Origin of the sequence: Janthinobacterium sp. NKUCC08_JDC (genome assembly GCF_019345575.1) — a bacterium.
GTDB lineage: Bacteria > Pseudomonadota > Gammaproteobacteria > Burkholderiales > Burkholderiaceae_D > Janthinobacterium > Janthinobacterium aestuarii.
This window is the reverse complement of sequence record NZ_JAHKQW010000013.1, coordinates 114137-171543: the sequence shown is the minus strand read 5'-3', so window position 1 is coordinate 171543 and position 57407 is coordinate 114137. Positions and strand designations below refer to the sequence as shown.

Here is a 57407-nt window from a genome sequence, read left to right as displayed (position 1 = left end):
GCCGCCGCCTGGCTGTTCGCGCTGCTGCTGTTCTTTCCCATCTTCTGGCTGGGCCTGATGGCCTTCAAGACGGAAGGGCAAGCCATTTCCACACCGCCGCTGCTGTTCTTCACACCGACCCTGGACAGCTTCCGCGAAGTGCTGGCGCGCGACAATTACTTCGGCTACGCGTGGAACTCGCTGTTTACCAGCGTGCTGTCGACGGCCATTGGCCTCTTGATCGCCATTCCGGCAGCGTATTCGATGGCTTTCTTTCCCACGAGCGGCACCATCGGCTTGCTGAAATTCATGCTCAGCTCGCGCTACATGCCCGGCGTGGGCGCCCTGATGCCCATCTACATCTGCTACCAGTACTTCGGCCTGCTCGATACGCGCATCGGCCTGACCATCATGTTCATGCTGATGAATTTGCCCATCATGATCTGGCTGCTGTACACGAGCATGAAGGAGCTGCCGCGCGAAATCCTCGAAGCGTCGCGTATGGATGGCGCCACCGTGTGGGATGAATTCCGCCACGTCGTGCTGCCTTTGTCCGTGGGCGGCATCGCTTCCACGGCGCTGGTCTGCATGGTGTGGTCGTGGAATGAATCGTTCTGGTCGCTGAACCTGGGCGCGTCCAACGCGGGCACCCTGGCCTGGCTCATCGCCTCGTATTCGAGCCCGGAAGGCCTGTTCTGGGCCAAATTGTCGGCCGCTTCGCTGATGGCGATTGCGCCCATCATGGCGCTGGGCTGGTTCTGCCAAAAACAACTGGTCCAGGGGATGACCTTCGGCGCAGTCAAATAAACTACAGAATAGAGACACAATCATGGCTTACCTTCAACTGAGCAATATCGAAAAATTCTTTGGCGAGCACCGCGCCATCAAGGGCATCGACCTGGAAATCCAACAGGGCGAGTTCGTCGTCTTCGTCGGGCCGTCCGGCTGCGGCAAGTCCACCTTGCTGCGCCTGATCGCAGGCCTGGAACCGATCGACGGCGGCAAGCTGTCGCTCGACGGGCGCGACATCACGGCCCTGCCATCGTCCAAGCGCGACCTGGCGATGGTCTTTCAATCGTATGCGCTGTATCCGCACATGACGGTGTTCCAGAATATGTCGTTCGCGCTGAAACTGGCCGGCGTCGATCCCGCCATCATCCGCGAAAAGGTGGATAAGGCGGCCGCCATCCTCGACCTGGGGAAATACCTGGAACGCACGCCGAAGGAACTGTCGGGCGGCCAGCGCCAACGTGTGGCCATCGGCCGCGCCATCGTGCGCGATCCGAAAGTGTTCCTGTTCGATGAACCGCTGTCGAATCTCGATGCGGCACTGCGCGTGCAGACGCGCATCGAGATCGCCAAGCTGCACCGCGAACTGGGCGCCACCACGATTTATGTGACCCACGACCAGGTCGAAGCGATGACCCTGGCCGACCGTGTCGTGGTGCTGCGCGACGGGCAGATCGAGCAGCATGGCTCGCCCTTGGAACTGTATGACCGTCCCGCCAACCGCTTTGTCGCGCAATTCATCGGCACGCCCAGCATGAACGTAGTGCCTGCCGATGCGGCGCCGCAGTTGCTGGCGCAGGCGGGCAGCGCGGCGCAGGCGGACGGCTTTATCGGCATCCGCCCGGAACACGTGCACCTGGGCGCGGCGCAGCCGGGCAGCGTTCCCGTCACCGTTGACCTGGTGGAGTCCTTGGGTGTGGAAACCCTGACCTATGTGCGCTTGCCGAACAACGTGCAGGTGGTGTCGCGCGGCGCCGAGCGCAGCAGCCTGCAGCCGGGCCAGCAGACGCATCTGACGTTCGAGCCGGGCTTCGTCCATTATTTTGACCGCGCCGGCAAGACCTATGCCGCCGCCAAGGGAGTTTGAAATGAGCGCCATTGAACTGAAACAGACGAACCTGGCCAAGCTGGCAGGGAACGTGGCCGTGCCCGCATACGTGCGCGAGACGCTCGTGCCCAGCATTGTGCATATCGGCGTGGGCGGCTTTTTCCGCGCCCACCAGGCCGTCTACCTCGATGACTTGCTGGCCTTGCCCGGCAACGTGGAATGGGGATACTGCGGCGTGGGCTTGCTGGCGCACGACGCTGCCATGCGCGACGCCATGCGGGCGCAGGATGGCTTGTACACGGTGGTCGAGCGCAGCGCGGCGGGCGACTCTGCCCGCATCATCGGCTGCGTCGGCGAGTACCTGTACGCGCCCGACCACCCGCAAGCCGTGCTGGAAAAGCTGGCCGACCCCGGCACGCGCATCGTCGCGCTGACCATCACCGAGGGCGGTTATTATGTGAACCAGGGCACGGGCGAATTCGATGCGGCCCACCCCGACATCGTGCATGAACTGGCGCATCCGGAATCGCCGCGCTGCTCGTTCGGCTACCTGGCCGCCGCGCTGGCCCTGCGCCGCGAGCGGGGCCTGGCGCCGTTTACCATCATGTCCTGCGATAACCTGCAAAACAATGGCGACGTCACGCGCAAGATGCTGCTGGCCTTTCTCGCCCTGCGCGACCTTGAGCTGGCGCGCTGGCTGGCCACCGATGGCAGCTTCCCCAACAGCATGGTCGACCGCATCACGCCGGCCACCACCGATGAACACCGGGCGCTCGTGCGCGACAGCTTCGGCATCATCGACGCCTGGCCCGTCGTGTGCGAGCCATTCCGCCAGTGGGTCATCGAAGACGAGTTCCCGCAGGGCCGGCCGGCCTGGGAAAAGGTGGGCGCGCAGATGACGCACGACGTGCTGCCGTATGAAAAGATGAAGCTGCGCCTCTTGAATGCCAGCCACCAGGCACTGTGCTACATCGGCATGCAGCTCGGTTACACGTTTGCGCACGAAGCGATGGGCGATCCTGGTATCCGCGCGCTCGTGCGGCGCATGATGGATGACGAGGTCACGCCGCTGCTGGATGAAGTGGAAGGCATCGACCTTGAACGGTACAAGGCTACCCTGATCAAGCGCTTCTCGAATCCGGCCGTGCGCGACCAGCTGGCGCGCATCGGCACGGAGGGCTCCGCGCGCATCCCGAAATTCGTGCTGCCGTCCGTGCGCGAAGCGCTGGCACAGGGCGGCGCCATCAAGCTGCTGGCGTTTACCGTGGCCTGCTGGTTCCGCTACCTGGAAGGCCATGACGAGCAGGGGCGCGAGATGCCCCTGAACGACCCGTATGCGGTGCGTCTGCGCGCGCTGGCGCTGCAGGGCGGCGCGGACGCCGCGGCGCTGCTGTCCCTGCGCGAACTGTTCGGCGACTTGAGCGACACGCCAGCGTTTGCGCAGGCGGTGGCGCAAGCGCTGGCCAGCCTGTATGGACTGGGTGCGCGCGGGGCGCTGGAACAGATCGTCGCCTGACGGGGAGGGCGCGCCATGCCACGCAAAGCCGACGCTTGCTTGCCGCAGATGGAGCTGGAACAGCAGCGCGACGCCACGCCCGGCTTCGAGCCGAAAGGCAGTTTCGGCTTCATCCGCTACCTCGAGCACGGCTTTCCGAATGCGCTGGTGCGCTGGCATTACCATGACGAGTACGAACTGCACCTGATCGTCGAGAGCAGCGGCAAGGTCTTTGTCGGCGACTATATCGGCCAGTTCACGCCTGGCCACCTGGTGCTGACGGGGCCGCGCGTGCCGCACAACTGGGTCTCGCTCGACACGCCGCCCGAAGGCGTGGCCCTGCGCGACATGGTGGTCCAATTTTCGCATGCGCCGCTGGCGTCGATGGCCGCCGCCATTCCCGAATTGAAGGATGTTTTCCCGCTGCTGCAGCGCGCCTTGCACGGCGTGGAATTCTTTGGCGTCAGCGAGCAATCGTTGCGGCGCTTCCGGCGCATCCGCGACAGCAGCGGCCTGCCGCGCTTCATCGAATTTTTGACCTTGCTGGGCGAGCTGGCGCAGACCAGCGACTACCAGCTGCTGTCGACGGTGCCGATGCAGTCGAGCGACGACGACGCGGCGCTGGCGCACATCAGTTCCGCCATCAATTTCATCGTGCACAATTACAGCAGCCAGTTCTCGCTGAAGCAGCTGGCCGAGCAGGTGGACATGCCCGAGCGGACGTTTTCGCGCTTCTTTCGCCACGCCACGGGCAATAGCTTCACGGACTTCGTCAACCGCCTGCGCATCAACAAGGCGTGCCAGCTGCTGATGGAGACGGAGCGCTATGTCAGCAACATCTGCTACGAGGCGGGGTTCAATAACGTGGCCAATTTCAACCGCCGTTTCCTGGAATTGAAGGGCATGACGCCGAAGGAATTTCGCCAGCAGGCGCTGGGCCGCTTTGGCGAGTGACGCTTTTTGAGGTACATTGGATGGCACAGGCGGGGACAGCCTGGGAGAGACAAGCATGGAATACCGATGGCAGAAGGACAGCGAGCGCAAGGCGCCCGAACTGGAACGCGAAAGCTACGACGGCATCATCAATTACCTGGAACATGGCTATCCCAGCTCGCGCGTGCGCTGGCACTGCCATGAAGAGTATGAGCTGCACCTGATCGTCGCCACCAGCGGGCGCTTGTTCGTGGGCGACTATATCGGCGAGTTTTCACCGGGCCACCTGGTGCTGACGGGACCGCGCCTGCCGCACAACTGGATATCCAACGTGATGCCGGAAGGCGGCGTGGCCCTGCGCGACATGATCGTGCAATTCGCCCACGCGCCGCTGGCCGGCGCCGCGCGCGTCATTCCCGAATTGCGCGAGCTGCTGCCGCTGCTCGAGCGCTCCAGCTATGGCGTGGAGTTTTTCGACATGGGCCACGAGGCCGAGCGGCACCTGGCGCGCATCCGCGCCACGCACGGCGCCGAGCGCTTCGCCGAATTCGTGCAATTAATGAGCAAGCTGGCGCGCACGGCCAATTACCGCTTGCTGTCGAGCGCCTCCCTGCGTTCCTACGACGATGACGCCACCCTGGCCAAGGTCAATTCCGTCCTCAACTACATCACGGACAATTACCGCGAGCCGATTTCGGCGGAAATGCTGGCCGAGCAGGTGGGAATGTCGCTGAGTAAATTCTCGCGCTTCTTCCGCAAGGCGACGGGCAACAGCTTTACGGATTTCATGAACCGCCTGCGCATCAACAAGGCTTGCCAGCTGCTGATGGATACGGATCAATACGTATCGAATGTCTGCTACGACGTGGGTTTCCAGAACGTGGCCAATTTCAACCGCCGCTTTTTACAGGTGAAGGGCGTCACGCCCAAGGAATTCCGGCGCCAGGCCGATGGGCGCTTTGGCGGTATCGGCGGGCCTGTTGCGGATACGCCACCGCCGTGATACCTGTCATGGGCTTGTCACTTTGAGCAGTTATCCTCCACGGCTTCAATCCCACCCTAGCCGAGGAATGCATGAAGACTGTCGTAACGTCCACCCCGAAACTGACCCTGCTGGCCATCGCCGCCGGCCTGGCCCTGGCCGCCTGTGGCGGCAGCGACAGCCACAATGAGCCGGCCAAGCCCGTGGCGCAGACGGGAGTGTTCCTCGACGGCGCGGTGGAAGGGCTCGATTACGTGGCCGGCAGCGCGGCCAAGGCCAGCACCAATGCCAAGGGCGAGTTCATTTGCAACCCGGGCGATACGGTAGCCTTCAGCGTGGGCGGCCTGGCCCTGGGTTCGGCCCCATGCGGCCCCGTCGTCACGCCGCTGGCGCTGGCCGCCAGCACCAACGTGGCGGACGACAAGGTCGTCAACCGCCTGCTGGCGCTGCAATTGCTGGACGAGGACAGCGATCCGTCGAACGGCATCAAATTGACGGCGGAAGTGAAGGCCGCGCTGGCCGGCAAGACCTTGGACTTTGCCGCCGTCCCGGCCGTCTTCAACGCGGCCCTGTCCGCGCATTTGACTGCCGTGGGCGCGAAGTTCGCCGGCCGCACGGTCGATGCGGAACGCCGCGCCCTCGTGCGCGAGCATTTCGAAGACACCCTGGCCTCGAAAGCGGGCGCGCCCGTCAACGAGGCGCTGACGCAAGCCAACCCGGTCGGCGAAGTGAAAGTCACCGTGACGCGCTACCAGATCCAGGCGGACAGCAAGTTCTACGTGCCGTACGAAGGCGCGAACGCCAAGATCAAGGGCGAATTCCCGAACGGCTTTTTGCCATCGTATGGTTCGGGCCTGGCCTACAAGGGCAAAAATGCGGCGGGCGACCTGGAATTCTATGGCTTGACGGATCGCGGTCCGAACGGCGATGGCCCGCTGGTGCCCGATCCATCGGGCAAGGGCACGATTGGCAGCAAGATATTCCCGTCGCCGAGCTTCACGCCTTCGTTCGGCGTGCTCACGGTGGGCAAGAACGGCGCCGTCCTGAGTTCCTCGACGCCGATCAAGGTATCGGCCACCGTCAACAGCTCGGGCTTGCCCGTGCCCGTGGGCGCCGTCGGTAATTCGGCCGAGATTCCCGTCATGGATGCGATGAAGTTCGACGCGGCAGGCAAGGCTGTCTTCAATGCGGGCGGTCTTGATTCGGAGTCCATCGTCGTCGATACCAAGCGCAACGCGCTGTGGGTGTCCGACGAATACGGCCCGTTCATCGTCAAGATCGATGCGGCCACGGGCATCATCCAGGCCAAGTACGAGCCCGGCAAGGGCTTGCCGGCGCTGTTCGCCAAGCGCCGCGCCAACCGCGGCATGGAAGGCATGACGCTCGATACGAGCAACGACAAGCTGTATGCGTTCCTGCAAAGCCCCCTGTCCGACGGTACTGCGCCGTATTCGGTGACGAAGAAGAATGAACAGGTCGAGCGTTTCGCCCGCTTCACGCGCTGGATCGAATTCGACCCGGTGACGGGCACCAGCGGCAAGATGTATGCGTATCCGCTGAATGCGGCCGACTACCAGGATGGCCGCACGGGCAACGCCAAGCTGGGCGACATGGTGGCGCTGGGCGGCGGCAAATTCCTCGTCATCGAGCAGGGCGCCGCGCCGTCGGGCAAGGTGTTCAATAAACTGATGCTGGTCGAACTGAAGGGGGCCACGGACATCGCGGCCGCCGCCTTCAACGCGGCGACGTCGGATCTGGAAAAAAGCAGCATGGGCGGCGCGGCCGTCAATGGCGCCGACTGGACGGCCGTCACGCCGTTGAAGAAAACCATGTTGCTGGACTTGAACGCCATCGGCTGGGCGGCGGAGAAGGCCGAAGGCCTGACCCTGATCGACGACTCCACCATTGCGCTGGCCAACGACAATGACTTCGGCCTGAAAACCAAGGTCTTTGACGCGAATGGCGTGGAAGTCGATGGCGCCGACGTGACCAAGTGCACGGTCGATGCGAACGGCACCATCGTCACGAGCAGCGCGGCCGGCTGCAACGCCGCCAACACCATCCGCGTGGCCCGCGGCGACGACCGCGAGCGTCCAAGCCGCTTGTGGATCGTGAAGTTTGCCAAGGCGCTCAGTACGTATTGATGTAGTTTGACGGACGTAAAAAAGCCGCAGGCGTGAGCTGTGCGGCTAGCGTAGAGCTGGGGTCAGACCCGCCGGGTCTGACCCCTGATTTTGCTTTATTGGTTATTTTTTCGTGTAGGTATTCAACCAATCCAAAACGGTGTGATGCCACAGCAGCGAATTGGCCGGTTTCAGTACCCAGTGGTTTTCGTCAGGGAAGACCAGCAGCTTGCTCGGGATGCCCTGGCGCTGCAGCGCCGTGAAGGTGCCCAGGCCTTGCGCGGTCGGGATGCGGAAATCAAGGTCGCCCTGGACCACCAGCATCGGCGTCTTCCAGTTTTTCACGAAGTTGACGGGGTTGAACTGCTCGTGCTTGGCCGGTGCGTCGTAGTACGGGCCGCCGTTTTCCCATTCCGTGAACCACAGTTCTTCCGTCGCGTAAGCCATGCCGCGGTTGTCGAACACGCCATCGTGGTTGACCAGGCACTTGAAGCCGTCCGGCCAGTTACCGGCGATCCAGTTCATCATGTAGCCGCCGTACGAGGCGCCCAGCGCGCAGCTGCGCTCGCGGTCCAGCCATGGGAACTTCTTGGTGGCCGCTTCCAGGCCCTTCTGCAAGTCGACCAGCGGCTTGCCGCCCCAGTCGCCGCTGATGGAGTCCGTGAACTTCTGGCCATAGCCGGTCGAACCGTGGAAGTCGATGAAGACGGTGGCGTAGCCGGCGCCCGCATACACTTGCGGATTCCAGCGGTAGCTCCAGCTGTTGCCGAAGCTGCCTTGCGGGCCGCCGTGAACGAGGAAAGCGATTGGATATTTTTCACCGGCCTTGGCATTCCACGGTTTCATGACGTGGCCGTAGACGGTCTCGCCATTCGCGCCGGCGAACGAGAACTGTTCATATTCGCCGAAACGCACGTCGGCCAGGGCTGCCGCATTCTGTTTCGTCAGCTGCACCATCGGTGCGTTTTCCGACTTGGCGTCAAGCTTGCGCGTGTACAGCTGCGCGCCCGAAGCCAGGTTGGCCTGCGCCAGCACGATGGTGTTGCCGCGTACGTCGAAGTCGCCCACGGCGCCCTTGCCCGTCAGCGCTGCGACCTTGCCGCTGGCCGCGTCGATGTGGAACAGACGGTGCTGGCCCACGTCATCGGCGGAAACGAGGAAGGCCTTGCTATCCGGCGTCCAGCGGAAGTCGGCCACGGAACGGTCCCAGTCGTCGGCCACGGTGCGCTTCTTGCCGGTCGCAACATCCATCAGCACCAGATGAAAACGGTCCGCTTCGAAGCCCGGCTTGGTCATGGCGACATAGGCGAGGGTGCGGCCATCGGGCGACCAGGTGGCTTTCGCGTCCCAGGCCGGATTGTCGGCCGTGAGGTTGCGTGGCGCCTGCCCGCCGGCGGCGGGAATCGTGTAGACGTCGAAGTTGGTCGACCACGATTCCGTGCGGCCGGCCACGCGCACGGAGAAGGCCACGGTCTTGCCGTCCGGGCTGAAGTGGTATTCGCCGTTGTCGCCGAACGGTTTCGATGGCGCGTCGCCGTCGAGGGTGCCGCTCAGGCTGACGGGCGTGGCGCTGACCTTGCCGGTGGCATCGATCGGCGCCGAGTACAGTGCGTTGCGGCGGCCATCGGCCCAGGTATCCCAGTGGCGCACGAACATCTGGTCGTAGACCATGCCGCTTGCCTTGTTCTTGGCTTTGTCATCGAGGCGCTTTTTCGTGCAGGCGAGGTCCGCGCAATCGAGGAAGACGCCCATGCTGAAGGCCAGGCGGTCGCCCTGCGGCGACAAACGGTAGGTGTCGACGTCCAGCGCCAGGTCGGTGACCTTGGCCGCTTCGCCGCCGTTCAGGGGCAGTTGCCACACTTGCGATGAGCCGGAACGGCCGGAGAGGAAGTAGATGGCGTCGCCGTTCGGCGACCATTGCGGGTCGCTGGCGCTGGCATCGCCGCGCGTGAGCTGGCGTGGCGCCGCGTTCGGCGCGCGCAGGTCGATCATCCACAGCTGCGTGTTGCCACGGTTTTTGTCCAGGTTGGTGGTGCGCACCGTGTAGACGACGCGCGTGGCGTCCGGCGACAGCACGGGGCTGCCCACGCGTTCCATGGCCACCATGTCTTCCACGGTGAAACCGCGCGGCGCGGCCAATGCCGGCACGGCGGCAGTGGTGGCCATGGCGGCACTGAATGCTCCCAAGAGCAGCAGACGTAAACTCATTCAAACTCCCGTTTTATATTGCGACGTTATCGATATGGTATTGACGTGGCCGGCTGTACCGCCGGCAGCCCGACATCATAGCAATAAAGACGCGCCTGCTGCGGGAGTTGACCGCCGGTTAGCCGGCCTTTGCTGCCAGTTGGTCGAGCGCCACGTGCCCGAGGAAACCGCCCCGGCTGGCGGCCGGCAAGCCGTCTTCGATGGCGTGGGCAAAGCGGATGCTGGGGTCTTGTTCCAGCGCGGCCAGCACGCGCGCCGTGTTCGGATAATCGGCCAGGCTGGCCAGTTGCAGCGGTTCGGCCCAGCGCGCCGTGGCGGCCAGGTAGGCGTCGGCGATGGTCGGCGCCGTGTCCGATGCCAGCCAAGTGCGGCCCTCGAGCAGGCGCTCCAGGTGGGCCAGGCTTTTGTTCACCTTCTCGACGGCCATCTCGCGCCAGACGGCCGCGCGCGCATCGTCCGGTGCCGCGCGCGCGGCCTGGAAGGCGGGCATAAAGGCCGCGTGAAACGTCGTGTGCAAAAAGGACAGCACGCTGTTGAGGCGGTCGTAGTCTGGCGTGCCTTGGGCAAAGCCCAGGCCGCTGCTTGGCGCGCGGGCGGCCAGGTGCAGCAGGATCGCCATGCTTTCCAGCAGCGGCGCACCCGTGTGCGTGAGCAGGGCCGGCGTCTGGCTCAGGGGATTGATGGCGAGAAAGGCCGGATGCTGCTTGCTGGCCGGGTCGCGCGCTTCCACGCGGGCCAGACGATACGGCAGGCCGCTCCATTCGAGGGCGGCGATGGCGGCAAACGAGCAGCCGAACGGCACGCTGTAGATCAGGGTGGTTTCCAAGTCAAACTCCGATGAGGTGAGGGAAGAGCAGTCTAATCGCGATGGTTACTATTTGGAAGAAGGCAGAATAATGTGGTATAGGTACATTTTTTATACCAAGTTGGAAGCGAACCATGAAAGATAATGTCTCCGGCTGCGCCGTGGAAGAAGCGATGCGCTTGCTGGGCGGGCGCTGGCGGGTGGTGCTGCTCAGCTATCTGATGGCGGGGCCGAAGCGCTTCAGCGAAATCCGCCGCGCCGTGCCGAATATCTCGCAGCGCATGCTGACCCTGGACTTGCGCGCGCTGGAAGAAGCGGGCTTGCTGACGCGCACGATTTACGCGGAAGTGCCCGTCAAGGTGGAATACCGGCTGACGGATGAGGGCTTGCGTCTGCGCGAACTGGTCGAGATGCTGCGGGCCATCGGCTTGCGCCTGCGCGGACAGGCGGACGCGGGCGGGGCCTTTCTCGCGCCCGATGCCGTGAATAATTCTCTATAGAAACAGCTGTTTTTATGCAAAGTGCTAGACTGCCGGCCTTAACTCACTACACTCGATACTCATGCGCCTGACTTCCATCGCCCTGACCGCCGCCCTGTTCGCCACCCTGCCGGCCCATGCCGCCACCATGCCCACGCTTGAGCAAATCCATGCCGCCGTGCAGGCGGGCGTCGCCAAGACACAAGCGAAGACGCAGTCGAGCATGCCGTTCGTCATCAAGGTCACCAGCCTGGCCGGCTGCCAGGACTCGCAGGAAGTGCCGGGCGAAGTGGTGTGCCTGGTGGGGATGAGCGCCGGCATGCGCGATGCCTTTAATGTACTGCCGCTGCGTAAAGAGGGCGATACCTGGGTCGGCGTCGAGCGCAAGAACGCCAAGTTCGCGGGGCCGTCGCCGGCCGAGGCGCAAGCGATGATACGCGCGTGGGCCAAGGAAGAAGTGGCGCGCAATCCGGAAGCGGCCAAGGACGTGCAGATGCAGGAAGCGCAAAGCACCATGCAGGTCAAGGCCGTCAACGAGTGCGACGTCAAGCGCAAGACGGGCTACCTCGCATGCGATACGGAATTGAGCGTGCCGAGCCGTCCGGAAGCCATCAAGACGGAACTGACCTTCATGCTCGAGAGCGGTAACTGGCGCTACGTTCCCCGTTAGACGTTTTTCCGCCGGGACAGCCAGGCTGTTCCGGCATCATTCCCGCCATCCCCCCCGCAGCCACGCCGCCGTCTGCAATATTTGCAGATCCACAAGGCAATCTCATCCGTCAAAATTGCCGATTTAAATTAATAATTAAATATTAAAATTAATGTATCGGTGCAGATTGCAGCCGGCTTGCTGCCGTGCCGCATTTGACCGTTCCCCCGTGCCAGCAAGGGCTACAGCCAAGGATCCGACCATGCGACTCAATCTTCCCGTCAGCGATACCGAAATCAATTTGAGCGATAGCGAGACCATCGTCTCGACTACCGACTTGCAAGGCAATATCACCTATGCCAACCCGTATTTCATCGCCGTCAGCGGTTACAGCGCGGAAGAATTGATCGGTGCGCCGCAAAACATCCTCCGGCATCCGGACATGCCGGTCGAAGCGTTTGCCGATTTCTGGGCCACCATCCGCTCGGGCCGTTCGTGGAGCGGCATGGTGAAAAACCGCTGCAAGAATGGCGATTACTACTGGGTGCTCGCGAACGTGACGCCCGTGGTCGAGGATGGCGTGGCCGTCGGCTACATGTCCGTGCGCACCAAGCCGACGCGCCAGCAGGTGGCGCAGGCGTCGGCCCTGTATGCGCGCATCAAGGCGGGACAGGCCGATGGCATCGTCATCAGCCAGGGCGCGGCCGTGCGCACGGGCTGGCTGGCCAGGCTGGCGAGCTTGCGTGACCTGCCGCTGGGCAAGCGCATCGGCTGGAATCTGGGCTTGCTGAGCCTGGTATTGCTGTTGCAGCTGGCGTGGAATGCGGGCGTGCTGCCGGCCGGCGCGGGCGGCTGGCTGACGGGCCTGTCCGTGCTGGCCTTGGGCGCAACCCTGTATTTCTGGCACAGTTTGCACCGCGCCGTGCTGCAACCGTTGCAGCAGGCGCGCCAGGCCTGTGACGTGATGGCGGGCGGCGACTTGACGGGCGAGCTCGACACGACACGGCGCGACGAAATGGGGCAGCTGCTGCGTTCCTTGCGCCAGCTGCGCGTGAATTTGCACTCCATCGTCGGCGACGTGCGCGGCAATTTCCTGCGCATCAGCATGGCCAGCCAGGAAATCGCCGCCGGCAATATGGACTTGTCGGGCCGCACGGAAGCGCAGGCGTCGGCCCTGCAGCAGACGGCGTCGAGCATGGAGCAGCTGGCGGCCACGGTGCAGCAAAACAGCGGCAACGCCGTGCAAGCGAGCGACATGGCGGGCAAAGTCCACGGCCTGGCCGGGCGCGGCGGCGAACTCGTCGGCCAGATGGTGAGCATGATGGCGGACATTAACGCTTCATCGAAGAAGATCGGCGACATTACGGGCATTATCGAAGGCATTGCCTTCCAGACGAATATCCTTGCTTTGAACGCGGCCGTGGAAGCGGCGCGCGCGGGCGACCAGGGTCGCGGCTTTGCCGTCGTGGCGGGCGAAGTGCGCAGCCTGGCGCACCGCAGCGCGGCGGCCGCCACGGAAATCAAGCAATTGATCACGGCGTCTTTGGCGCAGGTGGAGGCGGGCGCGAAGCTGGCGCAGCAGGCGGGCGCGAGCAGCGTCGAAATGCTGGGCGCCGTGCAGGGCGTGCACGGCATCATGGAAGAGATCGCCTCGGCTTCGCGCGAGCAAAGCCACGGCATCGGCCAGGTCAACATGGCCGTCACGCAGATGGATGAAGTAACGCAGCAGAACGCGGCGCTCGTGGAAGAATCGGCGGCCGCCTCGGCGTCGCTACAAGACCAGACTCTGCAGCTGGAGCAGGCGATGGCCTTGTTTAAGCTGGAACGGCGACGCGGTGGGCCGGCGACGCCCGTGCGCGCGCCACCTGAGCGCCGCCGCGCTACAGCAGGCGCTCTGACAGCGCCTTGAAGGCAACCTCGGGCACGAGAAAGGCAAACGGGGTTGACAGGGGCGGCAGCTGGCCCAGCAAGCCGCAGTCGGCGCGCAAGGCCGTCAGCGCCTGCACTTGATCCACATCGACGGGCAAGTCGATTTCACCGAAGACCAGCTTGCCGTTGCGCGGCACGTGCGCGATGGCCGCATCCTGGCAGGCGAGGAAGGCGACGGCATCGTGCCAGTTGCCGAACGGCGCTTGCCAGTCGGCATCGAGGCCATGCTCCGCCATGATGTCCGCCTGCATATCGAGCAGTGGGGCGCTGCCGACACCGGGCGTGATCGTGCAGCGCGCCTGCGTGGCAGTGACTTCCAGCGCCATGTTGTCGGCCAGGTGGCTCGGCAGGATGTCGCTGAACAGCCGCGTGCCCAGCGCATGGGGCAAGCTGTCCATGATATTTTTCAAGAAATACACGCAGGGCACGGCCGGCGCGCCCGCTGGCGTGTGGTCCAGGTACAAGCGCCAGTTGCTTTGCAGCGGAGACGGCAGCAGCTTGCGTAAGGGACCGAGCAGGGCCGGGCCGAAATGCCCGTGGCGGTAGGTCAGCACCGTGAATGGCGTCTTGCCATCGCGCTGCCACAGGGTCACGCCGGCGGGCAGCAGCCGCTGCGCGGCAGCGGCATCGACCAGCCAGCTCACGTAGACGACGTCGCGCACGTCGCTGTGCAAGGTCAGGAAGGGCAGGCGTGACATGACGGCCTGGCGCACCTTGGCAAAGCGCGTGCAATTGGCGAGCGCGGCAAAGAGCCGCCCCGGCCAGCCCGCGCGCGGGTGGCGGTAAGTGTTGTCTTGCAATTGGGGACTTTCAGATGCGGTGATGCAGGCGGACGGCGCCGCCTGCCGGAGACGCTGCGTGTTTACTGCATATGCCAGCCGTGGCTGACGACAATCGATTGGCCGCTCAAGGCCGTCGACGGGAATGCCGCCAGGAAGACGGCCGTTTGCGCCACGTCTTGCGTGGTGGTGAATTCGCCGTCGATGGTGTCTTTCAGCATCACTTTCTTGATCACGTCTTCTTCGCTGATGTTCAGCTGGGCCGCCTGTTCGGGGATTTGCTTGTCGACCAGCGGCGTGCGCACGAAGCCCGGGCAGATGACGTTGGCGCGGATGCCGTCCTTCGCGCCTTCCTTGGCCACCACCTTGGCCAGGCCCAGCAAGCCGTGCTTGGCGGCCACGTAGGCGCTCTTGAACGGCGAGCCTTCGTGCGAGTGCACGGAACCCATGTAGATGATGGCGCCGCCGCGGCCGGCCTTGATCATTTCGCGCATGCAGGCGCGCGTGGTGAGGAAGGCGCCGTCCATGTGAATGGCCAGCATCTTTTTCCATTGGTCGAACGGGTAGTCGACGACGGGGCTGATGATCTGGATACCCGCATTGCTGATCAGGATATCGATGCCGCCGAAGTGGGCCACGGCATCGGCCACGCCCTTGTCGACCTGTTCTTCGCTCGAGACATCCATGGCGACGGCAAACGCCTGGCCGCCCGACTGCTTGATTTCCTCGGCCGTCTTGCTGGCCGCTTCCAGGACCAGGTCGGCGATGACGACCTTGGCGCCCTGTTTTGCGTATTCGATGGCCATTTCCTTGCCGATGCCACTGGCGGCGCCGGTAATCAGTGCGACTTTGTCTTTGAGTTGCATATTAATCCTTTGCATTGCGGGTTGGAGTGATCGTGGAAAATCTGACTTTGCCAGTATAGCGAGAAAACGCGGTGTACATGCCCCGCGCACGTCTATGGGGCTTGCTGCCTGTCAAGGATTTCCTGCAGCCGCCAGGCGCCGGGATTGGTGCCCGCCCAGGTGCGAAACGCGTGGTTGAACGCGCTTTGTTCCTGGTAGCCGAGCAGGAAGGCGATGTCGACCAGCGACAAATGGGGCTCGCGCAGATAGTCGCGTGCCAGGCCGTATCTGGCCTGGTCCAGCAGGGCCTGGAAGCTGGTGCCCGCGTCGGCCAGCTTGCGCTGCAAGGTGCGCGGCGTCACGGCCAATGCGGCGGCAACGGTGGCCAGCCGCGCAGAACCCTGGCGCAAGCCTGCCACGATGGCCGCGTGCACTTGCGCGTCGATGGCGCCGCCGGTGTCCGTTTCAGCCTCGCGCTGCGCCAGCAACTGTTCCGCATGCTGGCACAGCACGGGGTAGAGGCTGACGTCGGCGTTCGGCACGGGCCAGTCCAGCAATTGCGCGTCGAAAGTGGCCGTGTTGGCACCCGCGCCAAAGGCGGGCAGGCTGCCCAGCACGCGCACGTATTCGTCGCGGTGGGCCGCGTGGCGCAGCAAGTCGCCGCCGCCATCGTGGGTGAATGCCAGTTTGGCCGGCGGCAGCGGCATGCCGGCCAGCCAGTCGCCGCTGACACGGATGCCGGCAAAGACGCTGTCGACCAGGTGCCGGCTGGCGCCCGGGTAGTTGCTGGTCCAGCGGTAGTGCGCGACGGCGCCATCGCGCTGCAGGGCCGACTGGCCCAGGTCGTGCGCCAGCCGTTCATAGCGGGCCGTCTGTTCCAGCACCTGGCCCACGTTGCTGCAGCTGAGTAAAATCAAGCCATAGGCGCTGTACGTGCCCATGCGCACCCGCTGGCCCACGTGCAGGCCGAAATGCGCATCGCCCGCCAGCATCGCGCCCGCATCGAGCAGGCGCACGTAGTCGCGCGCGGCCAGGCCGGGCGTGGACGCTTCCAGGCTGTGCGGCGCCACGCCGGCCGCTTGCGCCAGGGTGACGCCATCGATGCCGTGCGCGCCGGCCGCTTCGAGCAGCGGCAGCAGATAGGCGCCGGCGACCCGGCCGTCAGTGCTTGTCATGATGGAACAATGCGATTGTCATGAAAAACCAATACCCTTCGTCTGTGGCGGCATATGCTATTGATCTAGCAAGAAAATCAGGCAAGAACAGTATAGCAAGCCGCCGTGGCGCGCAACTGGCCGAATATAGGGGATGTCGATGCAACGCTGGAATGGCTGGGGAGACGAGAGCATCACGTATGCGCTGAGCGGGGACGCGCTGGCGTTTTTGCGCGAGCGCCTGGGGCCGGGCAGCGGCATCGTCGATGCCACCTTCGACGACGCCTGCGCACAGGTGCCCGCTTCGCGCCTGGCGCCGCATCCGCTGATCGACACCACGCCTGCCACACGCGTGCGCCATGCGCTCGGTCAAAGCCTGCCCGACTGGTTCAAATTGCGCCATGGCCGCATCGGCGCCGTGCCCGATGGCGTGGCCTTTCCCGACAGCGCGCTGCAGGTGCGCCAGCTGCTCGCGTATGCGCGCCAGGCCTGCGTGGCCGTCATCCCGCACGGCGGCGGCACCAGCGTGGCCGGGCATTTGACGGTAGCGGCGGGACCGCGCCCCGTGCTGTCGCTCAGCCTCGCGCGCCTGTGCGCGCTGGGCCACCTGGACCGCGAAGCGCAGCTGGCCACGTTCGGCGCGGGCGTGTATGGCCCCGACCTGGAAGCGCAACTGCGCGCGCAGGGCTACACGCTGGGCCACTATCCGCAGTCGTTCGAGTATTCGACCCTGGGCGGCTGGATCGCCACGCGCTCGTCGGGCCAGCAATCGTTGCGCTATGGCCGTATCGAGCAGCTGTTCGCGGGCGGTGAAGTGGAAACCCCGGCCGGCACCTTGCGCATCCCCACGTTTCCCGCTTCGGCGGCCGGCATCGACCTGCGCGAAATGGTGCTCGGTTCCGAAGGGCGGCTGGGCATCCTGACACAAGCGACGGTGCGCGTCTCGCCGCTGCCGCCCTACGAAGCATTCCACGCCGTGTTCTTTGCGCACTGGGGCCAGGCGCAGGCGGCCGTGCGGGCGCTGGCCCAGTCGCGCCTGCCCTTGTGCATGCTGCGCCTGTCGAACGCCCTGGAAACGCAAACCATGCTGACCCTGGCCGGGCACAAGAAACTGGTGGGACTGCTGGAACGCTATTTGTCGCTGCGCGGCTGCGGCGACGGCAAGTGCATGCTGATGCTGGGCGTCAGCGGAGAGGAAAAACTGGCCCGTGCGGCCCTGCGCGGCGCCCTGGCGCTGGCGCGGCGGCATGGCGGCGTGCACGTGGGGCGCCACATGGGCGACAAATGGAAGCAGGGGCGTTTTCGCAATGTCTACCTGCGCAACGGCGCGTGGGAGCACGGCTATGTGATCGACACGGTGGAAACGGCCGTCGACTGGCCCCGCGTGGCCCCGATGATGGCGGCGCTCGAGCAGGCGGGCGCCAATGCGCTGGCCGCGCATGGCGAGCAGGTGCACGCATACACGCATCTGTCGCACGTGTATGCGCAGGGCGCCAGCGTCTACACCACCTATGTGTATCGCTTGGCGGCCACGTATGAAGAAAACATGGCGCGCTGGCGTGCCCTGAAAGACGCGGCCGGCGCCGCCATTGTCGCCAACGGCGGCACCATCAGCCACCAGCACGGCGTGGGCACGGACCACGCGCCGTGGCTGGCGGCCGAAAAGGGAGAGCTGGGCATCGCCGCCATGCGCGCGCTGCTGCGCCAGTTCGATCCGCAGGGCATGATGAATCCGGGCAAACTGCTGCCTGACGCGGGCAGCGGATTGTGAACAGGGACGATTTGCCCGGCATCCTGGCGCGCGAGTGGGACGTGCTGATCGTCGGCGGCGGCATCACGGGCGCCGGTATCTTGCTGGAAGCGGCGCGGCGCGGTTTGACGGCGCTGCTGGTGGAGCAGCGCGATTTCGCCTGGGGCACGTCGAGCCGCTCCTCGAAGCTCGTGCATGGTGGCTTGCGCTACCTGAAGCAGGGCCAGTTCGCGCTGACGCGCGAATCGGTGCACGAGCGGGTAGCCTTGCTGACGGATGCGGCCGGGCTGGTCGAGCCGCAAGGCTTTGCCTTTGGCGACTATACGGGCAGGAAGCCGGGGCGGCGCCAGTTCATGCTGGGCCTGGCCATCTACGACATGATGGCGGGCCGGCGCGCGCGCCGCTATGTCGATGCGGCGGATTTTGCCATGCTGGCGCCGCACATCCGGCGCGACGATCTGCAGGGCGGCATGCTGTACCAGGACGCCAAGACGGACGATGCGCGCCTGGTGCTGCGCGTGCTGCAGGAAGCGCGGCGCCATGGCGGCGTGGCCGTCAATTACCTGGGCGTGGCGTCCTTGCTGCGCGACGGTGGCAAGGTCGCCGGCGCCACCTTGACCGATGCGCTCGATGGCAGGGCATTCACCGTGCGTGCGCGCCTGGTGATCAGCGCCACGGGCGCCTGGGCCGACGCCTTGCGGGGCCAGGTGGGAGAAACGCCGAAACTGCGGCCCCTGCGCGGCAGCCATCTGCTGCTGCCCGCCTGGCGGCTGCCGCTGGCGCAAGCCGTCAGCCTGATGCACCCGCATGATGGCCGCCCCGTGTTTGCCTATCCGTGGGAGGGCGTGACGCTGGTGGGCACCACCGATGTCGACCACGGCGCCAGCCTGGACGTGGAGCCGGCCATCACGCGCGGCGAACTTGCGTATCTGCTGGCCGCCTTGCAGTGGCAGTTCCCGCAACTGGCGCTGGGCGAAGGCGATGTGCTGGCCACGTTTGCCGGCGTGCGTCCCGTGATCGGCAGCGGCCAGCTTGACCCGTCGAAGGAAGCGCGCGAACATGCGCTATGGCTGGAAAACGGCTTGCTGACGGTGGCGGGCGGCAAGCTGACGACGTTTCGCGTGATCGCCCTCGACGCATTGCGCCGCGCCGCGCCGCTGCTGCCGGGCTGGCAGGCGAATTTTCGGCCCTTGCCGATTTTCGATGCCGTGCCGCCCTTGTCGGGCAAGGCCCTGGCGCTCGATGCCGAACAGCGCGAACGGCTGCTGGGCCGTCATGGCGCGGGGGCGCAGGCGCTGTGCGATGCGGCGCAGGACGGCGAACTGGCGCCGATTCCCGGCACGCAGACCCTGTGGGCGCAGCTGCGCTGGGGCGCGCGCAACGAGGACGTGCAGCACCTGGACGACTTGCTGCTGCGGCGCACACGCCTCGGTTTGCAGCTGGCCGGCGGTGGGCTTGCTATCATGCCGCGCCTGCGCGCCATCTGCCAGCGTGAACTGGGCTGGGACGACGCGCGATGGGAAGAAGAGCAGCAGCGCTACCTGGCCCTGTGGCGCCGCCATTACAGCGTGCCGCAGGGTGAATGAAAACCATAAAAAAGGAGAGCATCATCGAGACCATCCTGTTTGGCCAGCCCCTGGAACTGGGCGACGCGCGCATCACCTACGACAGCCTGTCGCCGCTGGACTTGCGCCAGAGCGTGGACGTCCTCGTCGACGACCTGGGAGAAGACCTGCTGCAAATCACGTGCGCGAATGGCGACATCGTCGACGTGGGCTGGTATCCGGCCTGGAACGAACAGGGACGCTTGCGCGTGGTGGCAGTGCGGGGCCAGGACTGGGAAGCGCCTGTCTTCAGCGCCCGGCCGGAAAAAGATCCGCAGGCGCTGCTGCAGGCGCTGCGCGCCGCGCTGGCCAGCCTGGGCTGATGCCATGGCGACCGAGTCCGGCCCTGGGCCGTACATTCTCTCCATCGACAATGGCACGCAAAGCGTGCGCGCGCTGCTGTTCGACCGCGATGGCAATCTGGCGGCGAAGGCGCAAGTGTTCCTGGAAGCGTACTATTCCGACCACCCGGGCTGGGCCGAGCATGACGCCGACGGCTATTGGCAAGCCGTGTGCGCAGCGTGCCAGCAGCTGTGGCGCGGCACGGACATAGTCAAATCGTCGGTAGCCGGCGTGGCCGTGACGACGCAGCGCGGCACGGTCGTCAACGTGGATGAAGAGGGCCAGCCCTTGCGGCCCGCCATCACCTGGCTGGACCAACGCAGCACGCGCGACATCCCCCAGTTGGCGCCATGGTGGCGCGCCGCCTTCCGCGCCACGCGCCTTGATGGCACGATCACGTACTTCCGCCGCGAGGCCGAGATTAACTGGATCAGCGCGCACCAGCCCGACATCTGGCGCCGCACGCACAAATTCCTGCTGCTGTCGGGCTTTTTGAACCACCGCCTCTGCGGAAAATACATCGATTCGACGGGCTCGCAAGTGGCGTACATCCCGTTCGACTACAAGCGCCATGCGTGGGCCGGGCGCTTCGACTGGAAGTGGCAGGCGCTGGCGATCAAGCCGTCCATGCTGCCCGAGCTGGTGACGCCGGGCACGCGCATGGGCGCCATCACGGCATCGGCCGCCGCGGCGACGGGCATCCCCGAGGGCACGCCCCTGCTGGCGGCGGCCGCCGACAAGGCCTGCGAAGTGCTGGGCGCCGGCTGCGTCGAACCGCACGTGGCCTGTCTGAGCTACGGCACCACGGCCACCATCAACACGACCAACCGCAAGTACGTGGAAGTGACGCGCTTCATTCCGCCGTATCCGGCCGCCATGCCGGGCGCCTACAGCACGGAAGTGCAGATCTTCCGCGGCTACTGGATGGTCAACTGGTTCAAGGAGCAGTTCGGCGACCGCGAACGGGCGGCGGCGGCCGAAGATGGCACGGGCTTGTCCGCCGAAGCCTTGTTCGACCGCCTGGTCGACGCCGTGCCGCCCGGCTCCATGGGCCTGATGCTGCAGCCGTACTGGAGTCCCGGCATCAAGGTGCCGGGGCCGGAAGCGAAGGGCGCCATGATCGGCTTTGGCGATGTGCATACGCGCGCGCACATCTACCGCGCCATTCTCGAAGGCCTCGCGTATGCGCTGCGCGAAGGCAAGGAGCGCATCGAGCGGCGCAGCGGCATCGCGATCACGGAGCTGCGCATCGCGGGCGGTGGTTCGCAAAGCGACGCCGCCATGCAGCTGACGGCCGACATCTTCGGCTTGCCGGCCGCGCGCGCCCACGTGTATGAAAGTTCGGGCCTGGGCGCGGCCATCGCCGCCAGCGTGGGTCTGGGCTGGCATGCGGATTTCCCCGCCGCCGTGCAGGCGATGACGCGCAAGGGCAAGGTATTCCAGCCCCATCCCGAGCACCGCAAGATCTACGAGCAGCTGTATCGGCGCGTGTACCAGAAGATGTATGCGCGGCTGCAGCCCCTGTACCGCGAGATCGCCGACATCACCGGCTATCCGGAATAGTTAGTTATTAAATCGTATTGCGAATCATTCGCATCCGATATATGATGTGTTCCGCATTTCACTTAGGCAACTTATCCCGGTGACTGCAGTGCGCCGCCGGCCATGTTCGGGCGGCGTGTCCGCGCGGGCAGAGTTCCGCCGCAACGCTTCCTTCAACGCCGCCGCTTGATCGTGCACCGCTGTCCTCTGCCCCTGCATTTTTTCATTCCACAAGCATCGAGCAGCAAGCAAACCCAGGCAAGGATAGCGATGAAGAGCAGCAGCAAACAACGATTGACCCCGCTGGCCGCCGCGCTGGCGCTGGCATTGGGTGGCGCGTACGGCCACGCGTGGGCGGCGGCGATGGCCGACAAGACCGAGAAGGCCGACGCCGTGCAGATGCCGGCCATCAGCGTGTTCGGCGACGCCATCAGCGCCGGCACGGCCGGGCGCTCGTATATCAACAGCGCCGATATCGAACGCCAGCAGGCCGACAATGTCGCGTCCCTGCTCGACACCTTGCCCGGCGTGGACCTGGCCGGTACGGCCCGTCCCAGCGGACAAAGCTTGAATATCTGGGGCTTCAATAAAGTGCAGGACGTGAAAGTCATCCTCGATGGCGTGCCCAAGGGCTTCGAGAAATACCGCCAGGGTTCCATCTTCATCGAACCGGAACTGATCAAGCAGATCGAAGTGAACAAGGGCGCGCATACGAGCTTGTATGGCAATGGCGGTTTCGGCGGCGTCATCACGGTCGAGACCAAGGATGCGCAAGACTTGCTGGAAGGCGGCGAGAAAGCGGGCGCCATGCTCAAGTATTCGCGCCACTCGAACAATGCAGAAAATGACGCCACCGTGGCCGTCTACGGCCGCACGGAAGATGGCCGCTTCGATGCGATGGCCTTCACGACGCAGCGCAAGTCCGACGATTTGCGCAAGCCCGATGGCAAGCCATTCCGCTTTTCCGCCATCGATGCGCCATCGAGCCTGGCCAAGCTGAATATCCGGCTGACGCCGGAGCAGCTCTTGACCCTGACGGCCATGAAGAGCGGCAGTTCGGGCTGGGGCCCGTTTGCCGCCATGGGCGAGGATGTGCCCACGCCGACCGAGGCGGAAATCAAAAAATACGGACTGGAAGAGGCGTGGCAGCGCAAGGCCGTGTACCGCGACCAGGACGACGATACGTATTCCGTGAAGTGGCAGTACGCGCCGCAGAACAACCGATGGATCAAGCTGACGGCCAGCGCCGGCTATTCGCACACGGACCAGCATGACAAGCGTTTGCCCTCCGCGTCGCTCGGTTCCTACCTGGGGTCCCTGGGCAACGAGAGCTGGGCTTCGTATGTGGACCGCATCGCCGAGGTGCGCAACGAAAGCGTATTTAGCACGGGCGCCGTGTCGCACGTGCTGCTGACGGGCCTGCAATGGCACAAGAACGTGCGCGACACTCTGATGTATTACCCGTCGTCGACGGCGCTGAAGGACCCCAGCTACAACTATGGCTACTTCCAGCCCTACTACATGCCGGCCGGGCACCAGGAAACCACGGGCCTGTATCTGCAGGATGCGATGACCTATGGCGACGTGACGGTGACGGCAGCGCTGCGCCACGACAGAGTCGTTTCCGAGGGCGTGCCGAACAAGGCGCCGCGCTACAACAGCCCGCTGGCGGCGGCTGGCCACGATTTCAGCGAAAAGGCGCACGAAGACTGGTCGCCGCGCCTGGGCCTGTTCTGGAAGGCATCCAGCACGCTGGCCTTGTTCGGCGACTTGAGCCGCACCTGGCGCGCGCCGACGATCGACGAGATGTATTCGAATGAATACTATGTATCGGCCAGGCAGGGTTCATCGACGCCGGGTACCAGCCGCGACCTGGCCGTCGAACGGGTGACGGCTGTGCGCACGGGCGTCATGCTGCACCGGCAAAACGTGTTCATGGAGCGCGACGACGTGCAGCTGCGCCTGACGGCGTACCAGAACCGCGTCAGCGACAATATCGGCCCCCGCCTTGGCATCCTGATCGAAGGCTATGTGCCGGGATCGGGCAAGGTGCCGCCGGCCCTGTCGTCCTACCGCAACCTGGCCGGTTTCCGCACGCAGGGCGTGGAAGCCGAGTCTTACTACAATTCGCCGCGCCTGTTTGCCAGCGCTTCGCTGTCGAAGCAGCGCGGCACGCGCACCGGTTCCCAGCGCGACCCGTGGGGCCAGGACGAACCCGTGTCGACCATCGCGCCCGATAAGTTGATGGCGGGCCTGGGCTGGCGCATGCCCGACCTGGGCGCCAGCATCGGCTGGCAGGGCCGCTTCGTGGCGAAGCAGGAGCGCGTCTTGCCGGTGGGGAATGTGTACCGCCTGCCGCCATCGAAAGGCTATGCGCTGCATACCGTGTTTGCGTCGTGGATTGGCCGGCAAGGCGTGTGGCGCGGCACGGAGGTGCGGCTGACGGTTGATAATGTTTTCAACCGCAATTACATGCCCTACCTGAGCGAAGCCGTCACCGGCGTGGGGCGCAATGCGAAGTTGAGTGTATCGCGTAAGTTTTGACCAGTTTTAAGAATGGCGGGCCGGAGACGCGGGCCTGAGAAAATGCCGATGGCGGCGTTGCAGCTTCCTTGCCGTACATTCGTACTGTCTGCGTCGCTGCGCCTTGCCCTCGACATTTTTCAGGCCCGCTTGGCCCGGGGCGCCCTTGCGTGGGGCGTGGGCCTACTCTTTGTTTGGCGCATGCTTTGTTCAGCTTTAACGCAGTACGATCGCCTTGACCGTTTCCCAGGCCGTGCTGCCCGAGTGCGTGGCGCGGACCTGGTTGCGGCCCGCTTCCTTGGCTACGTACAGGGCGCGGTCGGCGGCGACGAACAGGGCTTCGCGGTCGTCCAGCTGGTGCGGGCGGATGGTGGCCACGCCGATGCTGACGGTGATCCATGGCGAGGTGCTTGATCGCGGGTGCGGCAGTTGCAGCGCTTCGATGCCGGCGCGGATGGCTTCGGCCAGGTGCAGGGCGCTGTCGGCGTCCGTGTCGGCAAACAACAGCACGAATTCCTCGCCGCCGTAGCGGGCCGCCAGGTCGCCGGAGCGGCTGGCGTGGGCGGCGATCGCCTGCGCCACCTGCTGCAGGCAGAGGTCGCCGGCCGGGTGGCCCAGGCTGTCGTTGTACAGCTTGAAGTGGTCGACGTCGAGCACCACCAGCGACAGGGCGCCGCCGCCGCGCACGGCGCGCTGCCATTCTTTTTCAAGGAAGCTGTCGAAATGCCGGCGGTTGGCGATCTGCGTCAGCGGGTCGAGATAGGCGGCGCGCTGCAGCGCGTCTTCCGACTGCTTGTGGTGCGTGATGTCGTGCAGCAGGCCGATATACAGGGGCTGGCGCAGATACATGGGCGTCAAGGTCAGGTCCATGCTCAGCGCCGCGCCGTTGCGGTGGCGGATCGCCACTTCGCGCGTGCCGTGGTTGTGCGCCTTTTCCGGATTGGCCGCGTGCATGGCGAAATAATCGAGGTATTCCTGCGTCACGAGGGGGCTGAGCAGCTCGCCGATGAAGCGCCCGGCCAGTTCGTTTTCTCGGTAGCCCAGGTACTGGTCGCAGGCCGGATTGGTGTACTGGATGCGGCCATCGGCCTCGATGATCAGCAAGCCCTCGGCCATGTTGTTGACGATGGTGCGCAGGCGCTCGGCCTGCTCCTGCTGGGTTTCATTGTTGCTGCGGATTTTCAGCTGGGCGCGCACGCGCGCGCACACTTCGGCCATGCGCAGCGGCTTGCTGATGTAGTCGACGGCGCCGCAGTCGAGACCGGCCACCACGTCTTCCGTTTCCGTCTTGGCGCTCATGAAGATGACGGGGATGCGCTGCGTCAGCGGATGCTGCTTGAGGCGGCGGCACGTTTCGATGCCGTCCATGTCCGGCATCAGCACGTCTAGCAGGATCAGGTCGGGCTGGGCGCGCTGGGCGATCGCCAGCGCCCGCTCGCCGGACGTGGCGACATAGGTTTGATAACCCTGTTCGCTCATCAGCTTGCGCAGCAGCTCAAGGTTGGCCGGCGCATCGTCGACAATCAAAATGGCGGCTTCATGCCGCTGGGAATGCTCCACACTGCCTGGACTCATTGCTTCCGGCCTTCTCGATGTACTCTGCGCTGCCTGCGTTTGCTGCATATTCGGTGATGCTGACCGGGTTCAAATCTGATACAGCCGTCAAATCATACCGCCTCGCCATTTTTTTGGGTGAAAAAATCGATGTTACGCGAGCAATGAAAGTATTATTTTTATGATATTTTTAAAAATAAATACACGCAATTGCTATCATGAAAGCGGTTTTTAGGCGGAAAAGACGCGTGCGGTGTAGCAGCACCGCCCGGAATAAAGGCAGCGGAGCAAGTCTCGCGGTGAGCGGATGAGTTGTCGCAGTTTGGTGCGGGAAGTATTTTAGATAAGCCATGAAATTCTCTAGGCGGATTGTGATAACCTACATTGTTTATATTTAAATAATGGTTAAATATCATGAGCTTTCGCATATCTGAAATTGACATTCCACTTAGTGATCCTTTTAAGAATGATGCTCTAGATCGTCCTGCAATGGTAGAGTTTATGGCGAATGTTATAAAAAAGGCTGGCGGTAAGCCACTTGTTATAGCTGTGGATGCTCCATATGGTTCTGGAAAATCAACTTTTATTGGAATGTTAAATGCTGTTCTAATTAATGAAAATTACCAAACGGTAAATTTTAATGCATGGAAAGCTGACCATGTTAGTGATCCGCTGGTGGCAATGGTGGCCGCTTTAGATGAAGCATTGCCTAAGGCGGAAGATAAAACTGGTAAATTGAAAGCCGGACTGGACAAAGTTAGAAATATCACAGGAAAAGTTGCGAGGCGAGTTCTTGTGGCTGGGGTGAAGGTTGGGACTGCAGGAGTACTTGACATTGAAGATGGCTTGGAAGAGATCATCCGCGATGCCGCCGGGGATGCAGTCAGTGATATTGTGGAGAAATTTCAAAATGAAACTAAACTTAATATTTCATTTCGAAGTGAATTGGAAAATGCTGTTAGTCAACTTGCGCTTGCGCAAAAAAATTCTACTTTAGTATTTTTTATAGATGAATTGGATAGGTGTCGCCCCGATTTTGCAATATCTCTTCTGGAACGTGTAAAGCATATGTTTGATGTGCCAAACATTGCATTTATTCTTTCTGTTGATAAGCGCCAACTTGAGGCCGCAACTGCAGCAGTGTATGGTGAACGTATAAATGCAGCAGAATACTTGCGTAAATTTATCGATTTGGAGTTCGGGCTACCGCTTCCTCATAACAAGAAATTTGTAGAAATGGCAGTGGCTCGATCTGGTCTAAGTGAGCTGTTTTCCTTGCATTCGCAGGATGGGGGAGGATATCAGTGCGGTCAATTTACTCGTTTTTTAACATTGCTTTCCCGAATTTTACAGTTGACGCTAAGGACCCAAGAGCGTTGTATAACTAGAATGAAACTCGTGCTTGATCAAACGCCAATTGGTCAATCATCGAATCCGATACATGTGGCGTTACTTGTCGTGCTAAGAACTGTTGATCAAGATTTTTTCTACAAAACAGTAAAAGGAATTTTATCTCCGGTTGAAGTTTTAAACTTCTTCAGTGCTAAGCCAGAGGGCGAAATTGCACTCAATTCTACAGAAGGTCGAATTCTTCATGCGCTTCTTGTCACAGAGGATAGAAATGATGAACGTAGGAAGGAATTTAAAAAGAAATTGATAGATGTAATGAATGAAAATTCTTCTACTCGGGAGGATGCTAATAATGCAAGTGAGATGCTGAATCTTCTTGATTCATTTGGGATGGATGGGAAGGTTTTTCCAATCATTGCACGTAAAATTGATATTGCTGCACAAATTAGAAATTAGAAATTATATGATATTTTTAATATTTAATAAATTCTAAGGATTTATAATGCCATTGCCGCTTGAGAGTTTTAGTATATTTCTTAAAGATTATTATTTTTTTGAGAATAGGGAGGCATATTTTTTGCCTCCTTATTTTTAGCCTTTACATTTTTGCGGCGATCAGTTTGCCCAGGATGGCGATGCCCTCGCGGATGCGTTCCGGCGGCACCGTCACGAACGACAGGCGCAAGGTGTGCGTGTCCGGCGTGTTCGCGTAGAACGGCGCGCCCGGTACGAAGGCGACCTTGTTGGCGATGGCTTCATCGAGCAGTTTCATCGCGTCGATGTGTTTCGGCAGGGTGACCCAGATGAACATGCCGCCTTCCGGCTTGGTCCACGTGACGCCGGCCGGGAAGTGCTCTTCCAGCGCCGACAGCATGGCCTGGCACTGGTTGCCATACAGGCTGCGGATGCTGGGGATGTGCCGGTCCAGGAAGCCATCCTTGATCACTTCATGCACGACCATCTGCGTAAGCTGCGAGGTGTGCAGGTCGGCCGCCTGCTTGGCCAGTTCCAGGCGGCGCACGAGCGGCATCGGCGCCACCACGTAGCCGAGGCGGATGCCTGGCGTGAGCACTTTCGAGAACGAGCCCATGTAGATGACGCCGTCCGGATTCATGTTGATCATCTTCGGATACGGCTCGCCGCTGTAGCTGAGGGCGCCGTACGGATCATCCTCGATCAGCGGCAGGCCGTGGCGGGCGCAGGTTTCCACCAGCTCCACGCGGCGCGCCACGGACAGGCTGCGGCCCGTCGGGTTCTGGAAGTTCGGCAGCGCGTACAGCAGGCGCGCGCCATCGGCTACGGGGTTGATTGACGATGGCACCAGGCCTTCGTCATCGGTATCGACGGAAACGAATTCGGGACGATAGACGGAGAATGCCTGCAGGGCGCCCAGGTAGCTGGGGGTTTCCACCAGGACCTTGCTGCCTTCGTCGATCAGAACCTTGCCCAGCAAGTCCAGCGCCTGCTGCGAGCCGGACGTCATCAGCACCTGTTCCGGAAGGATGGTGCTGCCATTGCCCGACAGCGAGTCGGCGATCCACTGGCGCAGCGGCAGGTAGCCGTCGGTCGGGCCGTATTGCAGGGCCACCTTGCCATTGTTCGACAGGACCTTGTCGAAGGCGATCTTCATTTCTTCCACGGGGAAGGTGGCGGGCGAGGGCAGGCCGCCGGCAAACGAGATGATCTCGGGACGCTGCGTGATCTTCAGGATTTCGCGGATGAACGAGCTTTGCAGCTGTTCCGCGCGTTCGGCAAAGCGCCATTGGATCGGATTCGGATTTTCAATTTTCATACGAGTCTCACAGAAGATGCCGAGCTGCGCCGGCTGGATTTGTTGGCCCGCTTGTGGCGGTGCGTTCGCAAGCGGCGCCGGATAGGCGTCGCCATGGTGCTGCGGTATTGTACGGCTTGCACGCCGCCGTGCCCATGTGCACGCGCAACGGCGTTGCAAATGGGCGTCAAGAAACCTTACTTCAGCTTGCGCCCGATGGCCACCACGGCGATCACGGCGCCGGCAAACAGCAGGCTTTCGCCCGTCAATGGCTCGTTCAGCAGCACGGCCGCGCCCAGCAAGGTGAGGAAGGGCTGCAGCAGCTGCGTCTGCCCCACACGGGCCACACCGCCCAGCGCCATGCCCCGGTACCAGAAAAAGAAGCCGATAAACATGGAAAACACGGAAATATAGGCAAAGCCCAGCCACGCCGCGCCGCTGGCCTGCGCCATCAGCGCGCGCTGGGGCCAGGCGTTCCACAGGACCACGGGCAAGACAAAAGGCACGGCCAGCAGCAGCGCCCAGCAAATCACATGCTGGCCCGGCATGGCTTGCGCCAGGCGTCCGCCTTCCGCATAGCCGAGTGCCGCCAGCAGCACGGCGGCAAAGATCAGCCAGTCGGCCACGTGGAAGCTGCCGCCGCCCTGGCGCAGCGCGAACGCCACCACCAGAGCCGTGCCGAGCAGGGCCATCAGCCAGAAGCCGGCCGAGGGGCGCTCCTTGCCGCGCAGTACGGCAAACACGGCGGTGGCCAGCGGCAAAATGCCCACCAGCACGGCGCCGTGCGAGGCGGGCAGGCTGCGCATGGCGATCGACGTCAGCCACGGGAAGCCCACCACGCAGCCCAGCGACACCAGGGTCAGCGGCAGCCATTGTTCGCGGCGCGGCAGCGGTGCGCGCTGCTGCCACAGCCACAGGCCGGCCAGGCAGGCGGCGACCAAGGCGCGGCCCAGGGCGACAAAGGTGGGATCGAGTTCGGCCACGGCCAGCCGCGTAAAGGGCAGGGTCAGGCTGAAGAGGGCGACGGCGATCAAGCCCAGTAGCAGGCCCTTGCGGTCGGCGCCGAGGCGCAGGGAATGGCTGGGGGAAGGTGTGGCGTGCGATGGCATGGCTGTCCTGGTACGGGTGGTGTGGAATAAAGGCGGGCAGATGTGGATGAATGCGCCCGGTACTGCTATCCTAGGGCGCAATAGCAATACAGTACAAATACACTTTTACGCATAACTCCACATACTGTAATGGTCATATGAGCAATACACTCGCCTCTCCGTCCCTGCCCTTGCTGTCGCGCGCCTCGGGCGAAACCCTGATCGACCAGATCGCGCGTTCGCTGGCGGCGCGCATCGATGACAAGCTGCTGCGCGGCGGCGCGCGCATGCCGTCGATCCGCCAGTGCGCGGCCAGCCTGGACGTGTCGTGCGCCACGGTGGTGGCCAGCTACGACAAGCTGGTGGCGCGCGGCTACCTGGAATCGCGGCGCGGCGCCGGCTTTTTCGTGCGCGAGCGCTCGCCCCTGAACACGCCGGCGGCGCCCGCTGGCGCGCAGGACGCAGCGGCGCAGCCGATGGACGTGGTGTGGCTGATCCGTAACATGTTCCGCCAGACGCCGGCCATTCCCGCGCCCGGCATCGGCATGTTGCCCGCCGAGTGGCTCGATGGCGACCTCGTGGCGCGCGCCTTGCGCGAAGTCAGCCGCCAGCCCGGCAGTTTGTTGCTCGGCTATGGCATGCCGCAAGGTTTCTTGCCGCTGCGCCAGCAGTTGCAGCTGAAGCTGGCGGGGCTGGAAATCGCCTGCCCGCCCGAGCAGATCGTCACCACGGTGGGCGTGATGCAGGCGCTGGACCTGGTGGCGCGCGAGTTTGCCCGCCCCGGCGACACCATCTTCGTCGACGATCCCGCGTACTGGCTGATGTTCGGCGCCTTTGCCGCCATGGGCGTGAACGTCATCGGCATCCCGCGCCTCGGCGACGGCCCCGATATCGCCGTGCTGGCCGAGCTGGCGGCCCTGCACCGTCCGAAGCTGTATGTGATCAACTCGGTGCTGCACAACCCCAGCTCGACGTCGCTGTCGGCAGCCAAGGCGTTCCAGGTGCTGCGCCTGGCCGAACAGCACGATTTCCTCATCGTCGAGGATGACATCTATTGCGACATGCACCCGGGCGGCGCGGTGCAGCCGGCCACGCGCCTGGCCGCGCTGGACCAGCTGCGCCGCGTGATTTACCTGGGCGGCTTTTCCAAGAGCCTGGCGGCGAACCTGCGCGTGGGCTTCATCGCCACATCAAATGAGCGGGCGCAGCGCCTGGCCGACCGCAAGATGCTGGCGACCCTCACCACCAGCGACATCGGCGAAAGGGTCGTGTATAAAATCCTCTCGCAGGGGCTGTACCGCAAGCATGCGGAGCGTCTGCGCGCGCGGCTCGACAAGGTGCGCGAGGGTACGTATCGCAAGGTCGAACAGGCAGGCTTGCGCTTCGATCCCGCGCCGGCCGGCATGTTCGTGTGGGCCGATGCGGGCTGCGACACGAATGTCCTGGCCGAAAAGGCGCTGGCCGAGGGGCTGGTGCTGGCGCCGGGCAGCCTGTTCTCGCCGCGCCAGCTGCCGTCGACCCGCATGCGCCTGAACCTGGCCACGGTGCAGGACGAGCGGGTGTGGGCGTTTTTCGCCCGCGCGCTGGGTTAGAGGCGACTTTCGGCAGCCGCTCTTGAAATCGCTGGCACCATCCCCAACTCCGTAGAATCCGTCCCATCCACAAGACTATGAGGTAAAAATGGCTGTCTCCGAAAAGCAAACCCTGGGTTTTCAGACCGAAGTGAAGCAAATGCTGCACCTGATGATCCATTCCCTGTACTCGAACAAGGAAATCTTCCTGCGCGAATTGATCTCGAACGCGTCCGACGCGGCCGACAAATTGCGCTTTGAAGCGATCGATAACGACGCCCTGTACGGCAACGATCACGAATTGAAGATCAAGGTCAGCTTCGACAAGGATGCGCGCACCATCACCATTTCCGACAACGGCATCGGCATGACCCGCGACGAGGCGATCTCGCACCTGGGTACCATCGCCAAGTCGGGCACCAAGGAATTCTTCGGCAAGCTGTCTGGCGACCAGCAGCAGGATGCGGCCCTGATCGGCCAGTTCGGCGTGGGCTTCTATTCGGGCTTCATCGTCGCCGACAAGATCACCGTCGAAACGCGCCGCGCCGGCGCGGACGCCTCCGAAGGCGTGCGCTGGGAATCGGCCGGCGAAGGCGATTACAGCATCGAGACCATCGAAAAAACGGGCCGCGGCACGGACATCATCCTGCACCTGCGCGAAGGCGAGGACGAACTGCTGTCGAGCTGGAAGATCAAGTCCATCATCCGCAAGTACTCGGACCATATCTCGCTGCCGATCGTGATGCAGAAGGAAGAGTGGGACGACGAGAAAAAAGAAACCGTCCTGAAAGACGAATTCGAAACCGTCAACCAGGCCAGCGCCCTGTGGGCCCGCAACAAGGCCGACATCACGCCGGAACAGTACGACGAATTCTACAAGCACGTATCGCACGACTTCCAGTCGCCGCTCACGCACACGCATAACCGCGTGGAAGGCCGCAGCGAATACACGCAGCTGCTGTACATCCCGGCCAAGGCGCCGTTCGACATGTGGGACCGCAACAAGCGCGGCGGCATCAAGCTGTACGTCAAGCGCGTCTTCATCATGGACGATGCCGAGCAGCTGATGCCGACCTACCTGCGCTTCGTGCGCGGGGTGATCGACTCGGCCGACCTGCCGCTGAACGTATCGCGTGAAATCCTGCAGGAGTCGCGCGACGTCAAGGTCATCCGCGAAGGCTCGACCAAGCGCGTGCTGGGCATGCTGGAAGAACTGGCGAACGCGGACGAGCAGGACAAGAAGGACAAGTACGCCGTCTTCTGGAAGGAATTCGGCCAGGTGCTGAAAGAAGGCATCGGCGAAGACGCGGCCAACAAGGAACGCCTGGCCAAGCTGCTGCGCTTTGCGTCGACGGCCAACGACAGCGACGAGCAAATCACCTCGTTCGCCGACTACGTGGCGCGCATGAAGGAAGGCCAGGACAAGATCTATTACGTCACGGCCGACAACTACGCCGCCGCGAAAAACAGCCCGCACCTGGAAATCTTCCGCAAGAAGGGCGTCGAAGTGCTGCTGCTGACGGACCGTGTCGATGAATGGATGCTGTCGTTTATCCAGGACTTCGAAGGCAAGGAACTGGTCTCCGTCGCCAAGGGTGGCCTGGACCTGGGCGCGCTGGAAGACGAAGCGGAAAAGAAGGAGCACGAAGAAACGGAAACCTCGTACGCCGACCTGGTGGGCAAGATGAAGACGGTGCTGGCCGACAAGGCCAAGGACGTGCGCGTCACGTTCCGCCTGACCGATTCGCCAGCCTGCCTGGTGGCCGATGAAAACGAATTGTCGGGCAACCTGCTGCGCATGCTCAAAGCGGCGGGCCAGAGCGCGCCGGAATCGAAGCCTATCCTGGAAATCAATCCGAACCACCCGCTGGTGACGCGCCTGAAATACGAAGATGCGGAAGGCGGCAAGTTTGGCGACTGGGCCAACATCCTGTTCGACCAGGCCATGCTGGCCGAAGGCGGCTCGCTGGCCGACCCGGCCAGTTTCGTGAAACGCCTCAACGAATTGCTGCTCAATTCGGCGAAGTAATCACCACCGCATGCCTAAAATGTAGACGTAGGTCGGATTAGCGCAGCGTAATCCGACACGGCGGCGGTGACCGATGTACTGAAGCCGGCCCTTTCCTCCCGAAAGGGCCGGCTTTTTTCATGCGCATGCCCCAAGCCCTGGCTGCGGCGACTTCAGGCATAATTGCCCCTTGTTGAATTTAATCCGTCAATGGCCGGCATGGCCGTTGGTGCAGGAGCCTGTCATGTCAGTGAGTACCCGCGACGCCCTTTTGAAAAGCGCAGAGATCCACCTGCGTTCGAAAGGCTACGCCGCTTTCAGTTATGCCGATTTGTCGGAAGAAATCGGCATACGCAAGGCCAGTATCCACCACCATTTCCCCACCAAAGAAAACCTCGGCGTGGCCTTGATCACGCAATATATCGACGTGTTTACCGAAAAGCTGCAGGCGATCGATGCGGCGCATGCCGATCCGGTCGAACGCCTGCGTGAATTCGGCGGGCTGTTCCTGGCCAGCGCCAACGACCATTTGCTGCCGCTGTGCGGCGCGCTCGCGGCCGAAATGGCGGCGCTGCCCGAATCGCTGCAGGCCCTGGGCCGGCAGCTGATGGCGCAGCAGCTGGACTGGATGGAAAACAATCTCGTGCAGGCGGCGCAGCTGCATGGCTGGACCTTGCGGAAAGCGCCGAAGGATTATGCCTTCATGCTGCTCAGCGCTCTGGAAGGCGCCAGCTTTATCGGCTGGGCCATGGGGCCGTCGACTGATCCGCTGGCCGCTTTCCATTACATGCTCGACAATCTGGCGTAGCGCGGGCCAGCCCGCTCAGGCAAACAGGGCGGGCTTGGCGATCATGAGCGCGCAGATGATCAAAAAAACGGCCAGCTTGAGGCACAGCCAGGTTTTCAGCCTGGCGCCCGCCTGCGCGTATCCCTGTTCCACCTTCTCTTCCACCTTGTCCGCCCAAAAATGATCGATGGCTTGCGCGCCGATAAAAAGCGCGAGGGACAGCCGCATCCAGCCCATGTGCAGCCAGGCCCATTCTTGCTGGTACAGCAGGACCAGCCCGCCGGCAAGCAGTATCCAGCCTGCGACGGCGATCTGCTGATGGAGCTTATGCAAGGTGTCGCGGCCGGCAGGCTCGCGCATCAGGTTCAGCAGGCGCGGCGTCAGCATCATCGGGCCGATGAAGGCGATGGCGGCGACTACGTGCAGTATCAGCAGGAATGTATAAGTGTGCATGGCGTTCTCGTCTCGGCAAGGACAGTTGTTTGCGGAACGTTTAGAATAAGTTTTACTACCCACTTTCGCTACTCGCATTCATGGCAAAAACTGCAGCGCATGCGGAGCCCCGCAAGCGGCCGTCCCAGGCCAGATCGGCTGCCACCGTCGCGGCGATGGTGGAGGCGGCTGCTCGCATTATTGAGGTGCGGGGCTGGGCCGCGTTGACGACGAATCACGTTGCCGAGCTGTCCGGCGTCAGCATCGGCTCGCTGTACCAGTACTTCCCGTCGAAAGAGGCGCTGCTGGCCGAACTGGTACGCCGCGAACGCGCAGTGCTGCTGCACGACGTGGGGCTAGCCATGGCGCTGGAGGGTGAGCTGCCGCTCGCGATAGAACAGGGGGTGATGGCCGGCCTGGCGCACCAGTTCAGGCGGCCCGCGCTTGCCCTCGCGCTGGAATCGGCGCCGTCGTCGCCATCGTTGCAGCATGAGGACGACGCCTTGCGGCATGCGCTTGCGGGCCAGCTCGCGGGGCTGCTGGCGCGTCATGGCGTCGCCGATCCTGATATGGCCGCCGCCGACGTGATGGCGCTATGCCGCGGCATCATCGACGCCGCGGCGCTGCGGGGAGAAACGGATATGGCGTCGCTTGCGCGGCGTCTGGGACGCGCGGTCCACGGCTACCTGGACACGGCGGGACCTGCCAGCGAAGCCGCCGCCAGCGCTTAGGGAAGGATGCAGCCGTCCAGGCCACACATTTCCCCGGCCGATGCGGCCAGGTTCTCCCGGGATTGCGCATGGAGGTTCTCCAGCGCCTGCCTGAATACTTCTGGCGGCTGTGCGCCGGAAATGTGCGCTCCATTCCCGAAAACGAACAGCGGCACGCCGGAAGCGATGCGCGAGGCGCTGCGCTCATCGTCCTGCACCTGCTGGCGCAATTGCGGTGTCGACCACGCGCGCTGCACCGCCTCGGCAGGCACGCCCGCCTGCGCCGCGAGCAGGGCGAGGGAATCGCGGTCGAACAGCGACTTGCCGTGCGAAATACTCTGCGCATACAGCACTTCAACCAGGCGCTGTTGCAAAGCCGTGTCGCCGGCGGCCTTGACGAGCATGTGCGCGTCCATGGTGTCGCCAAACAGCATGCTGTCGAAGCGGTAGTCCAGGCCTTCGGCCGCTCCATGCGACTGCACCGAATACAGCATGCCCTCGGCGGCCATCGGATCACGAAATTTTTTCAGCAAGGCTGCCTTGATCGGTTCGGCCCGATGGTTCGGTGCGATGCGGTAGGCGCGCAGCCTGACCTGCACGGCGTCCCTGTGTTCGAAAGCGGCAAGGGCCTTCTCGAAGCGACGCTTGGCGATCCAGCACCAGGGGCAGACGAAATCGGACCAGATGTCGACGACCAGCGCTTGTGTGTTGTTTTTCATGGTTGCTCCTTGAGTGGCCGGCCCGGCGTGCACGCATGCCAGGCCGGCTGATGCGGCAGTATCAAGCCTTGTCGAACGCGTCCAGCACGTGGGTGCTGTAGACAACGGCGGCGCCGGCATTGAGGTTGATCGCCACGCCGAGCGCCTCGCCAATTTCTTCCACGGTCACGCCCAGCTTCTTGGCGGCGGCAGCGTGGAAGGCGATGCAGCCGTCGCAGCGCGTCGTGACGGCCACTGCCAGCGAGATCAGTTCGCGCGTTTTCGCGTCGAGATGGTTGGTCTTGTCGCCGGCGCCGCCCAGTGCGGCGATGCCTTTCATGGTGTCGGGCGTCAATGCGGCGAGTTGCACCGCACGCGTATTGATATCTTGCCGAGCTTGTTTCCAGTCTTCCATGATTTCCTCGCTATGTAGGCGCTTGCGCGCGGGTTGGTGGCTAGATGATTCCCGGGATGGGTATCAGGCCTCGATTATTTCCAGGGTGGACAGCATGCGGATGGCCTTCGAGAAATTGGCCAGGTTGACCGACGTTTTGGTCACGGCCTGGTGCAGCGCTTCGACGCGCTCGCGCGAGGCATCCGTGCGCAGCCGCACGACGTAGCTGACTTCGTCGTAGCCGGGATTGACGTTCTCGTCCAGGCCGAGGAAGCCGCGCAGGTCCAGCTTGCCGTCCGTTTCGATTTCCAGGCTGTGCACGGTGATGCCCATGGCCGCTGCATTGGCCGCATAACCGACCGACAGGCAGGCGTTGAGGGCGGCCATCAGCAGCTCTTGCGGATTGGGCGCCGTGTTTTGGCCCAGCAATTCATGCGGTTCGTCCGAGGCGATCTCGAAATGGCGCGCATGCTTTTCACCGCCCAGCACATAGTGGCTGACGGTGGCCACGCTGCGCGTCTGGTGTTGCCAGCGGGTCTTGACGTTGAAACGCGCCTCGCCCTTGCCGGGATGCCCTGCCACACCCTGGGCGAATTGCTGCAATGCCGCCACGTTGATGCCATTGAGCATATTGCTGGCAGGCGCCGCACCATACGCGGGATAGTCGGTATACCCGTGGGACGGGGCGCCGCTGGCGCCGTAATAGGTCGAGCGGTCGCTGTCGGCCAGCGGCCAGTTGTTTTGCATGCGCTCCACCAGATCCGGGTTGGAGATGAACGGCATGCCGAAGGCGATCAGATCGAGGTCGCCTTTTCCCAGTTCGCTGCGCGCCAGTTCCTGCGTGAAGCCGCCCGCGCCGATCAGGGTGCCGTGATAGTCCTGGCGGAATTGCGCGCCAAAGCCGGGTGGCACTTGCGCCGCCGTGATGGTCGGCTGGTAGTTCAGGTGCACATAGGCCAGCTTCCTGGTGTTGAGGGCCTGCGCCACGCTGCTCCACACCTGCACTTCATCGGCATAGGCGCGCATGTCGTACAGGCGGCCGAACGGCGAGACGCGTACGCCGACCTTGCCGCTGCCGATGGCGGCCGACAGCGCGTCTATGGTCTCGAGCAAAAAGCGCTGGCGGTTGGCGATGCTGCCTCCATACTGGTCGGTGCGCGTATTGACGGCGCTGCTGAGGAACTGGTCGAACAGGAAGCCGTTGGCGGCCATGATCTCGATCCCGTCAAAGCCAGCGTCGATAGCGACTTTTGCCGCATGCACGAAGTCGGCGGTGACGCGGGCGATCTCGCCGACGGTCAGTGCGCGCGGCACGCTGGGCAGCACCGGTCCCGCCTTGCCTGGCTCGATCCAGGCGTAGACGGTGGTGTTTTCCGCCGCCACGTCGCTGGGGCCCACGGGCGCCGCGTTGCCCGGCTGGATAGACACATGCGACATGCGGCCCACGTGCCACAGCTGGGCGAAGATCTTGCCGCCCTTGGCATGCACGGCATCGGTGACCTGGCGCCAGCCCTGGCCCTGCGTGCTGCTGTAGATGCCGGGCGTGTACAAATAGCCGCGGCCTTCATCGGAGACGGGCAAGCCCTCGGTGACGATCAGGCCGGCCGAGGCGCGCTGGGCGTAATACAGCGCGGTGAGCGCATCGGGATTGTTTTCGAGCGTGCGCGTGCGCGTCATCGGCGCCATGACGACGCGGTTGGACAGGGAAATGCCGGACAGGTCATAGGGGGTGAACAGTTGATGCATGTAATGCCTCGCAAAGGTCGAATGCGCCGTGGCGCGAAAAGATTGCCGGGTGAAATACCGGGTTCGAAATAAGTCTACCATCTAGTAGGTAGGCAAGTCAACCGATCGCATTGCCGGCAAAATCGCTATGATGCGGCTTTGCACGAAACGATACGGATGATGGCCATGAAGAAGCGCCTGATGGCGGGCCTGGGCGCGCATGCGCTGGGCTGCCTGTTGTTTATTGTGTTGAGCTGGCTGGGATTTTTCCTGTACACGCAGCTGTTCGGCAGCCTGGGCTCGCGCGGCGTGGCCGGCGGCCTGGCCCTGCTGCTCGTGTTTTACGTGTACGCGGGCACGAATCTGCTGCTGGCGCTGCTGCCGCCCGGCTGGTGGAAGCCTGTGCTGTGCGGCTTGCTGGGTGCGGCCGTGCTCGCGTATCTGCTGCCCCAGCATCCGCTGCGGGCGATCTACTTCAGCGTGCTGGCGGGCGGCTTGAGCTGGCTGGCCGTGCTGGCCAGCGCGCGTTTAAGCCGATATCTGCGCGGCTGACAGGCTGTCGATGAAAGCGGCGACGGCTGCGGCCGACGCTTCCGGCGCGGCCTGCAGCAGCATGTGCGGCGCGGCGATGTCGACCAGTTGCGCGCCGGGCGCCTGCCGCAGTATCTGCACGGCGTTCGCGGGCGGCACCAGGCGGTCGTGGCGGGCGCGCAGATACAGCACGGGCAGGCTGCCGCGCGCGAAGCTGCGCGAGGCGTCTGTTTCCAGTACGGCGCGCAGGCGCTGGCGCAGCGTTGCCGGTGGCACTTGCGCCAGCGCGGCGGCCAGTTCATTCTGCAACTGCGGCGTGGAGAAGGGCGCCAGCAGCGCCTGGCGCAGGGCGAAGCCGGGCATGGCGCCAAAGGGCACGAGGCCGAGCAGGTGGCGCAGCGGCGCCAGCATCGGGCGCGGATTGCGCACGAACGAACAGCACAGGACCAGGGCGCGCATGCCGGGCGGCGGATCGGCGCGCAAAGCCGCCCCCAGCGGTCCGGAAAACGATTCGGCCAGCACGACGAAAGGGCGGTCCCGCGGCAGGCGCTCGCGCACGAATGCTTCCAGCGCCGCATAGTCGAGTGGCGCGGACGGATAGGCGATGGCCAAGGTGTCGATGGCGCTGTGCGCGCGCAAGGCGGCGTCGAAATGGTGGAACAGGCTGGCCGTGCCATCCATGCCGGGCAGGAGGACGAGCAGTGTCGAAGCGGTAGGAGAGATCGTCATTGCAGCCATCATAACAGCCGCGCCGGCGCACGCGCCGTCCGCCAGCCGCACGGCATGGGGGCTGGCGCCATGCTAGAATCGCCGGCGCGCCATGCGTGGCCGCAAGAGTGGCCAAATCCCCGACAGACAGAATCATGCATATCATTTTTTCGAATTACCGCACCCTGGGCGGCGCCTTGCTGGCAGCGGCCTGCATCCTTTCCCAGCCCGCCCGCGCCACGGCGGCGCCCTCGGCGCCGGCCGGGAAAAGCCTGTCGTCCTTGCTGGCCGGCGGTGCCTTGCCGCGCCTGAGCGAAGACCCGCAAGTGCGCGCGGCCCTGTTCGATTTCTTCGGTTACGCGCGCGGCAGCTATACGGAAGACGATGAACTGCTGCTGGCGCAGGCGCTCGAAGCGATCAGCGAAAAGCGCGACGCCACGCGCACCGTGCTGGCCGACGGCCGCCAGTTGCTGGCGTCGATGAATGACCGCAAGCAGGGCCGCGAACGCGGTGCCATGCTGCTCGACAAGCGCGGCGCCATCATCGCCTTTGGCCTCGTCAACGGGCATTGCCGCCTGGAGGGCCAGCCGCTGGCGAAGGTCTGCAATCCCGATCCGAATGCGGTGCTGACGGTGTTCCACCGCAAGGGCATGCTGGTCGGCGATGCGGCGCCCTTGCTGGCCTGGGCCCGGCAATTGCCGCCCATGCTGGCGCTGATCGCGGGCGACAAGGAAGCGGGCGCCGATGGACAAAAGATCGCCACGGTCGAATATGTGCTGGCGCAACCGGCCCTGCCGGGCTGGAACCGCGCCCAGCTGCCGCCCGCATATCCGCCGGCGCTGCTGCCGCTGCTGCTCGATAAATCGACGGTGCTGACGTCGGCCGGCGCCGGCGTGTTTGCCTATCCGCTCACCTTGAAGGGCAAGAAACAGAACAATGTGCTCGACCATGCGGAAGGCCGCCCGCCGCGCGATCTGGAAGTGGCGCTGCGCAGCTATGCCAGCTTCGACACGGTGGTCGAGCGCTATCGCCAGCTGGCCAAGGGCGCCCGGCTGCAGCGCAATGAACGCACGGCCTACCTCGATGGCAACATGGGGCAGGGCAGCTACCGCGTCTATATCCGCAACACGGGCGCCGATGGCGTCATGATCGACGTGGCCTTGTGGCAGCGCAAGCTGGCCGCCAGCCGCTGATCTAGCAGGGGCCTGGCTGCTCGTAGCCCAGTTGCGCCAGCTGCGCGGCGATGGCGTCGTCGCGGGTTTTTTTGCCCGTTCGCAGGCGCGCATGCGTGAGGGAAGCGGGCAAGCCATGCGCCAGCAAGGCGTCGATGTCGAGCATCGTTTCGGATGCCGACAGCTGGCGCAGGGCGGGCAGGGCGGCGAGGCCGGGCAGGCTCTCGAGCGTCTTGCAGGTGTGCAGATGCAGGCGTTCAAGCACGGGATTGGGGCCCAGCGCGATCTGCCGCAGCTTGATCTGGTCTTCCACCCATAGCGCCTGCAGCAGCGGGAAGCGGCCGATGTCGCCCAGGGTTTCCAGGCCGCGCACGCGTACCACTTCCAGTTTCCGCAGCAGGGGCGCCTCGATGTGCGCGAGCGATTCGCGCCCGCCCAGTTGCAACAGCAGCCGGTCCAGGCGGGCCATCTCCGAGATGAAATCCAATGGCACCTTGTTCTTGATGCGGTACAGCGACAGCTCGTGCAGCGCCGGCAGGCCGGCCACAGTGTCGATATGCTGGTCGTGGCCCTCGATGACCAGGCTGGCCAGCTGCGTGTAGTGGCGCAGCGGCGCCAGGTCGATATTGTTTTTGGCCGACTCGCCCAGGTTCAGGTATTCGAGGCCGCGCAAATTATCGAGCTGCAGGATGTCGGCCTGCGCCAGCTTGTACACGCCCAGGCTCAGGCGCTTCAGGTGGCGCAGCTCGCCCAGGGTTTCCAGATGGATGGCTTGCCAGTGGCAGTCGATGGACAGGCTGGCCACATGCGGCAGCGCGCGCAGGATGCGGGCGTCGAACACCCTCGGGTCGTAACCGTAGATGCGGATGGTCAGCGCCGTGCCGCAGGTGGCGGCCAGGGCGTCGAGGTCGGCCAGCAGCGGCTCCGGCTCGCCCAGGGTATCGAACTGCACCAGTACCTGCTGGCCGCCCGCGATGGCGGCGCGGATCGCCCTGGCGTCGATGCGTTCGGGATTTTGGATGCGTAGCGGCTGTGTTGCTTGCGTCATGGTCATAGTCCTATCGGGTAGTCCACTTTCCTGGGAGGAGGGCAGCCTTCCGGCCCCGGAAACGTTTGCTTGCCCGTGTCGTCGTAGCGCTTGCCGCACTCCACGAGCACGCGCTTGCGGAAGGTGTAGATGCTGGCCACCTTGCCATTCGGGTGGTAGCAGATATTGTCGCCGTCGCGGTCGGACGAAGCATAGCTGATCATGGTCTCGCCGTTGACCGTGCGCGTGCTGTGGCCGCTGCGCGGCTCCGTGCATTTGAGCTGGCCGCTTTCGTAATAGACGTTCAAGACCGAGGTGTCGGCGGCGCGGTCGACCAGCAGTTCATCCTTGCGCTTGCCGTTCGGGTAGTTCGAATAGCCTTCCTGGCGCTGGCCGTACTGGAAGGCGTAGTAATACTGCGGCTTGCCGTCCGGGTAGTACATATGGTGGTACTCGCACACGTCGTCGCGCGTGCTGCCGTATTCCTTGAAGGTGCAGCGGTGGATGTCGTTGAGCAGCTGGCCGTCTTCATAGTATTCGCGCAGGTGCGTGAGCAGGCGGCCCTGGTCGATGACGGCCAGGCGCTCCGGCTTGCCGTTCGGGTAGTAGCGCGCGTCCAGGCCCTGCTTCTTGCCCATCTCCCACAAGGTATCGAGGCGCAGGATCTTGCCGCTGTCGTCGAATGCCTGTTCACGCCCATCGAGCTGGCCGTTGCGGTAGGTGGCCGTGTAGACCACGTATTCCTTGCCGGCCGGGCCCAGATAGCGCGTGCGGCTGCCTTCGAGCACGCCGGCCTGGTAATGGTCGCGCAGGCGCAGCGCGCCTTGCGCATCCATGTCGATCGCTTCACCCTGTTTTTTGCCTTGCACGAAAGTGACGCTTTGCGTGGCCTTGTCCTTGAGCTTGAGTTTCCACGGACCGTCGCGCAAGTCTTCGATGATGCTGCCGTCGCCGTCTTCCGTGATCCACGCGCCATGGCGCGAGCCGTTCACGTAGTTGCCGCGCGTTTGCAGCTTGCCGCCCATGCTGCGTTCGTGCGGGCCGTTCAGCTGGCCGCCCGCGTAGGTGTCGAAGCCCGTCACTTCCTCCGCATCGGCATAGTTGACGACCGTCCAGCGGCCTTCGCGCTTGCCGGCCCGGTACATGCCGCTCTCGCTCTGTTTTGGGTAATTGAAGTACCACATGCCTTCCTGCAGGCCGTCGACGAAATGGCCTTTTTCGCTGCCTTCGTGCATGCCTTCGCGCACCCAAAGGCCCTGGCGCTTGCCTTTCGCGTACTGGCCCCGCTCGACCACCGAGCCGTCGTCCCAGGCCAGGCTGTAGATGACGGAAGGGCCTTCCTGGCTGCCCGTGAACTGCTTCGGCGCCGTTTCCCACGTCACTTGCCACAGGCGGTAATTGCGCAGGATGCCGGCGCCCGCATCGCTGTACAGGGTGTAGCTGGCGGTAAGAAAACGGTCGCCTTTCTTCTCGAAGGTTTTCTTGTAGATGATGGCTTCCTGGCTGCCAGCCTCCACGGGCTTGCCCTCGTCGCTGTAGTAGCCGACGACGGTGCCCTGCGTATGGTCGATGGCGTCGAAGTCCGCATTGCCGCTCTTGCCGCGCGCGACGCTGTAGTCCATCGGCGCCAGCTTGGCCAGCGCCGCCTTGACCTGGCCCGCGTTGGGAGCGGCGCTTTGCGCCACGATGCGGTTCAGGGCCGGCTGCAAGCCGTCGAGGCGCCGGTACTTGCCGGAACTGCGGTGGTAGCGGTAGGCGCGCAAGCCGTTCTTGCCGTCCTGCCGGAACAGCACCAGCATGGTTTGCACGCTGTCGTCCGACTCCTTGTCCAGCGAGGCGTAGAAGACGGAACGGATGACGGCGTTGCCGAACTGGTCGAGCAAAATGGGTTTCGATGTACCGCTCTTGCACTCGCAGTAATAGCCGTTGACGCCCTCTTTTTCCTTGAGAAAGGCGATGTCGAAGCCGCTGTCCTGCGACGCGGTGATGGCGGGATGGGCGAGGGTCTTGCCTTCGTAGAAGGGCGCGCCGTGGGCGAAGGCGGAGCAGAGCAGCAAGGTCAGAAGCAGACGTTTCATCGTGAGGCTGGCGCCGGGGCGCCGCAATGGAAAGGCCACGATTCTGCCTGCGTTCTTACTTGCGGGCAAATGGGCGCGCGTCTATCGTGTGCGCGCCCTTGTTCAGGGCTGGTGCGCGGCGCAGAAGTCCAGCAGCAGCTGTTCGCCGTCCGGCCACGGGCCGTAGCCGGCGTCGCCGTTGATATGGCCGGCGTCGCCGATCATGGTGAAATCGCTGCCCCAGGCGGCGGCAAACGCGCGTGCCCGCGCGAAGCTGACGTAGGGATCATCGCCGCTGGCCACCACCAGGCTGGGAAACGGCAAGGCTTGCAGAGGCATCGGCGCAAAGCCCGTCGTGCCGCTGGGGTAGGAGGGCGCGTCCACATCGCTGGGGGCGACGAGGAAGGCGCCGGCGATCTTGTGCGGCGAGCCGCTGGCAGTCCAATGGGCCACCAGCGTGCAGGCCAGGCTGTGCGCCGCCAGCACGGGCGGGCGCTCGCAGGCGGCGATGGCGCGGTCTAGCTCCGCCACCCATTCGTCCTTGTCCGGCGTCTGCCATTCCCCGTGCGGCACGCGCGACCATTGCGGGTGGCGCGCTTCCCAATGGGTTTGCCAGTGCTGCGGCCCGGAATTCCACAGGCCGGCCAGGGTCAGGACGAGAGGCGACATCAATGCTCCTTAAAGTTATAACTCCGTGCGTAGGGCGAATAGCTCAGGGAACAATACCACGTCGAGCATCTTGCGCAAATAGCTGACGCCTGCCGTGCCGCCCGTGCCCGTCTTGAAGCCGATGATGCGCTCGACCGTCGTCACGTGGCGGAAGCGCCAGAAGCGGAAGGCCGTTTCCAGGTCGACCAGCTTTTCGGCCAGCTCGTACAGGGCCCAGTGTTTCGACGGGTCGCGGTAGACTTCCAGCCACGCCGCCTTGACGGAGGCGTCGGCGCTGGTCGGCAGGGTCCAGTCGGCGTCCAGGCGCTCGGGGGCGATATGCAGGCCGCTGCGCGCCAGCAGCTTGATGGCTTCATCGTAGACGGATGGCGTGCGCAGGGCGGCGTCGAGCACCTTGTAGGTGTCGGGCGCCGTCGTGTGCACGTTGAGCAGGGCCGCGTTCTTGTTCCCCAGGATGAATTCGATTTCGCGGTACTGGAAGGACTGGAAGCCGGACGAGGCGCCAAGGTAGGGGCGGATGGCCGTGTATTCGGGCGGCGTCATGGTGGCCAGCACGTCCCAGGCGTGCACCAGCTGGTCCATGATGCGCGCCACGCGGGCCAGCATTTTAAAGGCGGGCGCCAGGTCGCCGCTTTGCAGGTTGGCGCGCACGGCGTGCATTTCGTGCAGCATCAGCTTCATCCACAATTCGCTCGTCTGGTGCTGCACGATGAACAGCATTTCGTTGTGGTTCGGCGACAGCGGATGCTGGGCCGTGAGGATGCGGTCCAGCGCCAGGTAATTGCCGTAGCTCATCGATTCGCTGAAATCCATCTGCGCGCCATGCCATTGCGCATCCTGGCCGCCCGCATGCATGGGGCAGCCGCTGGTGTTTTCCTTGTTCATATTCTTGTCGTCGCTCATGGGGTGATTCAGGTGACGGCATCGCGCTTGGCGGCGATGTCGTAGGCTAGTGTGTCGAGGATGTCGCGCAGGATTTCCACGGCATCCCACACGTCGGCAAAGCTCGTGTACAGGGGCGTGAAGCCGAAGCGCATGATGGCCGGTTCGCGGTAGTCGCCGATCACGCCGCGCGCGATCAGTGCCTGCATCACGGCATAGCCATGCGGGTGCGTGAAGCTGACCTGGCTGCCGCGGCGCGCATGCTCGCGCGGCGTGACGAGACCCAGCGGATGGCTGGCGCAGCGCTGCTCCACCAGCGCGATGAACAGGTCTGTCAGGGCCAGCGACTTGCGCCGGATGGCTTCCATGCTTGTTTGCGCAAAGATATCGAGGCCGCATTCGACGAGGGCCAGCGAGAGTATCGGCTGCGTGCCGCACAGGGCGCGGGCGATGCCGTCGGCGGGCGCGAAGCCCGGGTCCATGGCGAACGGCGTGGCGTGGCCCCACCAGCCGGACAAAGGCTGGCGGAAGCGTGCCTGGTGTTTTTGCGGCACCCAGATGAAGGCGGGCGAGCCGGGGCCGCCATTCAGGTATTTGTAGGTGCAGCCGACGGCCAGGTCGGCGCCGGCGCCGTTCAGGTCCAGCGGCACGGCGCCGGCCGAATGGGCCAGGTCCCACAGCGCCAGCGTGCCTTGCGCGTGGCAATGGCTGCTGATGGCGGCCATGTCGTGCTGGTAGCCGGTGCGGTAGTTGACGTGCGTGAGCATGGCGACGGCGCAATCGGTATCGATGGCTTGCGCCAGTTCCTCGGGACTGTCGACCAGGTGCAGCTGGTAACCGCGATCGAGCCAGGCGGCCAGGCCTTGCGCCATGTACAGGTCGGTGGGGAAGTTGCTGCGTTCGCTGACGATGATGCGCCGCGCGGCATGCGCGGGATCGCTGGCTTGCATCTGCAGGGCGGCGGCCAGGGCCTTGAACAGGTTGACGGAAGTGGTGTCGGTGATCACCACTTCGCCCGTGCCGGCGCCCAGTAGCGGGGCCAGGCGGTCGCCCAGGCGCTTGGGCAGGTCGAACCAGCCGGCCGTATTCCAGCTGCGGATCAGGTCCGTGCCCCATTCTGCCGTGATGACGTGCTGGGCGCGGGCCAGGGCCGCTTTCGGCCGCGCGCCCAGGGAGTTGCCGTCGAGGTAAATCACGCCTTGCGGCAAGTCGAATTGCTGGCGCAAAGGCGCCAGTGGATCGTCGAGGTCGCGTGCGCTGCAGTCATGTCGAGAAATCATGGTGGCTTTCATATTGATACTTATCTCAATGGCACGATATTGCTTGAAGCTTAAAGTATTGTGCGGAAGCAGGCAGTGTAGCAAATCCACGCCGGAAAGCGGCATTTCCGCGCTCGAGGAGGCGGGCGAAGTGCCAGCCTGCGGGGCTTCAACGAGAAAAATCACGATTTTTAAAAATATTTTCAAATAACCCTAAAGTTTCGCCAGGCGCTGCCGTCAACGATTACATGAACGGTGTCAAACCGGCCAAAAAAGAATGCAGGTTTTTGAAATATTTTTCAAAAAAGCCCTAAAGTTCCTGCCAAGGCAGCCGTTATCTAAGTAGGCAGGCTTGATTCCGATCAAGTTGTTGTAAAAAAGTGATATTTTTTACAGGCCAAAAATTGGCTAAATCCGGCATACCGCCAACCACTCACATCCGCGCCGTTACTGGCGTGCGACCATGATCGAGCAGTGTTTGTCAGACAAACACCTACGATCTCATCCGCTATTCCCCGACCAAAAATACAGCGCTGCGCCTCTGTTGCGTTTAATGTTGCTCCTGCAGAATGTATCTCACTGGCAACAAACAATGCCAGCTGAATTCAACGGATTGAGGAGATGGAAATGACTGCTAACGACATGATGGCTGAGATTCGCGACGCTAACCTGAGCTACCTGATGCTGGCCCAGCAAATGATTCGTGCGGACAAGGTAACGGCCATCTTCCGTTTGGGCATCGCCGCCGAAATCGCCGAACTGATCGAAGGCATGAGCAATGCGCAGATCCTCAAGCTTGCTGGCGGCAACATGATGTTGGCCCGCTTCCGCTTTGACGACAGCGCCATCCTGGGCATGTTGACGAACTACAATAAAGACCGTTCGCTGGCGCAATCGCATGCAGCCATCTTGATGGCTGGTCAGGGCGTCGAAGAAATCGCTTGATGCAACAACCTTCAGTCAGTATCAGTCAGTAGCGGAGTACACAGCATGGCCAAGAAAAGTGTCGTATCGGAAGCGCAGGAAATCCAGCTGGCCATCGAATTGATACAGCTGGGCGCCCGCTTGCAACTGCTGGAGACGGAAGTCTCGCTGTCGCGCGAACGGCTGCTGAATCTGTACAAGGAATTGAAGGGCGTCTCGCCGCCCAAGGGCATGCTGCCGTTTTCCACCGACTGGTTCATCACCTGGCAACCGAATATCCATTCCTCGCTGTTCATCAATATCCACAAATTCCTCGTCGACCACGCCGGCGCCACGGGCATCGAAGCCGTGATGAAGGCGTATAAACTGTATCTGGAACAGATGCCGCCCGAAGCGGGCGAAGAGCCGCTGCTGTCGCTGACGCGGGCCTGGACCCTGGTGCGCTTTTTCAGCAGCAAGATGCTGGACATGGCGCCCTGCGGCAAGTGCGGCGGCAAGTTCGTCGTCAACTGCCTCGACCTGAACGCCGATTATGTGTGCGGCCTGTGCCACATGCCTTCGCGTGCAGGCAAGACCAAGAAGGCGCGCGATGAAGCGGCCGCTGGTGCATTGCCGGGTGTCGCCGCCTGATATTGCCCATTACTGTCCCAATATAGCCTCAGTAAAAACCGGAGCGGTCGCCAGACCGGACTCCGGTTTTTTCATGATGCTTTCGCTTACACTGGCGTTTTCCTCCTTTAACTTGCCCATGCTGCAACAAATCCTGCGCGCGCCCGCGCTCAAGGCCATCCTGATCCAGGTGCTGGCCTTTCCCTTGATGTTGCTATTGGTATATGGCCTGGCGCGCGCCGGCGTCGCTATGTCGCTGCCGGCCGTGGCGCTGGTGCAGGGCGTGCTGGCGGCGCTCATCACGTGGCGCGCGGGACTGGCGCGCTGGTGGTGCGCCATCGGCCTGCTGTTTGCGCCCGCCTTGCTGGCCGCCAGCCTGCTCGATTTGCCCCCGGCCGTGTTCCTGGCGGCCTTTGTTTTCCTGCTGAGCCTGTATTGGTCCACATTCCGCACGCAAGTGCCGTTTTATCCGTCGGGGCCGAAGGTATGGCAGGCCGTGGCCGAGCTGATCGCGGACCGTCCCGGCGTGCGCCTGATCGATATCGGCAGCGGCCTGGGCGGCCTGGTGCTGGACCTGGCGCGGCGCCGGTCCGACGGGCAGTTTTCCGGCATCGAACTGGCGCCGCTGCCGTGGCTGGCAAGCCGCTTGCGCGCGAAGCTGGCGGGCAGCCGCGCGCGTTTCCTGCGCGGCGACTACGAAGCGCTCGATTTCGGCCGCTACGACGTGGTATTTGCCTACCTGTCGCCGGCGGCGATGGCAGCCCTGTGGAACAAGGCGGAAAGGGAAATGTTGCCCAGTAGCATGCTTCTTAGTTACGAATTCCAGATTGCGGCACGCAAGCCCGATAAGACCATCGCCGCCACAGAGGGTGGTCCTTTGCTTTACATATGGTGCTTTTAAGCAATTGTCTGCGTTATTTGCTTGCCCGTGGGGCAATCTCACGTTATTGTAGTTCCACACGGCATTTTCTCGGAATTGCGTTGAAAAGCGGGGCATTTCAATTAACTTTCGGTTACTTTTTTGCCACTGTCCTTGCCGGCGGCGCAGCCGCCAGAAGACAGGAACAGGTTTGAACATGCCGGGCACACAGCCCCGGCCATTATTGGGAGTCAGGGCACTTGTTAGTCATAATCGGATACATCATCGTTTGCGCCTCGGTCTTTGGCGGCTTCGCAATGGCCGGCGGCCATCTGGCGGCGCTGTTCCAGCCGCTGGAGTTGCTGATGATCGGCGGCGCCGCCCTGGGCGCCTTCCTTGTTGGTAACAATAACAAGGCCATCAAGGCAACGATCGCAGCCTTGCCGAGCCTGTTCAAGGGTTCGCGCTATACCAAAGAGCTGTACATGGAACTGATGTCCCTGCTGTTCGAAGTGCTCAGCAAGGTGCGCAAGGAAGGCTTGATGTCGATCGAAGGCGATATCGACAAGCCCGAGGAAAGCCCGCTGTTTTCCAAGTACCCGGCCGTGCTGGCCGACCACCACATCGTCGAATTCATGACCGATTACCTGCGCCTGATGGTGTCGGGCAATATGGACGCGTTCCAGATCGAAAACCTGATGGACAACGAAATCGAGACGCACCATCACGAAGGCGCCGTGCCGGCCCACGTGATCGCCAAGGTGGGCGATGGCCTGCCCGCGTTCGGTATCGTCGCCGCCGTGATGGGCGTGGTGCACACGATGGAGTCGGTGGGCATCCCGCCGGCCGAGCTGGGCATGCTGATCGCGCACGCGCTGGTCGGCACCTTCCTCGGCATCTTGCTGGCGTATGGTTTCGTCGGCCCGCTGGCCAGCCTGCTCGAGCAGAAGCTGGAAGAGTCGAGCAAGATGTTCCAGTGCGTGAAAGTGACCCTGCTGGCCAGCCTGAACGGCTATGCGCCGGCGCTGGCCGTGGAGTTCGGCCGCAAGGTGCTGTTCTCGACCGAGCGCCCGACGTTCAACGAGCTCGAAGACCATATCAAGAAATCGAAAACGAAGTAAGCAGTGAATATACGCCTGGATACCATGAGTCATTTGCAGCACACGGAAGGGGGACGCCATGGCCGATGAAGGCATGCGCCCGATTATCGTCAAGCGTATCAAGAAGACGGCTGGCGGGCACCATGGCGGGGCGTGGAAAATCGCCTACGCCGACTTTGTCACGGCCATGATGGCCTTCTTCCTGCTGATGTGGCTGCTGGGCTCCACCTCGAAGGGCGACTTGAACGGCATTTCCGAATTCTTCAAGACGCCGCTGAAAGTGGCGATGGCGGGCGGCTCAGGCAGCGGCGAGAGCAATTCCGTGATCCAGGGCGGTGGCCAGGACTTGTCGCGCCAGGATGGGCAGGTGCGCAAGGCGCAGGAAGAGCAGCAGCGCAAATCGTTCGACCTCAATTCCGCCAAGGCCGCGCTCGAACGCGAAGAGGGCAAGCGCCTGCAGGCGCTCAAGGCGCGCATCGAAGCGACCATCGACGCCAATCCCCTGCTGAAAAAATACAAGAACCAGTTGCTGCTCGATATCACCAGCGAAGGCTTGCGCATCCAGATCGTCGACGAGCAGAACCGTCCGATGTTTGCGCTCGCCAATGCGAACCTGCAACCGTACACCAAGGAAATCCTGCACGCGATCGGCTTCGTGCTCAATGAAGTGCCGAACCGCATCGGCCTGTCCGGCCATACGGATTCGACGCCCTACATGAGCGATGCCGGCTACAGCAACTGGGAATTGTCGGCCGACCGCGCGAATGCGTCGCGGCGCGAACTGGTGATCGGCGGCATGAAGGAAGAAAAAGTCTTGCGCGTGGTGGGGCTCGGTTCGGCCGCCCACCTGGACAAGCTCGACCCCTTCAATCCGATCAACCGGCGCATCAGCATCATCGTCATGAACAAACGCACGGAAGAAAATGTCCTGCGCGATGGTTCGGCGATCGAGCTGCCGGTGACCGATGCCGCTTCCGCCGCTGTCGCGTCAGGGCTGGCGGCCGGTGCGCCGCCCGCGGCGCCAGTCCCCGCCCCGGCAGCGGCGAAAAAATAACACGCAAGGCTGTCGACGCGTGGTGTATTGAAACAATGAGACCTTTATGACAAGAAAGAAAATACTTGGCTCGCATGTAAAGCGCCTGCTGTCTGGCGTGTCGGACCATGGCCGCAAGCACTTGACGGAGGTGGAAACCGACCTGGTGCAGACCGGCATCTTGCTGGAAGAGGCGATCGAGAAGCTGTCCTTCAATTTCATGGCGATACACGCAGCCGTCGCTGCGCAGCAAGACACCATCGCCTTGCTGCTCGACGGCGGTATTCCGGCCGAGCAGCAGCGCGAAAAACTGCTGGCGTTGCAGGATGAGGTGGGGGGCTATGTGAATGCGGCCATCACCAGCCTGCAGTTCCAGGACATGACCAGCCAGCTGATCGAGCGCACCTTGAAGCGCGTGACGGGCTTGCGCGAGTTCCTCGGGACCCTGGGCGAGCATGGCGCGGAGATGTTGCCGGAGAGCGACAATGAAGAAATTGTCGCCTTGCTGGGGCGGGTCAGCATGGCGCTGGCGATTCAAAGCCTGGAGTTGCGCAGCGTGCTGCGCAAGGCTGTCAGTCAACAGCATTTGGAAAGTGGCGACATCGAGCTGTTCTAGCATGCCAGTGCGGAGCGCTTGTGGTTGCATGGATTGATTAATCAAATACTCGGGCAGGATGCCCGGAATAAGTGGGAGCAAAGATGGCCAAAACGATACTTGCAGTGGACGATTCCAGCTCATTGCGCCAGATGGTGGCGTTCAGCCTGAAAGCCGCCGGTTACCAGGTGGTGGAGGCCGTCGACGGCCAGGACGGACTGGAAAAAGCCAAGCTGCAAACCGTGGACCTGGTATTGACGGACCAGAACATGCCGCGCATGGATGGCCTGGAACTGATCAAGCTGTTGCGCGAACTGCCGACCTACCAGAAGGTACCCATCCTGATGCTGACGACGGAGTCGTCGGACGAGATGAAATCGAAAGGACGTGCCGCCGGCGCCAATGGCTGGCTGGTCAAGCCGTTCGATCCGCAACGCCTGATCGAAGTGGTCAAGAAGGTGATCGGCTGATGCCAGCCGCGCAGTGCAACGATGCAATTGACGGAGTCACCCTATGACCATCGATATTAGCCAGTTTTTTCAGGTCTTTTTCGATGAGGCCGAAGAACTGCTGGCTGAAAAAGAACGGCTGCTGCTGGCCGTTGATATTGCGGCGCCCGACGCCGAAGACCTGAATGCCATTTTCCGTACCGCCCATTCGATCAAGGGCGGCGCATCGACGTTCGGTCTCTCCGACATGAGCGAGGTGACGCACATCCTCGAGTCGCTGCTCGACCGCATCCGCCAGGGCCAGATGGCGCTGACGGCGGAACACGTCGACGCCTTCTTGGCGGCCAAGGATATCCTCAAGATGCAGCTCGACGGCCACCGTCTGGGCAGTGCCGTCGACCAGGATGCCGTGGCCAATGTGCGCATGATGCTGCAGTCGTTTTCGCAGGACGTGCCCGTGGCTGCGCTTACGCCCGTCGCACCGGCCTTCCATACGGCGGAAAAAGCCGCCGTCAGCCATGCCGGCGGCCATCGCATCCGCCTGGAACTGCCGGCCATGGAGCCGCGCGAAGTCGATGCGCTGGCGGCCGAACTGGGTTTGCTGGGCGATGTCGCCGTGTCCGCCTTGCCCGACGCGCGCAAGGTGCTGGAAGTGACGACGCATGAAAGCCTCGATGACATCCTGGCCATCTGCTCGTTCGTGCTCAATCCCGACGACATGGTGATCACGCAGGCGCCACCACTGGCGCCAGGCGAAGCCGAAGCGGCCCGCGCGGCGCAGGAAAAAGCCCAGGGCTACGGTTTCTTCGACCCGCTGCCAGGCACGCCTGCTGCGCAGGGCGCGACGGACCCCGGTTATGGCTTCTTCCAGCCGCTTGAGGATATCCGCGCCGCCGCCGGCGTGCAGAGCGACGCCGAACAGGGCTACGGTTTCTTCCAGCCCCTCGAACAGATACGCGCCGACGCGGCCAAGGCGGGCAACGCCAGTGCCGTCGCCGCGCCAGCCGTGGCCAGCGCCGTGGCCGAAGCGGAGCAGGAAAAGAAACCGGCCAAGAAAGAAGGCGACAAGGCCGGCGCCGAATCGTCGTCGATCCGCGTCTCGATCGAGAAAGTCGACCAGCTGATCAACCTGGTGGGCGAACTGGTGATTACACAGGCGATGATCGAGCAGCGCGCCAGCGCGCTCGACCCGATGCTGCATGAAAAGCTGCTCGACAGCGTCAGCCACCTGACGCGCAACACGCGCGACTTGCAGGAAGCGGTGATGTCGATCCGCATGATGCCGATGGATTTCGTCTTTTCGCGCTTCCCGCGCATGGTGCGCGACCTGGCGACGAAACTGGGCAAGAAGGTCGATTTCATCACGAATGGCGCCGCCACGGAACTCGACAAGGGCCTCATCGAGCGCATCGTCGATCCGCTCACGCACCTGGTGCGCAACAGTATCGACCACGGCGTGGAAATGCCGGCCGCCCGCGTGGCCGCCGGCAAGACCGAGGCGGGCCGGCTGTTCCTCTCGGCCAGCCATCAGGGCGGCAACATCATCATCGAGGTATCCGATGACGGCGCGGGACTGAACCGCGAACGCATCCTGGCCAAGGCCGCGCAGCAGGGACTGGACGTGTCCGAGACGATGAGCGACGCCGACGTGTGGCAGCTGATTTTCGCGCCCGGCTTTTCCACCGCCGAAGCCGTTACCGACGTGTCGGGCCGCGGCGTGGGCATGGATGTCGTCAAGCGCAATATCAGCGCCATGGGCGGCGTCGTCGACATCCGTTCCGCGAAAGGCTTCGGCACGACGATTTCCATCTCGCTGCCGCTGACCCTGGCGATCCTCGACGGCATGTCGATCCGAGTCGGCGACGAAGTGTATATTTTACCGCTGGGCTTTGTCATCGAATCGCTGCAGCCAGCCGTTGAAGACATCAAGGACATCAGCGGCAAGGGGCAGGTGGTGAAAGTGCGCGGCGAATACCTGCCATTGATCCCGCTGTACCAGATGTTCGACATCGCGCCGCGCTTTACCAGCCCTTCGGAAGGCATCTGCGTGATCCTCGAGACGGAAGGGCGCAAGGCGGCCCTGTTTGTCGACGACCTGGTGGGACAGCAGCAAGTCGTGGTGAAAAACCTCGAATCGAATTACCGCAAGGTGGTGGGCATTTCCGGCGCCACCATCCTGGGCGATGGCGGCGTGTCGCTGATTCTCGATGTCGCCGCCCTGATCCGTTCCTCGCGCCAGCTGGCTGACGAGTCCATTTTTTCGTAATACCGATAGATAAAGATAGGAAAACGCACCATGTCAGATACTCAACAAACATCCGGAAGCAATGCGGGCGACGGCAAGGACATCGCCGGCCGTGAATTCCTGGCCTTCACCCTGGGCTCCGAAGAGTACGGCATCGATATCCTGAAGGTCCAGGAAATCCGCGGTTACGAAGCGGTCACCCGCATCGCCAACGCGCCTGAATTCATCAAGGGCGTGATCAACCTGCGCGGCATCATCATTCCCGTGGTCGACATGCGCATCAAGTTCAACCTGGGCACGCCCGTGTACGACCAGTTCACGGTGGTGATCATCCTGAACATCGGCGGCCGTATCGTCGGCATGGTGGTCGACAGCGTTTCCGACGTCACCACCCTGACGCCGGAGCAGGTGAAACCGGCGCCGGAAATGGGCACCGCCTTCTCGACCGACTACATGATCGGCCTGGGCACCATCGACGAGCGCATGCTGATCCTGGTCGACATCGACAAGCTGATGTCGAGCAGCGAGATGGGCCTGATCGACAAGCTGGCGGCGTAAGCCTCCGCATGGCAGCAAGGCGGCGCCCGGTGCGCCGCCGTTTTACCACGCAAAGAATCACTACAGATATGCATGTACCGGCGCGAGCAGCATCTAGAGGCGCGCCGGCAGGCTGCAAGGTCCGACAGAGACCAGGCCACAACACGGCGCCGTCCGGTTGAACGGGCGCCGTTCACATAAATATTGGAGACTGTAATGAGTTTGCGCGATTTCAAGATAGGCACCCGGCTGGGGATAGGTTTTGGCAGCATTCTCGCCATCCTGGTGGTGGTGATCGTTTCGGCGAATGCACTGAATTACCGTAACAAGGCCCAGCTGCTCACGGGCCTGGAGCTGGCAAGCGAAAAGAATACGCAGGCGTCGCTGATGAAAAGCGCGATGCTGGAAACCGGTATCGCCATGCGCAATATCGGCTTGCAGGGCGATGTGGCCCTGATGCAGGCGGAAGAGGGCAAGGTGCGCGCGCAGCGCAAGCTGTACGACGGCGCGCGCGGCAAGCTGGCCACCCTGGGCCTGTCCGATGGCGAGAAGGCGCTGCTGGCCAATATCGCCAAGGTCGACGGCGAAGTCGATGCCGCCTTCAAGGAAGCGATGGGGCAGGTGCTGGCGTTTAACAGCGAGGGCGCGGCGAAGGTGATCGCCACCCGCATCGATCCCTTGAACAAGACGACCCTGGCCGATATCAACAAGCTGCTCGACTTGCAGCACGTGGCGCAGCAAAGCTTCATGGACGACTCGCTGGCGGCCGATGCGCGCCTGATGACGGTACTGTTCATCCTGGGCGGCGCGGCGGTGGCGATCGGCGCCTGGTGCGCCATCTTCATCACGCGCTCGATCACGGTGCCATTGTCCGGCGCGGTGGCCGTGGCGCAAAAGGTGGCGGCCGGCGAACTGACGTCGCGCGTGGTGGTCGAAGGCAAGGATGAAACGAGCGCGCTGCAGCAGGCATTGAAGGACATGAACGAGAGCCTGGTGCAGACCGTCAGCGACGTGCGCAAGGGAACGGAAACCATCACCGTGGCCTCGCGCGAGATCGCCAGCGGCAATGCGGACCTGTCGGCGCGCACGGAAACGCAGGCCAGTTCGCTCGAAGAGACGGCGTCGTCGATGGAAGAGCTGACGTCGACCGTGAAGCAGAACGCGGACAACGCGCGCCAGGCCAACCAGCTGGCCGTGTCGGCATCGTCGGTGGCGGAGCAGGGCGGCAAGGTGGTGGCGCAAGTGGTCGATACCATGGGTTCCATCAAGGACAGCTCGCGCAAGATCGTCGACATCATCGGCGTCATCGACGGCATTGCGTTCCAGACGAATATCCTGGCGTTGAATGCAGCCGTCGAAGCGGCGCGCGCAGGCGAGCAGGGACGCGGTTTTGCGGTGGTGGCGTCGGAAGTGCGCAATCTGGCGCAACGATCGGCCGGCGCAGCCAAGGAAATCAAGGGCCTGATCGGCGACTCGGTCGACAAGGTCGATGCCGGCAGCCGCCTGGTGGACGAGGCGGGGCAGACCATGGGCCTGATCGTCACGTCGATCCGGCAGGTGGCCGATATCATGGGCGAGATCACGGCGGCGACGCAGGAACAGAGCCACGGTATCGAAGAGGTCAACCAGGCCATCGCGCAGATGGACCAGATGACGCAGCAAAATGCGGCGCTGGTCGAGGAAGCGGCGGCGGCCGCCGAAAGCATGCAGGAGCAGGCGCAGAATCTGGGCGACGCCGTCAGCATCTTCAAGCTCGATGGCGAGAGCGCGGCGCAGGCGGCCATGCCCGCACCCGTGCCAGCGCCGGTAGTAAAAGCGGCGGCACGGCCGGCACCGAGTGTGGCGGCAAATACACGGCGGTTGGCACAGACGGCGCAAGCCGGCTCGCCACCGCCCGCGAAAAAGCTGGCGGCGGCCGGCGGCGACGATTGGGAAGAGTTCTAACGCCAACCCGGTCCCGCTAGTTATACTTGCAAAGGCATTGGTCAGAGTAGTCATAGAGAGGTAAAAACAAATGCCGCAAACTAAAACGGATTCGGTCAAGGAATTTGATTTCACTGGCAAGGACTTCGAACGGGTCCGCGCCATGATTTACAAGCGGGCCGGCATCGCGCTGGCCGACAGCAAGCAGGAAATGGTCTACAGCCGCCTGGCCAGGCGATTGCGCGCGACCGGCATCTCCTCGTTCGTCCGCTACCTGGACGACCTGGAAGCGGGCCGCATGGGCGACGAGTGGGAAGCGTTCACGAATGCGCTGACGACCAACCTGACGTCGTTCTTCCGCGAGGCGCATCACTTCCCGCTGCTGGCCGAGCATGTGAAAAAACTGAACGGGCCGATCACCATCTGGTGTTCGGCCAGTTCCACCGGCGAGGAGCCGTACTCGATCGCCATGACGGTGTGCGAGGCGTTCAATACGCTCACGCCGCCCGTCACCATCATCGCCACGGACATCGACACGAACGTGCTGGCCACGGCCGCCAATGGCGTCTACAACCTGGACCGGCTCGACAAGATGCCGGCCGACCGTGCGCGGCGCTTTTTCTTGCGCGGCAAGGGCGACCGCGAAGGACAGGTGCGGGTGCGCCCGGAACTGCGCCAGATGATCACCTTCAAGCCGCTCAACCTGCTGGCCGATGGCTGGCCATTGACGGGGCAGTTCGACGTCATCTTTTGCCGCAACGTGATGATTTATTTTGACAAGG

General features: G+C 63.2%; 50 protein-coding genes and 1 pseudogene (2 of these 51 running past the window's edge). 32 read left to right on the top strand and 19 right to left on the bottom strand.

The window, feature by feature from the left end; all coding sequences use genetic code 11:
• The 6 genes from KO538_RS24030 to KO538_RS24005 all read left to right on the top strand — a co-directional run.
• A protein-coding gene (locus KO538_RS24030; protein WP_034758454.1) for a carbohydrate ABC transporter permease crosses the window boundary here: on the top strand, positions 1 to 786 show its 3' portion. 33 nt of this gene lie to the left of the window's left edge; 786 of the gene's 819 nt are visible here — the last part of the coding sequence; its start codon lies beyond the left edge, outside the window; the stop codon is at positions 784 to 786.
• 22 nt (positions 787 to 808) lie between these two features.
• On the top strand, positions 809 to 1855 hold the full coding sequence (locus KO538_RS24025; RefSeq protein WP_219329863.1) for an ABC transporter ATP-binding protein: 1047 nt from the start codon (positions 809 to 811) through the stop codon (positions 1853 to 1855).
• Position 1856: 1 nt separating this feature from the next.
• Positions 1857 to 3332, top strand: a complete 1476-nt coding sequence (locus tag KO538_RS24020; RefSeq protein ID WP_219329862.1) for a mannitol dehydrogenase family protein — start codon at positions 1857 to 1859, stop codon at positions 3330 to 3332.
• 15 nt (positions 3333 to 3347) lie between these two features.
• On the top strand, positions 3348 to 4265 hold the full coding sequence (locus tag KO538_RS24015; RefSeq protein WP_219329861.1) for an AraC family transcriptional regulator: 918 nt from the start codon (positions 3348 to 3350) through the stop codon (positions 4263 to 4265).
• Between the two features lie 55 nt (positions 4266 to 4320).
• The gene (locus tag KO538_RS24010) at positions 4321 to 5247 is read left to right on the top strand and encodes an AraC family transcriptional regulator (RefSeq protein ID WP_219329860.1); all 927 of its coding nucleotides are present in this window, start codon (positions 4321 to 4323) and stop codon (positions 5245 to 5247) included.
• Between the two features lie 71 nt (positions 5248 to 5318).
• Positions 5319 to 7370 carry an esterase-like activity of phytase family protein gene (locus tag KO538_RS24005; RefSeq protein ID WP_219329859.1) on the top strand — a complete coding sequence of 684 codons (2052 nt, stop codon included), beginning with the start codon at positions 5319 to 5321 and terminating at the stop codon, positions 7368 to 7370.
• Positions 7371 to 7472: 102 nt separating this feature from the next.
• Here the strand turns inward: KO538_RS24005 and KO538_RS24000 are convergent, their stop codons facing one another.
• A complete protein-coding gene (locus KO538_RS24000) occupies positions 7473 to 9557 on the bottom strand; it encodes a prolyl oligopeptidase family serine peptidase (protein ID WP_374106881.1) in 2085 nt (694 codons plus the stop codon).
• Positions 9558 to 9675: 118 nt separating this feature from the next.
• Entirely contained in the window at positions 9676 to 10383 is a 708-nt protein-coding gene (locus KO538_RS23995; RefSeq protein ID WP_219329858.1) for a glutathione S-transferase family protein, read from the bottom strand.
• A 113-nt stretch (positions 10384 to 10496) separates the two neighbouring features.
• Here KO538_RS23995 and KO538_RS23990 point away from each other — a divergent pair, with 113 nt between their 5' ends.
• From KO538_RS23990 to KO538_RS23980, 3 genes are all read left to right on the top strand, one after another.
• Complete coding sequence (locus KO538_RS23990) at positions 10497 to 10862, top strand: helix-turn-helix domain-containing protein (RefSeq protein ID WP_219329857.1); 366 nt, start codon at positions 10497 to 10499, stop codon at positions 10860 to 10862.
• A 61-nt stretch (positions 10863 to 10923) separates the two neighbouring features.
• Positions 10924 to 11511 (top strand): hypothetical protein, encoded by a 588-nt coding sequence (locus KO538_RS23985; RefSeq protein ID WP_219329856.1) that lies wholly within the window; start codon positions 10924 to 10926, stop codon positions 11509 to 11511.
• Between the two features lie 241 nt (positions 11512 to 11752).
• Positions 11753 to 13399: a PAS domain-containing methyl-accepting chemotaxis protein gene (locus KO538_RS23980; RefSeq protein WP_219329855.1), complete on the top strand. Its 1647-nt coding sequence runs from the start codon at positions 11753 to 11755 to the stop codon at positions 13397 to 13399.
• Here KO538_RS23980 and KO538_RS23975 read toward each other — a convergent pair.
• The 3 genes from KO538_RS23975 to KO538_RS23965 form a co-directional block, all read right to left on the bottom strand.
• Positions 13371 to 14219: a DUF2071 domain-containing protein gene (locus tag KO538_RS23975; protein WP_219329854.1), complete on the bottom strand. Its 849-nt coding sequence runs from the start codon at positions 14217 to 14219 to the stop codon at positions 13371 to 13373. The genes KO538_RS23980 and KO538_RS23975 overlap by 29 nt on opposite strands.
• A 62-nt stretch (positions 14220 to 14281) precedes the next feature.
• On the bottom strand, positions 14282 to 15064 hold the full coding sequence (locus tag KO538_RS23970; protein WP_046684805.1) for a 3-hydroxybutyrate dehydrogenase: 783 nt from the start codon (positions 15062 to 15064) through the stop codon (positions 14282 to 14284).
• 92 nt (positions 15065 to 15156) lie between these two features.
• Positions 15157 to 16218, bottom strand: coding sequence for an AraC family transcriptional regulator (locus KO538_RS23965; RefSeq protein WP_219329853.1), 1062 nt, complete (start codon positions 16216 to 16218; stop codon positions 15157 to 15159).
• A gap of 139 nt (positions 16219 to 16357) precedes the next feature.
• Here KO538_RS23965 and KO538_RS23960 point away from each other — a divergent pair, with 139 nt between their 5' ends.
• The 5 genes from KO538_RS23960 to KO538_RS23940 all read left to right on the top strand — a co-directional run bounded on the left by KO538_RS23960 (position 16358) and on the right by KO538_RS23940 (position 23979).
• On the top strand, positions 16358 to 17968 hold the full coding sequence (locus tag KO538_RS23960; protein WP_219329852.1) for an FAD-binding oxidoreductase: 1611 nt from the start codon (positions 16358 to 16360) through the stop codon (positions 17966 to 17968).
• Positions 17965 to 19533 (top strand): glycerol-3-phosphate dehydrogenase/oxidase, encoded by a 1569-nt coding sequence (locus tag KO538_RS23955; RefSeq protein WP_219329851.1) that lies wholly within the window; start codon positions 17965 to 17967, stop codon positions 19531 to 19533. The genes KO538_RS23960 and KO538_RS23955 overlap by 4 nt, the downstream gene beginning before the upstream one ends.
• The gene (locus KO538_RS23950) at positions 19530 to 19874 is read left to right on the top strand and encodes a hypothetical protein (RefSeq protein WP_219329850.1); all 345 of its coding nucleotides are present in this window, start codon (positions 19530 to 19532) and stop codon (positions 19872 to 19874) included. Before KO538_RS23955 ends, KO538_RS23950 begins: the two co-directional genes overlap by 4 nt.
• A gap of 4 nt (positions 19875 to 19878) precedes the next feature.
• On the top strand, positions 19879 to 21456 hold the full coding sequence (locus tag KO538_RS23945; protein WP_219329849.1) for an FGGY-family carbohydrate kinase: 1578 nt from the start codon (positions 19879 to 19881) through the stop codon (positions 21454 to 21456).
• A gap of 249 nt (positions 21457 to 21705) precedes the next feature.
• Positions 21706 to 23979 (top strand): TonB-dependent hemoglobin/transferrin/lactoferrin family receptor, encoded by a 2274-nt coding sequence (locus KO538_RS23940; protein ID WP_219329848.1) that lies wholly within the window; start codon positions 21706 to 21708, stop codon positions 23977 to 23979.
• Positions 23980 to 24174: 195 nt separating this feature from the next.
• On the opposite strand, the gene KO538_RS23935 is transcribed toward KO538_RS23940, so the two are convergent.
• Entirely contained in the window at positions 24175 to 25533 is a 1359-nt protein-coding gene (locus KO538_RS23935) for a diguanylate cyclase (protein WP_219329847.1), read from the bottom strand.
• A 393-nt stretch (positions 25534 to 25926) separates the two neighbouring features.
• On the opposite strand from KO538_RS23935, the gene KO538_RS23930 reads away from it, so the two are divergent.
• Complete coding sequence (locus KO538_RS23930) at positions 25927 to 27318, top strand: P-loop NTPase fold protein (protein WP_219329846.1); 1392 nt, start codon at positions 25927 to 25929, stop codon at positions 27316 to 27318.
• A gap of 142 nt (positions 27319 to 27460) precedes the next feature.
• Here the strand turns inward: KO538_RS23930 and KO538_RS23925 are convergent, their stop codons facing one another.
• Both KO538_RS23925 and KO538_RS23920 read right to left on the bottom strand, forming a co-directional pair.
• Positions 27461 to 28654, bottom strand: coding sequence for a PLP-dependent aminotransferase family protein (locus KO538_RS23925; protein WP_072454800.1), 1194 nt, complete (start codon positions 28652 to 28654; stop codon positions 27461 to 27463).
• Positions 28655 to 28830: 176 nt separating this feature from the next.
• A complete protein-coding gene (locus KO538_RS23920; RefSeq protein WP_219329845.1) occupies positions 28831 to 29742 on the bottom strand; it encodes a DMT family transporter in 912 nt (303 codons plus the stop codon).
• 137 nt (positions 29743 to 29879) lie between these two features.
• Here KO538_RS23920 and KO538_RS23915 point away from each other — a divergent pair, with 137 nt between their 5' ends.
• From KO538_RS23915 to KO538_RS23905, 3 genes are all read left to right on the top strand, one after another.
• Positions 29880 to 31313 carry a PLP-dependent aminotransferase family protein gene (locus KO538_RS23915; protein ID WP_219329844.1) on the top strand — a complete coding sequence of 478 codons (1434 nt, stop codon included), beginning with the start codon at positions 29880 to 29882 and terminating at the stop codon, positions 31311 to 31313.
• A gap of 88 nt (positions 31314 to 31401) precedes the next feature.
• Positions 31402 to 33321 (top strand): molecular chaperone HtpG, encoded by a 1920-nt coding sequence (gene htpG / locus KO538_RS23910; protein WP_034758403.1) that lies wholly within the window; start codon positions 31402 to 31404, stop codon positions 33319 to 33321.
• Between the two features lie 223 nt (positions 33322 to 33544).
• Positions 33545 to 34108: a TetR/AcrR family transcriptional regulator gene (locus tag KO538_RS23905; RefSeq protein WP_219329843.1), complete on the top strand. Its 564-nt coding sequence runs from the start codon at positions 33545 to 33547 to the stop codon at positions 34106 to 34108.
• Positions 34109 to 34123: 15 nt separating this feature from the next.
• Here KO538_RS23905 and KO538_RS23900 read toward each other — a convergent pair whose 3' ends face one another.
• A complete protein-coding gene (locus KO538_RS23900; protein WP_070306132.1) occupies positions 34124 to 34540 on the bottom strand; it encodes a hypothetical protein in 417 nt (138 codons plus the stop codon).
• An 80-nt stretch (positions 34541 to 34620) separates the two neighbouring features.
• On the opposite strand from KO538_RS23900, the gene KO538_RS23895 reads away from it, so the two are divergent.
• The gene (locus KO538_RS23895) at positions 34621 to 35250 is read left to right on the top strand and encodes a TetR/AcrR family transcriptional regulator (protein WP_219329842.1); all 630 of its coding nucleotides are present in this window, start codon (positions 34621 to 34623) and stop codon (positions 35248 to 35250) included.
• Here the strand turns inward: KO538_RS23895 and KO538_RS23890 are convergent.
• The 4 genes and pseudogenes from KO538_RS23890 to KO538_RS23880 form a co-directional block, all read right to left on the bottom strand.
• Complete coding sequence (locus KO538_RS23890) at positions 35247 to 35948, bottom strand: DsbA family oxidoreductase (protein WP_219329841.1); 702 nt, start codon at positions 35946 to 35948, stop codon at positions 35247 to 35249. The genes KO538_RS23895 and KO538_RS23890 overlap by 4 nt on opposite strands.
• Positions 35949 to 36009: 61 nt before the next feature.
• Entirely contained in the window at positions 36010 to 36342 is a 333-nt protein-coding gene (locus KO538_RS23885; protein WP_219329840.1) for a carboxymuconolactone decarboxylase family protein, read from the bottom strand.
• A 63-nt stretch (positions 36343 to 36405) separates the two neighbouring features.
• Positions 36406 to 36951, bottom strand: coding sequence for an OsmC family protein (locus KO538_RS29520; RefSeq protein WP_257620548.1), 546 nt, complete (start codon positions 36949 to 36951; stop codon positions 36406 to 36408).
• 21 nt (positions 36952 to 36972) lie between these two features.
• Positions 36973 to 38067: pseudogene (locus tag KO538_RS23880) on the bottom strand (alkene reductase); the annotation flags it as partial.
• A gap of 165 nt (positions 38068 to 38232) precedes the next feature.
• On the opposite strand from KO538_RS23880, the gene KO538_RS23875 reads away from it, so the two are divergent.
• Complete coding sequence (locus KO538_RS23875) at positions 38233 to 38598, top strand: hypothetical protein (RefSeq protein WP_034758507.1); 366 nt, start codon at positions 38233 to 38235, stop codon at positions 38596 to 38598.
• On the opposite strand, the gene KO538_RS23870 is transcribed toward KO538_RS23875, so the two are convergent.
• Positions 38575 to 39306 carry an alpha/beta fold hydrolase gene (locus KO538_RS23870; protein ID WP_219329839.1) on the bottom strand — a complete coding sequence of 244 codons (732 nt, stop codon included), beginning with the start codon at positions 39304 to 39306 and terminating at the stop codon, positions 38575 to 38577. The genes KO538_RS23875 and KO538_RS23870 overlap by 24 nt on opposite strands.
• Before the next feature lie 134 nt (positions 39307 to 39440).
• Between KO538_RS23870 and KO538_RS23865 the strand changes: the two genes are divergently transcribed.
• Positions 39441 to 40478: a hypothetical protein gene (locus KO538_RS23865; protein WP_219329838.1), complete on the top strand. Its 1038-nt coding sequence runs from the start codon at positions 39441 to 39443 to the stop codon at positions 40476 to 40478.
• Between the two features lies 1 nt (position 40479).
• Here the strand turns inward: KO538_RS23865 and KO538_RS23860 are convergent, their stop codons facing one another.
• From KO538_RS23860 to kynU, 5 genes are all read right to left on the bottom strand, one after another.
• Complete coding sequence (locus tag KO538_RS23860) at positions 40480 to 41505, bottom strand: hypothetical protein (protein ID WP_034758387.1); 1026 nt, start codon at positions 41503 to 41505, stop codon at positions 40480 to 40482.
• Between the two features lie 2 nt (positions 41506 to 41507).
• A complete protein-coding gene (locus KO538_RS23855; RefSeq protein ID WP_219329837.1) occupies positions 41508 to 43562 on the bottom strand; it encodes a toxin-antitoxin system YwqK family antitoxin in 2055 nt (684 codons plus the stop codon).
• A 102-nt stretch (positions 43563 to 43664) separates the two neighbouring features.
• Positions 43665 to 44210 (bottom strand): alpha/beta hydrolase, encoded by a 546-nt coding sequence (locus KO538_RS23850; RefSeq protein WP_034758498.1) that lies wholly within the window; start codon positions 44208 to 44210, stop codon positions 43665 to 43667.
• Positions 44211 to 44225: 15 nt separating this feature from the next.
• Positions 44226 to 45113 carry a tryptophan 2,3-dioxygenase gene (gene kynA, locus KO538_RS23845; protein ID WP_034758384.1) on the bottom strand — a complete coding sequence of 296 codons (888 nt, stop codon included), beginning with the start codon at positions 45111 to 45113 and terminating at the stop codon, positions 44226 to 44228.
• Positions 45114 to 45121: 8 nt separating this feature from the next.
• Entirely contained in the window at positions 45122 to 46372 is a 1251-nt protein-coding gene (kynU, locus tag KO538_RS23840; protein WP_219329836.1) for a kynureninase, read from the bottom strand.
• Positions 46373 to 46978: 606 nt separating this feature from the next.
• On the opposite strand from kynU, the gene flhD reads away from it, so the two are divergent.
• The 11 genes from flhD to KO538_RS23785 form a co-directional block, all read left to right on the top strand.
• The gene (flhD, locus tag KO538_RS23835; RefSeq protein WP_034758381.1) at positions 46979 to 47296 is read left to right on the top strand and encodes a flagellar transcriptional regulator FlhD; all 318 of its coding nucleotides are present in this window, start codon (positions 46979 to 46981) and stop codon (positions 47294 to 47296) included.
• Between the two features lie 45 nt (positions 47297 to 47341).
• Positions 47342 to 47905: a flagellar transcriptional regulator FlhC gene (flhC, locus tag KO538_RS23830; RefSeq protein ID WP_034758379.1), complete on the top strand. Its 564-nt coding sequence runs from the start codon at positions 47342 to 47344 to the stop codon at positions 47903 to 47905.
• A gap of 118 nt (positions 47906 to 48023) precedes the next feature.
• Positions 48024 to 48785, top strand: coding sequence for a class I SAM-dependent methyltransferase (locus KO538_RS23825; RefSeq protein WP_034758376.1), 762 nt, complete (start codon positions 48024 to 48026; stop codon positions 48783 to 48785).
• A 218-nt stretch (positions 48786 to 49003) separates the two neighbouring features.
• The gene (gene motA, locus KO538_RS23820) at positions 49004 to 49864 is read left to right on the top strand and encodes a flagellar motor stator protein MotA (RefSeq protein ID WP_034758373.1); all 861 of its coding nucleotides are present in this window, start codon (positions 49004 to 49006) and stop codon (positions 49862 to 49864) included.
• A gap of 58 nt (positions 49865 to 49922) precedes the next feature.
• Positions 49923 to 50897 carry a flagellar motor protein MotB gene (gene motB, locus KO538_RS23815; RefSeq protein WP_034758370.1) on the top strand — a complete coding sequence of 325 codons (975 nt, stop codon included), beginning with the start codon at positions 49923 to 49925 and terminating at the stop codon, positions 50895 to 50897.
• 46 nt (positions 50898 to 50943) lie between these two features.
• On the top strand, positions 50944 to 51492 hold the full coding sequence (locus KO538_RS23810) for a hypothetical protein (protein WP_034758366.1): 549 nt from the start codon (positions 50944 to 50946) through the stop codon (positions 51490 to 51492).
• 83 nt (positions 51493 to 51575) lie between these two features.
• The gene (locus KO538_RS23805; RefSeq protein ID WP_034758362.1) at positions 51576 to 51941 is read left to right on the top strand and encodes a response regulator; all 366 of its coding nucleotides are present in this window, start codon (positions 51576 to 51578) and stop codon (positions 51939 to 51941) included.
• 43 nt (positions 51942 to 51984) lie between these two features.
• Positions 51985 to 54186: a chemotaxis protein CheA gene (gene cheA / locus KO538_RS23800; RefSeq protein ID WP_219329835.1), complete on the top strand. Its 2202-nt coding sequence runs from the start codon at positions 51985 to 51987 to the stop codon at positions 54184 to 54186.
• 30 nt (positions 54187 to 54216) lie between these two features.
• A complete protein-coding gene (locus KO538_RS23795) occupies positions 54217 to 54723 on the top strand; it encodes a chemotaxis protein CheW (RefSeq protein WP_034758356.1) in 507 nt (168 codons plus the stop codon).
• Between the two features lie 195 nt (positions 54724 to 54918).
• Complete coding sequence (locus KO538_RS23790; protein ID WP_034758351.1) at positions 54919 to 56646, top strand: methyl-accepting chemotaxis protein; 1728 nt, start codon at positions 54919 to 54921, stop codon at positions 56644 to 56646.
• Positions 56647 to 56716: 70 nt separating this feature from the next.
• Positions 56717 to 57407, top strand: the 5' portion of a protein-coding gene (locus tag KO538_RS23785) for a CheR family methyltransferase (RefSeq protein ID WP_034758347.1). 182 nt of this gene lie beyond the right edge of the window; the window shows 691 of its 873 coding nt (coding positions 1-691); its start codon is at positions 56717 to 56719; its stop codon lies off the right edge, out of view.

Bases quoted from the DNA above. Each gene is read 5' to 3' on its own strand.
- KO538_RS23810 (WP_034758366.1), top strand. From the start codon at position 50,944: ATGACAAGAAAGAAAATACTTGGCTCGCATGTAAAGCGCCTGCTGTCT.
- KO538_RS23990 (WP_219329857.1), top strand. From the start codon at position 10,497: ATGAAAGATAATGTCTCCGGCTGCGCCGTGGAAGAAGCGATGCGCTTG.
- KO538_RS29520 (WP_257620548.1), bottom strand. From the start codon at position 36,951: ATGCTCAATGGCATCAACGTGGCGGCATTGCAGCAATTCGCCCAGGGT.
- KO538_RS23940 (WP_219329848.1), top strand. From the start codon at position 21,706: ATGAAGAGCAGCAGCAAACAACGATTGACCCCGCTGGCCGCCGCGCTG.
- htpG (WP_034758403.1), top strand. From the start codon at position 31,402: ATGGCTGTCTCCGAAAAGCAAACCCTGGGTTTTCAGACCGAAGTGAAG.
- KO538_RS24000 (WP_374106881.1), bottom strand. From the start codon at position 9,557: ATGAGTTTACGTCTGCTGCTCTTGGGAGCATTCAGTGCCGCCATGGCC.
- KO538_RS23855 (WP_219329837.1), bottom strand. From the start codon at position 43,562: ATGAAACGTCTGCTTCTGACCTTGCTGCTCTGCTCCGCCTTCGCCCAC.
- KO538_RS24010 (WP_219329860.1), top strand. From the start codon at position 4,321: ATGGAATACCGATGGCAGAAGGACAGCGAGCGCAAGGCGCCCGAACTG.
- KO538_RS23905 (WP_219329843.1), top strand. From the start codon at position 33,545: ATGTCAGTGAGTACCCGCGACGCCCTTTTGAAAAGCGCAGAGATCCAC.
- KO538_RS23865 (WP_219329838.1), top strand. From the start codon at position 39,441: ATGCATATCATTTTTTCGAATTACCGCACCCTGGGCGGCGCCTTGCTG.
- KO538_RS24015 (WP_219329861.1), top strand. From the start codon at position 3,348: ATGCCACGCAAAGCCGACGCTTGCTTGCCGCAGATGGAGCTGGAACAG.
- motB (WP_034758370.1), top strand. From the start codon at position 49,923: ATGGCCGATGAAGGCATGCGCCCGATTATCGTCAAGCGTATCAAGAAG.
- KO538_RS23805 (WP_034758362.1), top strand. From the start codon at position 51,576: ATGGCCAAAACGATACTTGCAGTGGACGATTCCAGCTCATTGCGCCAG.
- flhC (WP_034758379.1), top strand. From the start codon at position 47,342: ATGGCCAAGAAAAGTGTCGTATCGGAAGCGCAGGAAATCCAGCTGGCC.
- KO538_RS24005 (WP_219329859.1), top strand. From the start codon at position 5,319: ATGAAGACTGTCGTAACGTCCACCCCGAAACTGACCCTGCTGGCCATC.
- KO538_RS23790 (WP_034758351.1), top strand. From the start codon at position 54,919: ATGAGTTTGCGCGATTTCAAGATAGGCACCCGGCTGGGGATAGGTTTT.
- KO538_RS23920 (WP_219329845.1), bottom strand. From the start codon at position 29,742: ATGCCATCGCACGCCACACCTTCCCCCAGCCATTCCCTGCGCCTCGGC.
- KO538_RS24020 (WP_219329862.1), top strand. From the start codon at position 1,857: ATGAGCGCCATTGAACTGAAACAGACGAACCTGGCCAAGCTGGCAGGG.
- KO538_RS23930 (WP_219329846.1), top strand. From the start codon at position 25,927: ATGAGCTTTCGCATATCTGAAATTGACATTCCACTTAGTGATCCTTTT.
- KO538_RS23970 (WP_046684805.1), bottom strand. From the start codon at position 15,064: ATGCAACTCAAAGACAAAGTCGCACTGATTACCGGCGCCGCCAGTGGC.
- cheA (WP_219329835.1), top strand. From the start codon at position 51,985: ATGACCATCGATATTAGCCAGTTTTTTCAGGTCTTTTTCGATGAGGCC.
- KO538_RS23795 (WP_034758356.1), top strand. From the start codon at position 54,217: ATGTCAGATACTCAACAAACATCCGGAAGCAATGCGGGCGACGGCAAG.
- KO538_RS23950 (WP_219329850.1), top strand. From the start codon at position 19,530: ATGAAAACCATAAAAAAGGAGAGCATCATCGAGACCATCCTGTTTGGC.
- kynU (WP_219329836.1), bottom strand. From the start codon at position 46,372: ATGATTTCTCGACATGACTGCAGCGCACGCGACCTCGACGATCCACTG.
- flhD (WP_034758381.1), top strand. From the start codon at position 46,979: ATGACTGCTAACGACATGATGGCTGAGATTCGCGACGCTAACCTGAGC.
- KO538_RS23895 (WP_219329842.1), top strand. From the start codon at position 34,621: ATGGCAAAAACTGCAGCGCATGCGGAGCCCCGCAAGCGGCCGTCCCAG.
- KO538_RS23935 (WP_219329847.1), bottom strand. From the start codon at position 25,533: ATGAGTCCAGGCAGTGTGGAGCATTCCCAGCGGCATGAAGCCGCCATT.
- KO538_RS23965 (WP_219329853.1), bottom strand. From the start codon at position 16,218: ATGACAAGCACTGACGGCCGGGTCGCCGGCGCCTATCTGCTGCCGCTG.
- KO538_RS23860 (WP_034758387.1), bottom strand. From the start codon at position 41,505: ATGACGCAAGCAACACAGCCGCTACGCATCCAAAATCCCGAACGCATC.
- KO538_RS23885 (WP_219329840.1), bottom strand. From the start codon at position 36,342: ATGGAAGACTGGAAACAAGCTCGGCAAGATATCAATACGCGTGCGGTG.
- KO538_RS24025 (WP_219329863.1), top strand. From the start codon at position 809: ATGGCTTACCTTCAACTGAGCAATATCGAAAAATTCTTTGGCGAGCAC.
- KO538_RS23915 (WP_219329844.1), top strand. From the start codon at position 29,880: ATGAGCAATACACTCGCCTCTCCGTCCCTGCCCTTGCTGTCGCGCGCC.
- KO538_RS23890 (WP_219329841.1), bottom strand. From the start codon at position 35,948: ATGAAAAACAACACACAAGCGCTGGTCGTCGACATCTGGTCCGATTTC.
- KO538_RS23945 (WP_219329849.1), top strand. From the start codon at position 19,879: ATGGCGACCGAGTCCGGCCCTGGGCCGTACATTCTCTCCATCGACAAT.
- KO538_RS23960 (WP_219329852.1), top strand. From the start codon at position 16,358: ATGCAACGCTGGAATGGCTGGGGAGACGAGAGCATCACGTATGCGCTG.
- kynA (WP_034758384.1), bottom strand. From the start codon at position 45,113: ATGAGCGACGACAAGAATATGAACAAGGAAAACACCAGCGGCTGCCCC.
- KO538_RS23980 (WP_219329855.1), top strand. From the start codon at position 11,753: ATGCGACTCAATCTTCCCGTCAGCGATACCGAAATCAATTTGAGCGAT.
- KO538_RS23825 (WP_034758376.1), top strand. From the start codon at position 48,024: ATGCTGCAACAAATCCTGCGCGCGCCCGCGCTCAAGGCCATCCTGATC.
- KO538_RS23850 (WP_034758498.1), bottom strand. From the start codon at position 44,210: ATGTCGCCTCTCGTCCTGACCCTGGCCGGCCTGTGGAATTCCGGGCCG.
- KO538_RS23925 (WP_072454800.1), bottom strand. From the start codon at position 28,654: ATGAAAATTGAAAATCCGAATCCGATCCAATGGCGCTTTGCCGAACGC.
- KO538_RS23870 (WP_219329839.1), bottom strand. From the start codon at position 39,306: ATGACGATCTCTCCTACCGCTTCGACACTGCTCGTCCTCCTGCCCGGC.
- KO538_RS23875 (WP_034758507.1), top strand. From the start codon at position 38,233: ATGAAGAAGCGCCTGATGGCGGGCCTGGGCGCGCATGCGCTGGGCTGC.
- KO538_RS23900 (WP_070306132.1), bottom strand. From the start codon at position 34,540: ATGCACACTTATACATTCCTGCTGATACTGCACGTAGTCGCCGCCATC.
- KO538_RS23985 (WP_219329856.1), top strand. From the start codon at position 10,924: ATGCGCCTGACTTCCATCGCCCTGACCGCCGCCCTGTTCGCCACCCTG.